The sequence below is a fragment of the Synechococcus sp. MEDNS5 genome (assembly GCF_014279875.1).
Classification (GTDB): domain Bacteria; phylum Cyanobacteriota; class Cyanobacteriia; order PCC-6307; family Cyanobiaceae; genus Synechococcus_C.
This window is the reverse complement of the sequence record NZ_CP047952.1, coordinates 1,534,499-1,587,339: the sequence shown is the minus strand read 5'-3', so window position 1 is coordinate 1,587,339 and position 52,841 is coordinate 1,534,499. Positions and strand designations below refer to the sequence as shown.

Here is a 52,841-nt window from a genome sequence, read left to right as displayed (position 1 = left end):
AAGCCGGTCGCTCCAGGGGTGGGCGTTGCCGCTGGTGCCCAGCACCCGCGTGAACCAGAGAGCGATCAGCGAGTAGCAGGGAGCGCCGAGCCAGTTCAGTGGCGGAAACGCAAAACTGATTAGCACCAGCAGGGTAAGAGCCAGCAGCACCCTGTAATCCCTTTGGCCGGGGCCATTGCGTTGTTGCAGAAGAAAAGACGGAAAGCTCGGCACGTTCGGCGTCGGTCTTCTGGAAGTCTCACCACAGCGCAGGCGTTTGTCTTCAACGTCGATCGGGATTGTGTTGCTCTAAGCGTTCTTCGATCTCACGATCACCGGAGTAACGCCCGATCAGCACCCCCATCACCACGGCCAGGTAGAGCGGTCCGGCAATGCCTGTGCTCACGGCCAGCATCCTGGCGAGGGGAAGCTCGGGGTTGATGTCTCCAAAACCAACGGTGGTGAGGCAGATGAAGGCGAAGTAATTGATCTGGGCAAACACCGGCGCTGAGACGAGCACCGTGTTGTTCTGGCCTGCAGCATCCGTGAGCGGGATGTCGAGGGGCTCGAAGCTGCCTGGCTGGATGGTTTCCACGCCGCTCATCACCAGCCCAGCCGTGAGCCCCAGCAGCAGATAGCCCGCGGCTGCTCCCATCAGCATGCCTGCAGTCACCCGTCGTTCGCTGGCCAAGCGTTCCACCAGGCGGATCACGCTCCAGCCCACCAGCACACTCCAGCTCAACACCAGCGGCACGCCACTGCTCTCCCAGCGCACCGGGGTGAGCAGCCATAGCAGCTGGGCCAACAGCGCCACGATTCCAAGCGCTTGATACAGACGATCCTGCAGGCTGAGTACCTGCTTGCGGATCATCACCAATTGGGTGAGCAGCAGGGCGATCAGGGCATACCCGAGGCTTCCCAGCCAGGTGACCCTGGGAAACGCGAAGCTGGCCAGCACCAGCAGGCAGAGTCCCAACAGCAATTCATAAAGTCGTTCCCTGCGTCGCTTGCTCCGCCATTCCGATCGCATCGTGCCTGGGGTTACTCAGGTCGAGAATGGCTCGAATCGCGTGTGTAGGCGAGCCTCTGTCGCTCATCCCTCGTTCGGTTCTCCCCCCCACTCGGATGAACGCTCATCCAATGTGAGCCTTAGTTTGGTTGCATCATCGGGACCCGAAACATGCCGATCCGCGAGGACGACAATCGCCCCAACCGTCGCTTTGGAATTATCAACCTTGTGTTGATCGGCTTCGGGGTGCTTCTGCTGGTCAGCAGTTTCCTGCCCAATCAGGGCATGCAGCAGGTCCCCCGGGTTCCCTATTCCCTGTTCATCGATCAGGTGAACGATGGCGCTGTGAAGCGCGCATACATCACCCAGGATCAGATCCGCTACGAGCTGGCCGAAGCCGAGGAGGGTGCTCCTTCCGTGCTGGCGACCACGCCGATTTTCGACATGGATCTCCCTCAGCGCCTGGAGACCAAGGGCGTGGAATTCGCAGCGGCACCGCCGAAGAAACCCAACATCTTCACCACGATCCTCAGCTGGGTGGTTCCCCCGCTGATCTTCATCCTGGTGCTGCAGTTTTTCGCCCGCCGTTCCATGGGCGCAGGTGGAGCTCAGGGAGCGCTCAACTTCACCAAGAGCAAAGCCAAGGTGTACGTGCCGGATGAGCAATCCCGGGTGACCTTCGGCGATGTGGCTGGCGTGGATGAGGCCAAGGATGAGCTCACTGAAATCGTCGATTTCCTCAAGACCCCCGAGCGTTATGCGGAGATCGGGGCACGGATTCCGAAGGGTGTGTTGTTGGTTGGTCCTCCAGGAACGGGCAAAACGCTGCTGTCGAAAGCCGTCGCTGGCGAAGCCGGTGTGCCCTTCTTCATCATCAGCGGCTCGGAATTCGTTGAGCTCTTCGTGGGCGCTGGCGCGGCCCGGGTGCGTGATCTATTCGAGCAGGCCAAAAAGAACGCACCCTGCATCATCTTCATCGATGAGCTGGATGCGATTGGTAAGAGTCGCTCAGGCTCGATGGGCGTTGTCGGTGGCAACGACGAGCGGGAGCAGACCCTCAACCAGCTGCTCACAGAAATGGATGGCTTCGCCTCCAAAGACAAGCCTGTAATCGTGCTGGCTGCCACCAATCAGCCGGAGGTTCTTGATGCGGCACTGCTGCGTCCCGGACGTTTTGACCGCCAGGTGCTCGTGGATCGCCCGGATCTGTCCGGTCGTAAAACGATTCTCGAGATCTACGCCAAAAAGGTGAAGCTGGCTGAGGGTGTCGATCTCGACCGCATCGCCCAGGCCACCAGTGGATTCGCCGGTGCTGATCTGGCCAACTTGGTGAATGAAGCTGCCTTGTTGGCAGCTCGCAATAAGCAGACGTCTGTACAGCAAGGGGATCTCAATGAGGCGATCGAGCGCGTCGTCGCTGGTCTTGAGAAGAAGAGCAGGGTGCTGCAAGACGATGAGAAGAAAGTTGTGGCGTACCACGAGGTCGGTCACGCCATCGTTGGCCATTTGATGCCAGGCGGCAGCAAGGTGGCCAAAATCTCCATCGTTCCCCGCGGCATGAGCGCGTTGGGCTACACCCTTCAACTCCCTACTGAAGAGCGTTTCCTCAATTCCCGCGAAGATCTGGAAGGACAGATCGCCACCTTGCTGGGTGGCCGATCAGCCGAGGAAATTGTGTTCGGCAAAATCACCACCGGAGCGGCCAACGACCTCCAGCGGGCGACGGATATCGCCGAGCAGATGGTGGGCACCTACGGCATGAGTGACACCCTCGGACCTCTGGCTTACGACAAGCAGGGTGGCGGACGCTTCCTCGGCGGTGGCAACAACCCTCGCCGTACGGTGAGCGATGCCACAGCGCAGGCGATCGATCGGGAAGTTCGGGCCCTGGTGGATAACGCTCATGAGCAGGCCCTGGCGATCCTTCGTCAGAACATGGCTCTTCTCGAAACCATCGCTCAGAAGATCCTTGAGAAGGAAGTGATCGAAGGCGACGACCTCAAGGAGATGCTGGCTGCCTGCGTGTTGCCAGAGGCCGTTGCGGCCTGAGGCTTGACGGATCCACCACTTGTCCCTGATAACAACTGTTTGAAGTCCAGCCATGGCGTTCGCTACCACCAGTGTCGCCGCCGTTCTCATTGCGATGAGCGGCAGCGACTTCCTCTCGTCGGCCGATATCACTGCAGAACAGACCGCGGCGTTGCTGCAGTTGGCAACTCAGCTGAAACAAGGTGATCGTCGCATCGATCTGGGCAACCGGGTGCTCGGTCTGATCTTCACCAAAGCGTCAACGCGCACTCGGGTGAGCTTTCAGGTGGCGATGGCGCGCCTCGGCGGTCAGACCGTTGACCTCAATCCCCAGGTCACCCAACTCGGTCGTGGGGAGCCCTTGGAGGACACGGCTCGCGTGCTGAGCCGCTTTTGTGATGCGCTGGCGATCCGCACCTTCGCCCAGCAGGAATTGGCGGATTACGCCCACTGGGCTTCCATCCCGGTGATCAATGCCCTCACCGATCTGGAGCATCCCTGCCAGGCCCTCGCTGATTTCCTCACGATGCAGGAAGCTTTCGGGGATCTGCAGGGTCAGACGCTGGCCTATGTGGGTGATGGAAACAATGTGGCCCACTCGCTGATGCTCTTTGGAGCGCTGCTTGGCGTGAATGTGCGTATCGGTTGCCCGGAGGGATTTGAGCCGCTTCCCGGTGTCGTGGACCAGGCGCGCTCCCTGGCGGTGAATGGTGCCCAAATCAGCGTGATCACTGATCCAGTGGAGGCTGTGCGTGGGGCGCAGGCGCTTTACACCGATGTGTGGGCTTCCATGGGTCAGGAGCAGGAACAGGCCGAGCGCGAGCGGGCCTTTCAGGGTTTCTGCCTCAACGAGGAGCTATTGGCGGAGGCCGATCCCCGCGCCATCGTGTTGCACTGCCTGCCAGCGCACCGCGGCGAGGAGATCAGTGCCGGTGTGATGGAGGGGCCCTCAAGCCGAATCTTCGATCAGGCCGAAAACCGTTTGCATGCCCAGCAGTCCCTATTGGCGGCCCTGCTGGGCGGGCTCTGAAGGCGTGAGCGCCTCACCCGATCCGATTGTTCTGCCCGGTGGGTCCACCACCGTGGTGTTGATTCATGGCTACACCGGATCGCCTGCTGAGATGGCTCTGCTTGCCGACTCTTTGCAGCATGAGGGCTATGGGGTGGAGTGCCCCTTGCTGGCTGGGCATGGCACCTGCCTCGAGGATCTGATGCCTCTGGAGCCCGATCAATGGCTCAAGCAGCTCGAGGCTGTGGTCGATCGCTTGCAGCACCAAGGCCAGAGCGTGGTGGTGGGTGGTTTGTCGTTGGGGGCGATCCTGGCGTTGCAGGTGGCGCGGCGGCGACCCTCCATCCAAGGGGTGATCACCTATTCACCACCGGTTATCAGCGGTGATCCGCGTGCTCTAATCGCACCGCTGCTGGCCAAGGTTCTGGCTTCGGTTCCACGGCCAGCTGATGACTTCGTTGATCCCACGACCGCTGAGCGCATCTGGACCTACACCCGCTGGCCGAGTCGCTGCAGCGTGAAGGTGCTGGAGCTGATCGCCGACACCCGCCGCCAACTGGCGGAGGTGACGAAGCCCTTGCTGGTGATGGCCAGTCGTCTCGACCGGGTGATCACGCCGCGCGGGGTGAACCGTTTGCGCCAGCAGGTCAGCTCTCCGTATGTGGAGCTGCAGTGGCTAGAAAACAGCGGTCACCTGATCACCACAGACGCTGAATGGCGAACCGTGGCCGCTGTGACCGCAGAGTTCATCAGGCGTCTTGGTGATTAGTTGGTCGCTCGATCAGTCTGCTCGCGGCATCCCATCTCCACCTCATTCACGAAGAGCCGTTAGGCCCTGGCAACCGCTGTGTTGTTACTGCTTTTATGCAGCCCATTCAATTGGGGACACAATCGGGGACACAATCTGACTTGCGTCGCTGTGTTCGTTGTAAAGATCTTCAATCTCCTGGCATGCATCTTCATAAGCGGACCAACCTGTCATGCGGCGGGGGTTGGCGCGACCACGATTGTCGATGGCTTGATCAACCGTTACCCCTTCAGTTTCAGCATGCTCAAAGGCGCTCAGCAGAGGAATACGCGCTTTCAATACTTTGATATCGAACTGTTGGAGTAGTTCTGACGCTTGGTCAGCACTGGCTCCCTTGCGTGCATCAACCTTGACCAGAAGTGCGGCATACGGGACCTTGTACTTCCTTAGCATCTGAGACATCTCAACGGTCAACTCGATCGAACGGCTTTGTGTCGTTGTTGGCAGAAGAATGAAGTCAGCGCCTTCAACCAGGTTTTTAATCTCGTCATCGTTGCTGCTGGCTTGCCCATCGGTCACGACAATCTCGGCCGATCGCGTTGCCTTCGCTGCAGCTTCAATCGGAACAACTGGGCAAGGCAGCAGACCCCTTGCTCCATAAGCAGTTGCCGATCGATTGCGATCGGCGTCGACCAAAACAACACGCTTCTGTTTAAGACTCCAGCTCGCTGCAATGTGCACACTTGTGCAGGTTTTGGCGACACCACCCTTCTGGCCGAAAACAGTGACGAACATTACATATGGAACAGGTTGACTAATTCTGCTGCCTCTGATCGAGAAGGCAACGGATCCGCATCGGCAAGCCTTGCGAGTCAACACACAAAAGACCAGGTCCGACCTGGGGAGTGCGGATGGGTGCCGCAGGCCATGGAACACCGTCACCAATGAACCTCAAAGAACGGGACGAAATCCTCAGGGCTCCCCGCCTGATTCGGCTTAGGGTCTGGACAGTCTCTGCGCTCGTGATGGATCAGCAGGAACGGGACAACTGGAAGCGAATCATGGAAGCGTTGGCAGCCTCCGGTGATACGGAAAGCGCCTTCTACCGTCGGGCGAAAGCCATCAGTGAGGGAGAGCCTGATCCAATGGTGGAGATGGAGTCGCCGTCATGAGCATTGATCCCCTCGAGCGTGGACTGGAGCAGTCCTTTGAAACAGAGAAATGGGGCCGCTTCATTCGGGAGTGCAACGACCTCGAAACCCTGCGCGAAACCGCTCTTTCCTTGTTGCAGAAGCTCGCCCAGCTCAAAGCTGCCAGTTCCTGGATGGCGTCGCGGGCTTCGGAATCGGAAAACGCCAAACTCAAAATGTTGGCAGAGCTGATTCGTCAACGCACCGAGTCCGCTCCGGACGAGGAGGTGTCGTGATGCTGCGGATGTTGCGTGTTGGTGGCGCGTCTCTGGTGGCAGCGCTGGCTCTTGGTGCACCAGCACCAGCTGAAACCTGGCAGCCTCAGACGGAATCGCCGATGTGGGCGAAAACACGCGAACAGCTCACGCAGTCCGGCGATCTACCTGCGAGAACCTGGCTGTTCATGGAGGGACTTCACTCCCCTGCGCTTCGTGCTGGGGAGTATCTCGCTGATCCGACGCGCACCCGCATGGGGGTGGAGTTTGATGGCGCGCTGCTGATCCAGAAAAAAGACGCTGACAACTGGACGGTTCGTCTGGTGAGAATGCGTGCTCTCTGCAATCAGCAACGGTTGCAGCGTTTCTCTGCCCAGGGGAATTGGGTGGATTACGTCGGCCGTGATGGCACGTCTGCGAAAGCACAGTGGATCTGCAGGCTGGGGAAGCCTGGTTAAACACTTGCGCGATCCGCTTACCACCGGTACACATGTATTGACGAACATTTGCATTGCTGGTGCCCGCAGGATCCCCCGAGCCGCTCACGTCTGCTCAACAGGAGTTGTACGAATGGCTTGCTGACTACATCGGCAGTCATCACCACAGTCCCTCGATCCGTCAGATGATGCAGGCCATGGGTCTGCGCTCGCCTGCGCCGGTCCAGAGCAGGCTGCGCCACCTTCAACAGAAAGGATGGATCACCTGGCAAGAAGGCCAGGCGCGCACCCTGCAGCTGTTGGGAGGTGTCGTGTCGGGGATTCCCGTGCTGGGGGCTGTCGCTGCCGGCGGACTGGTGGAAACCTTTGATGACGTGCAGGAGCGGCTGGACCTGGCACCCGTGCTGGAAACCCGCGGTTTGTTTGCCCTCACGGTGAACGGCGACTCGATGGTGGATGCGCACATCGCCGATGGTGATGTGGTGCTGATGGAGCCCGTCACCGAGCCCTCCCGTTTGCGGGAAGGAACGATTGTGAGTGCGTTGGTGCCGGGAAGCGGAACCACCCTCAAGCATTTCCACCGTGATGGTGCTGTGGTTCGTCTGGAGGCGGCCAATCCTGCTTATGAGCCGATCGAGCTGCCCGCTGATCAGGTGCAGGTGCAAGGAAAGCTGGCTGCCGTGTGGCGGCAGGTGTGATTTGAGCGCTGCAAGCGGCTCGGCGTTGTAAGCTTCGACACGACGGAGAGACGGCTAAGGCCTTCTTGCCGGATTGGGGCCATAGCTCAGCTGGTAGAGCACCTGCATGGCATGCAGGGGGTCAGCGGTTCGAATCCGCTTGGCTCCATTCTTTAAAGTCTTGTCATTGACTGGCTGTTCTCGTTTCTAGGTGTGGCCTTCGACGGCTCTCTGCTGATTATTCTCATCATTGGTGCGCAAAATGATGCGCAAATCTTTTGGCGATTTCAGAGGAGGGTTGAGATGCTTCGGCCTGGAGGTGAGGCTCCTTTTGCACCTTTCCCAAAGATCGTGATTCGAGTAGCTGCAGGGGGCGCTCAGCGGTCGAGTCGAGCCAGCTTCATGGCCTGAGCTACTGCTGCAGTGACAGCACCCATCTGGTTGGTCTTGGCCCCCTTCTCCATCACGTTGTGAAGCACCTGCAGCAACTGAGCGGTGTATTCCTTGCGGTCGATGTCGAAATCTTGAACGATCTGCTGATTGGCTTCATGGATGTAGAAGTCGGCCGAACGGGGTTTCAGTCCCCATTCCGTTGCCGCAAACTCAAGGCATTCTGAGCGAGTCCCGCCGCGTGAAAGGATTGCACGCACCATGTTCACGCGTTTGAGTTTCTCAGCCTTCGTGATACGAGCCATACCATCAGTTTATTGCCAATAAAAACCCCCGCCATTGCTGACGGGGGTTGAATTTTTAGTCGGGAGATCGATAGCGACACACACGCCCCCTGCTTTTCCCTTGCGGGTCTTGTATAGCTTTCAGCCGACCAACTTCCATCAGCGACATCAGGCTTCCCGACAAGGGATTACCTCAAAAACGAACGAACCCTGTAAGTGCAGACTTCACTGCCATCCCAGTAACCTTCCTGTCTAGCAGCTTCCCATCCTTGCTGCGCAGAGCCCCCACCATTTACCACTTGTTTGATAGTTATAGAAGCTAAGGCTGGATAACAGCCTCCGGCATTAGCAGGTGAGGCGATCATTGACGAACCACCAATAATAGCAGCGGCAGCGATTGCGTTGAAGAGTTTCATTGTTTTTGGTGTGTAACTAAGCTCTTGCTTTCGAAGACTTAAGCCTCAGAAAAGATGGGGCTAGCCGAATCAATATGTATTGCAGCTCACATATGTACCAATACGAGTGCAGCTTCCTGAGTAATAGTCGCCGTTTGAGTCAGTTCCCGAATAGGACTCGTAGTTGTCTCCAATCCCGTAGCTGCTATAAGAACTTCCGTCGGATCCATAACAGTTGGTCATGCCGCCATAAGAATTGCAATAGGCATAATCAGCCTTGGCTTCCAATGTTGATAGACCAAAGAGTGCTGAGGCAGCGATTGAAACAGCAGCGATGGAAGAGAAAAGTTTCATTTGAGTTAGGTGTTGTGAAGGTCGTCCCTCCGATGTATTCACCATCGCACTTTTGCATCGTTACACCCTCCCCCAACTGGGGGGTTTATTTTCCCGATTTCATCCGTTTCTCTCCCCCAATTGGGTCAGTTGGGCTTGACCGCCCCTGCGTCCTTGCACTTCTGGTGCTTTTGGAACTTGGAAGAGCTAGTGGAACGGCATAACCAACGAATGGAACCTGAGCTGCTGCTGGTCTTTTGCCAGTAGTACCCATTGCTCACCTTTCCTTCTGCCAGAACAGCAGCAGAGACAGGAGTGACTGGAACCAGAAGAGACCCGATCATCAAGACGGGAGCGACGAGGCGAATCATTTCCTTCGGCGGGAACGGCGGTAGTCCCAGGGCTTTAGGTCCACCTTGTATGGACCCCACACCCCGAGCTTCCTGTTCATAGCAGTAGTTTCAGCTGAGAGATATGCATCCGAATCGCACTGTTTCAGGTACCTGCGATACGCGAAGGCAGCACCGCGCTTGACCATTTGTAGGTTGACGTTGGTCGAGCCTTGATAGATCTCAGCCACGGTGCGTCCATAACGGTCTTTGATCTGTGGCTTTAGAGAGATGGGCTTGCCCTGAATCAGTCCCTTCAAGGTCTCGGTCGACCATTTGCCGCTGTTTCCTTGGCTGGTTTCTGGGGCATCGATGCATGCCAGACGGATGGTGACCTTGTTGCCTGCCTTGTCAGTGATCCGAACGGTATCGCCATCTCCCACCGATACGAGAGTGACAGGACCAGTGACCATTCCACTTTTCAACTTGGTGGTGGATCCATTCCCCCGATGGCAGTGCCGCTCTCCTGTCTTGGAGTTTGTGTGACAGCCATTGGAGTCCAACCCGCCGCCGTGTGGATAAGCAGGTGGGAATGCTGCGATTAGCAGTGGTATTGGAAGTAGGCGGACTATTTGCTTCATCCTTGGAAGGTAGCCATGGTGATGGACTTGCAAGAAAAAAAACCCGCCATTGCTGACGGGGCTGAAGGTTTTGTCGGGATCTAGATCACGCCACTACGTGCCCTGTATTTACGGCATCGCCGCTGTTGTATTGCAGGCTTCCCGGCTGAAGCAGTTTAGGTCAAGCTCCAAAATTACAAGAGAACTTACCAGGTACGCGACCACCAAAACTGTTCGTGGCTGTGTACTGAACGTTGACTTTGAAAGTCTTAGCATCAGTAGCAATTACTTGGGCGTTTTGATAGCGATAGCTGCGTTGATCTTTCAACTGTGGCTTCCAGATGGCTTCGCATTTGCGAATCAGTGCGGTTTTACCGCCTACTGCTTTGATGCGATCTGCTGGCGATTTCCAGTTTTTGACACGCTTACAGTCGTATGTCTTGTCGCCAAGACCTGCCTGAATGGCGTTGACTTCAGCTTTAAGTTTGAGGCAGTTTTGATAATCGGCTTGATTGCCAGCCTGAACAGGAGCAGCGATGAGAGTGAGTGCTGCGAGTGCTGTGATGAGTTTCATAGTGAGTGCCTCTCGGCGGTAGGTGAAGCAGGTTGGGTCACCAAGAACCCCGTGCATTGAACTTAGTAAGTTGTGCCTGATAAGCAGCACCGTTGCTAAGACCATATTTCTGGAACGTCAAAACACCACGCTGACCCTTGTCTAAGAATGCAGTGTCATTAGTCCAGCCAGTAACAACGCCGTTCTGCATGATGTTGATCTGAGCGTAGATGTCGCCAGCGGCACGGTCCTTCGCCCAAACCTCCATTAGCCAATAAGAAGAGTTGCCAATAACTTCTGCCTTGTTGCAGGTGTTGGTACACCAGCGACCATAAATACCTTTAGAAAGCTCAAACCAGCCTTCAGCTTCAAATTTGGCTTGAGCAGCAGCAGCGGCTTTGCGCTCAGCTTCTTGCTTGGCTTTTTGCTTGGCGTCTGCTTCTGCTTTTTCCTTTTTGTACTTGGCTTCTGCAGTTGCAAATTCAGCTTGCTTTTCTTCAGGAAGTGCTTGAAGGTTGACCTTGCCGCATGCTGACGGCTTGCCCTTGATTACATCTGAGTTGAGGATTCTGATGCAAGTTTCTGCATATTTCTGATTAGCTTCGCGGCTAACTTCTGCGTTGCCGCCAAGCATGCTGAGGCCAGTCAGTGCGGAGCCAGCGATAGCGCCAGCGATGATGAGGTTACGGAGTTTCATGGTGGGTGCCTCTCGGCGGTAGGTGGTCGGGATCTCTCCTTGTGAACTCACCATCGCACTTTTGCATCGTTACACCCTCCCCCAAATGAGGGATTTATTTGCCTGATCTCAGCCTTCTCTCTCCCCAAACTGAGGGAGCAATAAAAAACCCCGCCATTGCTGACGGGGTTGAATGTTTTGCCGGGAGATTGATGGCAACAACCACGCCCCCTGCTTTCCCCTTGCGGGTCTTGTATTGCTACTTAATTCTCTCCCAAATCTGACGTTGAATTTCAGCAAGATTTGGGTGTTTCTGAGCCCAAAGCTGCAGTGAAGGATTGGCGTTTAACTTCTCTTCCCAGCTCATGCGAAACATGGTCTTTTTAGGTCGAATTTCATTTTCTGGCTGCCATGTCAAATCTGCAACAGGGCAGCTTCCTCTCGACAGCTCTAAACCCAATACTTCCAAATCTTTTGCAATCTTGATTCCTTGCGCTGAACGATACCCATTACCAAAAAGGTCCTTATATGAATAGTCAGTATTTTCTTTCCATCTTTCACGGCATAGTTGTCGCGCGCCCGTATTTGTCTCCCATGCCCAATCGGAAACAGAGTTCAGCTTTGTTCTGAATTTATCTTCAGGACATTTTTCATTAGCCAGTAAAGATTCGGCTCTCCTCGCTTTCGAGATCATATCTTCTGATAATTCTCGAAGGGCTAGACACTCGGCCATGCTTCCTGCAATAGATGGTGAGGCAAGACATATTGACAAAACCAATGGGATGATCCGAATCATTTGCCCTCTACGCAAGTCCAACGACCATCGAAGTCCCAAATAGGCTTATAAATCTTTGCGGTGATTTGACGGCCAGCCGCTTCACACTGCTCGATTGATTCCATAGGCAGAATTTGTAATGATGGACTGCTGTATTGGGCGACTTTCGGCTTGCCGCCACCAGCTTGTTGGTAAGTACCCAACACCAAATATGTAGTTGCTGCATTGGCAGCGGGTGCCATGGCAACCAGTCCACCGATCGCTGAGGCTAAGGCAAGTAAAAGTGGAGTTGTTTTCATCTGATTGCGCGGTCTCGGGCCTTGAATACACCTTCCCATTTTTGCACGGGTACACCCTCCCCCATTTGGGGGAGATTTTTGTGGAAATTTCTTTAAGTGCGATCCCCCAGTTGAGCTAGAGGCTCACCCCTAGGTGCCAGCCCACCAGCCTGTCGGCTTCGTCTGTCGTGAGGATTGGATTCAGCCCGTCGAGCATCAGCTCAATCACTGCTGGCTCACCAAGCTCATGGACGCCTTCAGCCAGCCAGCTCTTGAAGCCATCAGGCTCAAAAAGATCAATCCGACAGGGAAACAAATCAGTAGCAGTAGAAGTGCCCGCTGATTCGTGAAGCCTGCATGACGATGTTGAATATTCAGCATGTGGGATGAAGATGCATTAATAAAAATATGGACTGTTTACGCCTCACTCGAGGTGGCTTCTGAAAGTTTCAATAACTGATCGTATGCAGCTCCGATCATGCAGAATCCAACAGGAACTGATACAAAACCACCAACCAAGCAGGCCAGGTAGCCGAGTAGCACAATGCCAACAACGGCAAGCAGAAACAAACCGATATCAAACCAGTGTGGTGTCACCAATCGACGACTTTGATTCAAGGCATCAACAAAGGACTGTGGCCGGTCCACCATCGCCATGCCAGAGAAAATATATGCCACAGCGAGGTAGATGCCCGGAACAGCAAATGTTAATAATCCAAGCATGATTGCTAAACCGCCAAACACTTGAATGCCGATTAAGTTTGGAATCTGAGTGAGTTTTTTAAAAGTTCTGGAATGGTGACGGTGGCACCACGTGCAGCCTGCAATCCTCCATCAAAAAGTGCGACCGATATGATCAGACCAAGTAACGTCTGAAGGAGTACAAGGCCTACGAAAAGAACGACGGGGCCGCTGCTGACGTCAGGTTTATCGATGTACTCCTGAAGCAACGCCACTTGAAGTGCATTGATGATTCCCCATACAATGGCGGCCAGAATCGTAAAGCCAACCAGTTTTCCGGCGTTCTTGCTGAAGCCACTCCATCCCTGCTGAAAAGCTGATCCGGCGCTAAAACCACGCTCCACCGCAGTAATAATATTCTTTACACACCCTAAACCGTTCCAATATCTCCAAGCTCGCAGACGACATCAGATGTTACCCACAGCTACTGCAAGCCTTGCTCTTTCTGCCGTCCTGATTGACCTTTTATGCACAGTCGCTGTTCAGGCGGGATGGGACATTGAGCACGCAGGGGCTGTTGAAGACCTTCTTGGCGACTACATCAGAACCCTTCCAGGGGGAGACACCGTGGAGTTGCCCCGCTTGTTTCTATATCAAGGCCAAGCCTTCTCGCGGGCATGTCCACAGTCAGGCATTGATTCTCCGGCTTACTGCCCAGGTGATCACACGGTTTATCTGGAAATCACGCTCGGTAATGCCGTAGCTGAGAAATTTGGAGACTTTGGAGCCCTCTCCATTATTGCTCATGAATTCGGACACGCCTATTTGTTTGAAAACAACGCTCATCCACCAGGGAAGGATGGTGAACTCGCCGCTGATGCCTTCGCTGGGGGCTTTGCTCGTTATGTCGAAGCCAAAGGGCTGTTGGAAGCAGGAGATTTAGACGAAGCCCGCGCCACCTTTGAAGCCGTTGGAGATTATGAGGTGTATCACAATGATCATCACGGCACTCCAATGGAGCGGCGCCAAGCATTCAACGACGGCTATCTGAAAGGTTTTCGCCTGCCTGGGGACCGGCAAGAAACGCCTCGCCAAGCCCCTGAACCCAGCGTTACTCCGCCGGCATCACAGCCTTCTGTTCCACCCAGCTCAAACCCAGCGGGTGCTGCGGCGCCACCCATACCAGTGCTTGGCCTGGGTCTCGCAGGGATCATGACCGTGATCATGGTTGCGACCATCGTGATGATGGTGAATCGAGCCGGTGAGGATGAGTTCTGAGAACGTCAAGCCATACAGCCCAGAACGTCGAGAAAGGTGCATCCCTCATCCGGGGGATGCGGTCTACCTTGATTAAGGGCGAGTTCTGAGAGCGTCAAGCCATACAGCCCAGTGCCCCGTGAAGGGTTCATTCCCCATTCGAGGGATGCGGACTACCTCACTCAGGGTGATGATGGTGGGGAACATCAGCATCCTGGTCTTTGGGTGTTCCATCCATGTACATCTCCCAAGAAGCGAGACATTTTTTTCCTTTAGCAGCGAATGAACATTTCTTAACAGTGCAACTCGCTCGTCAATGACTTATTCATCCCATAATCGTCTGCTACTACAGCGTTATCTCGCAACGTTTGTGAGTGCTGCAGGCTCACTCTTGTTGTTAACGGGCTGTCCTCCCCCGCCACCACCCTCGGCCTGTGTCGTCGGGACACCTCCACCATCAAACACACTACAAACGCTCTGGGAAAGCGTCCCGGATGCAACATCTCTGGAACTCGCCATTGATGGCAGTGGCTCGATGTTGGGGTTCACCTCAGCAGGAGCGCCTTCCAGCAACTGGCAGAAATTGATCAAGGCAGTCACGCTCTCCGCAGCCTCCACCAATCTTGGTGTTGAAACCTTTCGTGTGGGTAGTGGAACTATCAAACCTCTGTCGTCGTGGCAAGAAGCAACGAAACCTTGTTTTTATCAAGGATGTGGTGCCTACCCACCCGTGTCTTCAAGCTTGGATACCGTTTGGCAACGCCCTGGCCTCACCAAAGCGACCAAGGGTAAGGGTGCTCAGGAAAAAGTTCCATTAAGGCTCACCATCACAGATCTGGAAGCCAATAATGGTGATATCACAAAGCTCACCGCCGTAATCAAGCAGCATGTGGCTCAGGGGGCCGTAATCGGTGTTATGGCCCTCAAACTTCCTTTCAACGGCAGTGTGTACAACTCCAATGCTGAGGTGATCTTCAAGGGCAAAACAGAGCGGCCGATTTATTTGTTGGCGACGGGTCCACAACGGCAAGTCCATAAGTTATTGGATGAGATCAAATCAAATGCCTCGATCTCGGGCATAGAAGCTGATTCAATTCAAATTTCATATCTTGATCGAATCACCACATCACCCACACAAACGGTTGAGATTGTTGAGGGGATGCCGACAGCCAGTGTCGCTTCAGGCTTACCTATTCGCCTGAATGGAGTCACCTACAGGCCCGGGAATGACTTTGCCCTGGTGAGGCTGTTCCCCAAGGCCAAAGGTGTTGCGATGGCAACCAAACAAGGTATCAGTGTCACTGGCATCAACACAACCCAATTAGGCCTTGCCAAATTGGAAAGTATCGATCCTGCTACGCCTCTTAATGGGGAGTCGATTACTGGTGAAGCGATTATCAACAATCAATTGGTTGTTCAAATCGCGTTGCCAAACCCAACAATCGGCAACGCATTGCGGGTTACTGTTCCGCGTGGTGCTTTGCCTCAACAATGGTGGGTGGACTGGGATCGACGTGATCCTGAAAACCCCAATTCCAAGCAACTCACAGATGGCTTGTTGCTACTAATGAGTAATCTCAGTAAAATGCTTGTTGAACCAGGCTCAACTCCAGCAGCTTCACTTTGCTTGATGTATTCCAATTAACACTTATCAACGATTAACACCATGCGTAGTCACCAATTGATTTTGCTTGGAGCCTCAGTGGCTTTGGGCATTATCTGGGTTCACTTTATTCAAAACTGGATCTTTCTTAACTTGTTTGCCGGACTGCTTGTGGGGCCGGGATTGAACCTCAACAACTATCTGCAAACCGGTAGCAGCCCTGCTTTTACGGTTTTGTGGGCTGGCTGTTTTTCAGCGATGTTGATCTGGATCGCTCAAACGCTGTCTGGCAAACCACGGAGTTCCAAACAAACCCGCCAGATGCAACCGATGTGGTGGATCGCCGCTGTGGTTCTCACCGTCTTTGGATGGCTCTGCCTGGCATGGTTCACTGTTTTTGTCTGGTCGGTTACGGGTACTTCACCCTCTGCCGGGATGACTTCCTATCCCGTTCCAGCCGGTGGCTGGATCGTTCTGATGGGATTTGTGGTTCTTGATGTGATGCTTCTGTTCTGGGTTCCAACCCTGCTGGCATCACCACGCACCTATCGGTTCGTGGTGCCTGGTGCCGTCACATTTCTTGGGAGTCGTTGAGATGAAACAGATTTTTGCGATCGGCGTTGGTGGTACGGGCGCAAAGTGCATCGAAGCCCTGGTTCATCTGCATGCCTGTGGGCTCTTGGCTGGCGACGACGGTACGCCTGCTCGGTTGGGGGTGTTTTTGGTAGAACCTGACCAACAAAGTGCACTGCTCACGCGGGCACAAACAGCGATCAACCGTTATCGCGCTCTCAAAGTTGCCGTGGGCCGCAACAGCGACAGCTTCGCTCGGGCTGAACTGCGGGACTACGGCCAGTGGAGTCCGTTAACCACATCATCCGGGTCCATTTCACTCGATCAAGTTTTCCCAAAGGCGGTGTTGCGGACCCAGGCACCAGGTGTTGCTGCCTTGTTCGACTGTCTCTTCCCTCCTGAAGAGCAGCAAGCCGATCTCGAGGTTGGTTTTCGCGGACGCCCACCGATTGGCTCCGCCGTAATGAGTCGCATCAATTTGCAGAAAGAGGCCCAGGTGGGGCAGTGGCAGCAGATGCTCAGCGATATTCAAACGGCTGCAGGCAGCGGGGAACCGCCCTTGATTCATCTGTTCGGCAGTGTCTTCGGTGGCACGGGAGCCTCTGGTGTTCCTACCCTCGGCCAACTTCTAAAGAACTGGCTGAAGAGCCAGAGCCTCAGCAGCGTGCAGGTTCAAGCCTCACTGTTGCTGCCTTACTTCGATTTCGAAGGGGTCGCCGATGACGATACGGGCGTGCATGCCGAGTCGCGCAATTTCCAGCTGAACACCGACGCTGCACTGCAATACCTGCGCACCAGTGGCAAAGCCTGTTTTGACCGCGTGTTTCTCGTGGGGAGTGATATCAAAGCTCGCTACGGCTTCAGCATCGGGGGCACATCCCAAACCAACGCTGCCCATCTCGTTGAATTGCTGGCTGCTCTTGGCGTTCGCCATCCACTCACCGGCACCACTCGCTACGCCAATGTGTTGAGCCGAAGCGATCATGCCTGCATCCGATGGGACGACCTACCCGACGATGAGCGCGTTGGCGAAGCCTTGGCGAGGGGTGCGCGTTTCGCGGTGGCTTGGCGAAACAATGTCAGCCACGAGATTGCAGACGCTCAAAAAGTTTCGATGAAAACCTTTCTCTCAGGGGCGCCCTGGGCGAGGCGGTTCTTCCATCCGGCCGGCGCCAGCACAAGCCGAGGTGGGCGTCCGGCTATCCGAGATCGTGAGCAACTCACCGTGCAAACCGCAATCGATCAGTACTGCGACACGCTGCTGCAATGGCTCAACCAAATCAGCAGCAATCTCGGCACAGGCTTCAAACAAGAATTACTCAGCGCACAGCTGCTTGTGCCAAGCGATCGGTTTGAGAACAATCTCAGCCGCGTGGTGATGGGCAAGGCACGTCCTCGACGCCCCGCCAACAACGACACCGTGGAAGCAATCAAGGTGAAGATGGATGGCCTCAGTGCCGAACGAATCAACCATCGGGGCATGGCCGGATTGGCGGATTGCCTGTGGACGTTAGTGGCCTGATTGTCTCTTTTTATTAATCAACCAATAGCACTTTTCAGCCATGACCTCATCAGCACAAGACATCGTTCAGATTCCTTGGTTCCCGAAAACCGACCCTCCACTGGCCGGCGGAGCCCAGGCCGGTGAGTGGCAAGGACGCGATCAGCAAAGCCTTGGTGTGATCGCTAAGAGCCTTGTTTATGAGGTGGCCACCACACGGGTTAATTCGCTGCCGTCTCCTTGGTCGAGGGCTCTGCAATTTGAACAAGCTGTTCTGAACAATCGCTACCCCACGCGCGACTCTCTACTTGAAGAGTTGTTTGGTGGCATGGCCTGCCTCGGCCTCTGGGACATGTTTGGCCTGCGCATGGATGCGCAACGCGTGGCTTTGGATGATTTTTCGAGTCGAGATGACGATGCGGTCGGGCCATTCTCACGAAGTTTGTCGAGTGCTATTCCTGACGGAAGTACAGCCTTGTCGCAAGACCCGGAACGACGCAATCCGTGGAAGGTGATTTATGTGTTTACGCTCCAAGGTTCCGTCATCGGATTCAGTTCCCCCAGCACCATGTTCTGCCCTGCTGTGCACTTAGCGCAGCCAATTCAGGGCATGGCATGGACCCAGGGGGGACGATTCAGTGATCCCGTGTCTTCCCTCAGCGGCTCACAACGGCAAGCTCTGGCTGATTGGTTCAGCTACGTGCGCTCAGGAATGCTCAATGCCCCAGATCTGAACAGTCAAACCATGGCAGGGCAGATGGCCGAGGTGCTCGATGGCTTCATCGGCCAGTTGACGGGAGGGCGACTCGGGACACCCACTCTTTCCGACACAGTCCGCATTCCCAACCTCCCAGCGAATCCCGTGGCTTTATCGCTGCTGGGACGACCTGCCAAAGGTGGAGCCAGCGCTAGCCAAGCCACGCTGGAGTTGGGAGAACGGCGTCGCAAGCCGCTGCCCAAAACGCCATCAACTCCGGTGGTGTTGGTGGATGCCGAGATGCCAAGCAAGCTCGGGCTAAGCGCTGCCGACATCTGCTTGTACAAAGCAGCCACCCTGGAATCGATTGGCTTTGATCCGCATCAACTGGAGCGTCAATACGGCAACGAAATCAAGGTGATTACGCCAGAACAGATTTTTCTGGATCAGCTCTACCTGGTGCCTGGCAAGGAAGCCTTTACTGAATCGTGGCTTGCCAACCGCCTCGAGGGATCGCCGATTGTGAACGGCCAACCCGTCACCCCCCTGCTGCCTCTGAGCCCTGATGTGAGGGAACTGTTCAGCAGTCGCGAATTGGAAGGCCGCTGTGAGCTGCGCGTCATGCAAACCAGCATGAGCAGTGAATTGGAAGTGCGGCTAACGCTGCCCTTGCAAGGGATGCGTGATGGGTACTCCATTTCAAAGACCTATCCGCTGAAAGAGCAGAACATCGTGGCTGATGATCTTCCGGTGATCAGCCTCTGGCCCTATGTGCATGATGATCATTGGAGCCTTTACTACATCTTCTGCGAAGAGAGCCCTACCAATCTCACCGTGGATGGATTTGCGGACTACGACCGCAAAATCAGCCGTGATGGCCAACAGGAAGTGAAATATTTCACCACAAATTATTTTCCCGATCTGGTGCGACTTAGTGAACGCGGCAGGGATTGTGGGCTTCTGCCCGTCAGTCCCCCAGTGCACAGTTCAAACGACGGTGCTCAGTGGAAAGTTGGAATCGACTTCGGCACATCATTCACAAACTTCTACATTGACGATGGTGCCGGCCCCAGTCGCAAACACCTCGACACCCGAGTGAAGTCGCTGACCTTTTCACAAAAGCAATCGCGACAAAATCTTTTGAATCAATATTTCATCCCTGAGGAGATGCTTCCCAACGAAGCAAATGGAGGCAACCCACCCACGGCAACAGCCCTCAGTGTTCGCGGCTGGCAGGAGGTCACCGGGCAAGTTCCTGAGCTGTTTCATGAAGCCAGGTTGCGCGTGCCAAGCCCGGGCGAATTTGGTGGTGCGGAGTTGCGAACGGGTTTCAAGTGGGAGCAGATGCAATATCAAAAACCGTTTCTGAAAGAACTGGCACTGTTGATCAGTGCCAATGCAGCGGCATCCGGTGCCCTCGAGATTGATTGGGCTGTGTCGTTCCCCAGCGCCTTTTCAAGAAATGAAATGGCCCGCTATCGACGGGTGTGGAAGGAACTCTGCGAAAGCCTTAATGATCTAACCGGCTTAAAGCATGCCCTCAAGGGTTCGAGTGACACCGGATTACAAACTGAAGCTGTTGCCTTTGCAAGTTACTTCGGCAACTTCCAGAGCAAGCAAATGGTGCATACCTCTTGCCTGGATGTCGGCGGTGGCACCACTGATATCTCCATCTGGCAGGAAAACCAGCTGATTCATCAGGTGTCCGTGCCATTTGCCGGTCGTGATATCAGCTCACAGTTGCTGCAACGCAAACCAAAGTTTCTGAAGGAGTTGTTTCCACCAAGCCTCACAGCTGAAATCAGCGATGACGAAGCAAAGGCACGGCAAGATCGCAATTTCACAAGCCGACTCGACAACATCATGCGCTACGGCTCAACGGAGTTGCTGGCGGGTCGCCTGGATATGCTGGTCAATCAAGACTCTGCCATTCAGCAGCCACTGCAGCAATTCCTCAGTTTGATTTCGATCAGTTTTGGAGGGTTGTACCATTACTTGGGGCAAGTTCATCAGGTGCTTCGCCAGGAAGGAAAACTCATCAAAACAAGTCCAACCCCGGTATACCTCGGCGGCAATGGAGGCCGTTTGATCAATTGGATCGATGCCAGTTTAAGTTTCCAACGCGGTGGGGATCCCGACCAATTGATGGAATTATTGCAGGTGAAAGCAGCTGGCTGTGAGCAGGGCAATGGCTCCACAACGATGTCCGATGCCTACAAGGATGAAACCTGCTGTGGATTGATTAGCACCGGTGTGAATCTCAAAGGTAATTTTGATCCAAGTTTGGATTTCATGGTTTCTGGTGCAAATCTGTGCATCAATGATCTGGTGTTCAGCTCTGGTGAACGGGTGGAGTTGCCTCACACCATGGAAAAGATCACGAGCTATGCACTACCAGATCTGAACGATATCAAACAATTCGTAGAGCATTACGACAACAGTATTGCTGAGTTGAGAATTCGATCGCTATTGCCCATCCGCCAGTTGTGCGATATCGACGCCCTGTGGGGTGAGGTCGAAACAGAAGTGCGTGCACTTTGCCTGACGAAAGTCGGTCAAGAGGCTAGTGATCTTGAACCGGAACCTGGCTTTATTCTCGGACTGCGGGCTCTTTCCAATACCCTCGGCCGTCTTTGGGCTGAGCGCTTCTGAGGTTACGAATCATGAAACGAATCTCTTTCAAACACCTTGTGTTTCTTGCGCTGTTGGTGATGTCCTTCAGCCTTGTTCCCAGCACGATCGTTCACTCTGCCCCCGAAAGCGTTCTCCTCGGCCAGTCAGAGAAGCAAGCTCCCCAACCCCAGCCATCGGAGCTTAATGCAGGCAATAAATCTGGCGATGCTGAGGCGAGGGATGGCCAAGAGAAGTTATCAACTGATGCAGGTCTTGAGGCACAAGACACAATTGAAAGCCTCCGGGATGACCTTAACCAGCTTCAAGCAGAACTCAAAACAGCTACAGAGACGCCGGCCCCATTTGGTATAAGACTTGAGATCATCCTTGCCTCAGCAGCCTTGTTGGCAAGTGTTGTTTCGATCCTGCTGTTCTGGCGTCTTTTTCAATCCCTTGACAATGACTTGAGACGAATCAAGGCATCTGTCAAGAACTTTGAGAACCAAATAGCATTGAAATTTGGAGGTCTGGAAACAGAGCAGGAAAGACGCCTAGCACAAATGAAAGCCGATGTTCAATCGGTGCAGAAAAAGCAGGCTTTCTTCGAAGCCAGCTCAGCGTTGAAAAGCCAGCCGTCGCCATTCCAGGCAGCAACGTCCAGTTCGCCACCCACAACTGCGATGGTGAGCAACATTCCTGAGAATTCTCCACCAAAACTCACCGTTGGAAGCTTGATTCAAGCCATCAACTCTGGCGACCGACAAGCTTTGCGTGAGGCCACAACAGCAGAACTCAACATCACCAGCTCATCAGAAAATAGCATTCTGATGGGAATGAGCCAGGCCACTGAGCTGGAAGAAGTGTCTGCTGGTGGCAGCTACTTGCTGGTCTCTCTGGAGCGGAGAATGCTTCTGTTTCCAACAGATCGCACGCTGCGCAGTTTCTCAACGACACAGCCCAGCAACGGTCTTTACAGCTATGTACAGCAGAGTATTGCAAACGCTGAAATCATCGAACCTGCCGTGTTGGAGAAAAGTGGTCTAGTATGGCGTGTCATTCAGAAGGGGAGAGTCGCCATTCCATGACCGTATCAGCAGCGATGCAGGTAAGGCTCGACAAGATCGATGCACATTTGAAAGAGCACAATCTCAGAGTTGAGAAGCTCTACGGGTTTTACCCGATTCTGAAAAGCAACAGCAACGACAGCACGAAGCCTCTGGCCTGCCGAGGGCCCAAGGGATCAGGCTTTTCATGGATTGCCTTCTTTTTTCCTTTCGCAGTATCGACACAAATACGTGAATTTAGTTTTTTTGCAATCCAAGCTTCTATTTATATTCTCACAACATGGATTTATGTCATCACTGGTAAAGACTTGTCAAGTGTTGCAGCATTAGGTTTTTTCATTGTCTACGGTTATTGGTTTCCATATCTAAGGTATCTGGCATTCAAAGAGAATCGACAAGAGTATACTGTTTTCCAATCAATCGTATTTGGGCTTCTTCTATCATTTGCTTCCATTGTCCCTTCAATGGTCATTGAATCTTTCCTTATTGATAATTAATTCCAGAGTCTTAAGCACTGGTTTTATAGGTTGCATGATTTGAAGTCGTTTTAGTTGCACCTGAATTCATCTACTCTGATCCACTGTTGTCCGTCTAGTTGCATTGGCACAAGAACAGTAGACATTGTGGAATTGAGCCTAACTGTATATCTCTTCAATATTGGGCCATTTTGTTTGTTGAGAAAACCAAAAACTATTGATGGGTTCTTACATTTTCTAGAATGTGCAACAAAGATTTTAAATTGATTGTCGGGACTGTTGTCAAACCATTGTGCACCATATTCAGAAGTCTCCCAATATTTATGTTTTCCCGGCTGATCCAAGAATTTAATCTTTTTCTGTCCTTGTATGATTTTATTATTTACTAAGCCTTGATCAACATCACTATATTCCCGGTACTTGCCCCTTTTTAATGTCTTAAGAGCATATATAGCTGATTCGTGCTCGGCTTTAAGGACTGCATCGCTGGCATTCTTCAGGGTTTTTTCATAATAATCTCTTTCACTAGTATTCATATAGCGCCGCACCTTCGGAGTAATGGGCTTAGGCTTATTTACTGATTTTTCAGTTTCTGAACGAGGTTGTACTTTATCTTTCTGAGATTCAACTAATACTCCGATTAACATTGGAACTCCAATGAGTAGTGTCAACAAGAGAATTGGTCCAAATGCATTGCCCTTCGGATGTTCTTCTGAATTGTTATCTTTAGTCTCAGGTTTGTCCGGCCGTTTAAATGAATTGGTCAGGGAGTCTTTGGCGGTGTTGTGATCATCGAGTTCCCCCAAAAGCCTTTCGGCTTCTTCAGCAGTTCTTTGAACTTGATCAAGGTTTTCGTCGGATTTATAGTTTTTATTCATTAGTTTATTGTTGTGGATTGTTCAAATGCCTCCAACTTTTGTTCAAGACGAAGCAAACGGTTCTCAATGCTGCGTTGCAGGGGATCAGCTTGGATACCGACTTCCCCTTTGTGCTTCAAATACCAACGGCGACCATGTTCGATCACTGTTGCTGTACCCGCTTTTAAGAGCTCAACCTCAGCGGGGAGAACGCCATCAACGGAAATCTCAAATAATCGTCCCAGTCCTTCCACCTGTTTTTGGCGCTGAAGCATGCCAGGCCTTGGAACAAGCACCCATTCTCCGTCTTGGGTTTCGATCACCCATGTTGTTCCCTGGGCGAATATTTCCAACTCAATTTCTGAGATCTCACCGCTGAGCGTTTTGCCACTGATGCTGCATGGACGCGCAAAGGGCTGAAGCAGAGCAGGGGAGTTTCTGTAGACGTCCAATAAACCTTCCAAGGGCATGTTGAGGGTTGGAATACGATGTCGCTGATCGTCGTCTTTAACAGGGAGCTCCTTGTTGGTCTGGTTTCCGGCAGATGACAAGAGCTGCTCATCAATAGCATTATCAACAGCTAGCTTGACCTCATCGAGTTGCTCCTGGACGGTTCGAATGTCATCGTAGACAGACTCAAATGTATTGGAAATTCCTTTATTGGATTCAACGAATCGATCACTGAGATCGCGGACACTTCGGAGCAGAAACTTGACGGATTCAACAAGCTTGTCAGCTTCCATGGTGATCGTTCGGTTTCGATTGTGTTTGCTCGAGAGCGTTTTCAGCTTCCTTCATCAGGTTATCTAACTCATCCATGGAAGCCTTATCCAAATTGGTGGATGGAGATGCCTGCGATGGTGATGATGCTGATTTGTTCAACACTCTTGGTTCGATTTTAGCCGACCGCTTGGGTAATGCTTGATCTTCTTTCTGCTTGTTGGCTTGCTCAACTTCATGAGGGATCAGGAAGATGTCAAGAAACTGACCAATTCCACAAAAGCCAAACGTGAACAGCATCGCCAGGCCCAGTCCTGTTTGGTTGAGATAAAGCCTGTGCATGCCACACATACCAACAAGACACAGCAACCATGTGGCATATGCCAAGGGAGTTTCTTTCTTCTCTTGCTCAGGCGACAAAGGTCCAAGCTATAGACACGATCGAACTATAGAGGGAGAAACCGGTAAAGCCTTGTATTGACTCCTGCACCACAACTTGTGTTAGCGCGCCACCACTATCTGCATCTGACAGTTGGTCAGTTCCACCTTCATACGTTTCAGCAGTGATGGTCATAGCCGGTCTAATCGTCAGCAGCAGATCATGAGCTCGGCTTTGTGATTAGCACTAGGTCAACCCCCTTCATTTTCCGTGTTGGTGACATAGGGACTATGTCGACTTCCTTCCCTTTAGTCATCTGAACATCCTGGTATGACTGTGCATCTTGCGCTGCTGCCGCTCTGAAGTCGAGCGGCGCATGTGTTTTTGGCTTTGATTTACCTTAATTTAGGTGTCTTTTAAGCTGTGTTTGCTTTGATCAAATGCGATAGATCATTGATTTGTCTTGTCAGTTCGGATATGTCAGCTTTCAGGGTACGTAATTCAAATGATAGCTCTCGTTGATCAAGTGCCAATTTCCTTACTATCTCTTCTTGCAATTGTCCGCGGTTTCTTTCCTGTTCCTTCATGGGCTCAGCAATTAGACCATTGTCTAGTCGACCAGACATATTTAATATCCACCGACGTCCATATTCAATTGGGCAAAAATAAGGTAAACTCGTAATCGTCCATGGCTTAATTTCATCTGCATTGTAGTCATTCAGGTCAAAAATGTCGCTAAAACTTGATACCTTCATCCCCTTTTTCTGCGCCATTTGCCAATCAACAAGTAAAGCCGCATTTCCGCAATCGAGTATTATTGCTGTGTAAAGCGTTTGCTGATTAACTATATTAATTTCCACTTGCCCTTTGCTGTCGCTTTGCATTTCAACTGGAAGCATATACTCAGATAAAACAATAGGTGTGCGTTTATAACAACGTAGTAAAAGGTGTTCACCACCTCTCCATACGGGTAAGTCATGCAATCTTTTAGGATACAGGTCTTCGCTTAAAACTCCGTATTTTTCATTCTGGAGTTTGGCTACTAAGCTTTCAAGCGCGTTCAGTCTCTCAAGTGGCGTTGTTTGGTCGGTCATTTTAAATCTTGGTTACGTGTGAAACGAATTTCAATCCGTCGCCTTTGGCTTTGAGGCGACGGATCAGCAGGTTGATATTTCCCGTTTGAATCAATAAGGCTTGAAGCTGAGTAAGCAAGAATCGTGGGCATCACCACTTCTTTGTGTTTTAATTTTTCCCTCAGGAAAGCTGCTACTGATAATGCTCTCAGCAAGCCCAAATCAACATTTGATCCTGTTAATAATCCATCAATTAGTTCTCCACCATTTTCAAATTGGTTTTGCAGCTTGATATCTAAATTACTTATGCCAGGTGACGGTTGTCCGTCTGTATGACCTATAACTTCAATTGTGTCAATGCGATATTTTGTTATGTCACTAACCATATTTGTTGTTACTCTATTTAATCTATTCTTGAATTCTTGAGAGAGCTTGTAGCTACCGGTTTCGAATTTAAAGGACTGGGCTTCAGTTAGTTTAATTAACGGAGGCTTTTGGTTGGTTGCATTGTTTAGTGAAGATACCACTGTAACAAGCATTAGGATTAAAAAGCTGCTGGCGAGAATATCGGTATAGCCCATCCATTGGCGGAGCTGTTGTTCACTCGACTGATTTGATTTAACCATTTATATCACCCTGGCTATTTGGATGGTTCTTTTTGTTCGTTGCTAAGATATTATTGATACTTTTTTGTTGCTCTGCGAGCGATTGCGTTATTTTCTGAATTACTAGGTATTGATCCCCAATAAGCTTTGTAAGTTCTTGTTTTTTGTCGATTAGTCTTTCTAGCTCTGTTTTGTGCGAAACCAGTAGCTCTTTTGATGCTGTCGATTGGGTTCCTATCTCCTCTTTGTACTCATCAGTAAGTGACCGCAGATATACACTTGATTTTTGGATGGTTTCCTCAAATGTAGTAAATACTTTTCCTGATGTGTCGTACCAATTATTCAGATTCTCATTTAGTTTTGTTAAAAACGTCTCGCATGAATTAGTAAGCTCTTCGTCTGATTTCAAGCGAATCTGCAATGCCTCAGCTGTTTTTTGAAAGTTCTTTGAGTCTTTCCCGCAGGATAGACGGGTACTTCGCAATTCTTTGGTCGCACTAACGACTTCCTCTCCTCTGTTTATATTGGACTGTATTAATGCCTGCACCTCCCCTTGCTGTTTTTCAGTAATGTCAATCAATTTATTTGCTTTCTTTAGTTCTATGGCTGACAAATTATTCAGTAACTGTATATCTAACTGGGTTGATTGTAATCCTTCTCTAAATGTAGCGAAACGTTCACATAGCATTCGACTCGCTCCCACCAAATCTTGTTTAGATTGTCCTAAGCTATAAGCCGCATCTCCTAAATCTTTTGCGAAACTTGATGTTGATAGGATTTCGGAAGCTGTTAAGAAGTCACTTCCGCTTTCTTGAAATGAGTTTGTCAAATTCGTTAACGAGTACGTAATGCGTTTTGTTTCACTCGCTAGATTCGCATATAAGTCAAAAAATTGCTTTAGTTTATCGCCAAAGGCGCTATTTATTGCTTTGTTTGTTTGATCTGCGATTACATTTGGTAATTCAGCTGCTGTTTTATTTAATGAATCAATCGATGACTTTAGCGGCGTTATGACTCTTTCGCCCACTCGAATCGGGACAATTGTTTCTAGCCAACCAGTTAACAAACCCTGGCAAGTACCTAGTAGATTGCGCCATCCAGTTAGCTGATAAATAATAGAGAGAGTTAAACTTAATATTAAGCCCAATAGGCTTGTTCGGAATGCCAGAGACATTGGTGCAATGACTTCTGTGAGTCCTGTTGCCGCCTCTTGTGCTGATATGTCAGGTTTCAAGACATTTTGTATTTCGCCAAGCCCACCCGTTAGTCCAGCAAATGTACCAAGTAGGCCAAGTGAAATCAGCAGTGATGGCGATTGCGCTACAAAGTCCTGGATCTTTGCTGCAGATACATTGATAAATAGAATTTTAATGCGCAATGAACAGACTTCTGAGCTGCAAAAATGGTCGGCATTGATGCTATCTACTTTGGAAACTAATTCTAAATATTTCTCTTCTACTCTGCTTAGGAATGTATTCAGTTCAAGTGTTCTTATTTCAGTTGTCTTTAGCCGCCCGCACCGTTCTATCTCGTACATTATCGGTTTTAGTTTTCTTGCTAGCGTTAATGCTGCTATCACGGCTATGCTAAATAATATCCATATCGCTGTTTCTGTCCATTGATCAATTGCTTGGTAGAACACATTGAGCTCCTGGGGATGTAGTGCTGCTGTCGCCTTGAGCTGCAGCATTCTTGTAGATATTCTCTATTGTATATCGCGGGTGTTTCCTGTCGCATCCCCCAGTCGAGTGATAAGGCTTCATTGATTATTTTTTTGGTGTATGAATTTATTTTGCTAACTTCCCGCTTTTGGCTTCTATAACTTCATGGTTTTGACTCAATGAAATTACTCCTCCTCCTGTTTCGTTCCATGTTGAATTGTTGTTGCGAATCTGTCCCTTGAGTTATTTTTCAGGCTACTATTCCAAACGGTTTGTGGTTGACATTTTGCTTCTCTTCCTTTGCCTGCTTTGTTAACTCTGCTTCCGTATTTTTGAGGTTCATGCGGCAAACCTGCTCGATGAACTAATAAGCCCAGGCGGCTACGGCGTATGTCCTCTGTGGCCAAGAGAAGCCAATCTGTGTCTGCTTAATAGGCTTTTAGTAGTCTAGGCGCGACATGCTTTTATATCAAAGTCAGTAACGATGCACGCTCTAGTACCCCTTTGTTGAGTTGATCTTGTTTTACTGCAATCTGCTGGTCATTCAGCAGAATTTTTTGCAAGTTAGAACTGATGGCGTTTTTCCGCGTTATCTCGCTGGAACTGTTCGTCGGAGACTTCTTCACTTGCTGCCTTGCTGACAGGTCCCCCAGAGGCCTCCCGTTAGGCGGCAGTACCTCAAGAAGTAGATCGCCCAGTTCGTTTGCGTCCGTTGAGCGGTACTGGTCCTTCGATCATCTTCCTTCCGTCAGTGTGATTTGAGTCTCTGCGGATTGCCTCCCTCAGTTGAGGGAGTGGCGCTTCCAACTGCCTGTCATGGAAGACCAAGGACTTCTGCCTGCGCCCGTTTGATCCCTTGCCCTAAGTGCGTTCGCTTTTTGCGGGAGTTGAGCGCGGCCTTGCTTGAACGAATCAGGGGGGTCTGCAATAACGCTGCAACTTTCAAGCACTCAGTCGAGAACCCAGTGCTGGATTAGGCTGCTCAATGGCCGGACCCTGCTCTTAGTGCTTTGTTATAGCAAAGTTATAGCAGTAGTTCTTCCTGCCCTCATCCCCTGATATCGCTTGCGGGGACTAGTTACACCAGTCGATCTGAGGTATTCTTTGATGGCAGGCAAGCCCGGAACATACTTTCAAGACAGGGGGATTTATTTGCCCGATTTCAGCCGTCTGCCTCCCCCAATTGGGTCAGTTGGGCTTGACCGCCCCTGCGTCCTTGCACTTCTGGTGCTTTTGGAACTTGGAAGAGCTAGTGGAACGGCATAACCAACGAATGGAACCTGAGCTGCTGCTGGTCTTTTGCCAGTAGTACCCATTGCTCACCTTTCCTTCTGCCAGAACAGCAGCAGAGACAGGAGTGACTGGAACCAGAAGAGACCCGATCATCAAGACGGGAGCGACGAGGCGAATCATTTCCTTCGGCGGGAACGGCGGTAGTCCCAGGGCTTTAGGTCCTCCTTGTATCGACCCCACACCCCGAGCTTCCTGTTCATAGCAGTAGTTTCAGCTGAGAGATATGCATCCGAATCGCACTGTTTCAGGTACCTGCGATACGCGAAGGCAGCACCGCGCTTGACCATTTGTAGGTTGACGTTGGTCGAGCCTTGATAGATCTCAGCCACGGTGCGTCCATAACGGTCTTTGACCTGTGGCTTTAGAGAGATGGGCTTGCCCTGAATCAGTCCCTTCAAGGTCTCGGTAGACCATTTGCCGCTGTTTCCTTGGCTGGTTTCTGGGGCATCGCTGCATGCCAGACGGATGGTGACCTTGTTGCCTGCCTTGTCAGTGATCCGAACGGTATCGCCATCTCCCACCGATACGAGAGTGACAGGACCAGTGACCATTCCACTTTTCAACTTGGTGGTGGATCCATTCCCCCGATGGCAGTGCCGCTCTCCTGTCTTGGAGTTTGTGTGACAGCCATTGGAGTCCAACCCGCCGCCGTGTGGATAAGCAGGTGGGAATGCTGTGATTAGCAGTGGTATTGGAAGTAGGCGGACTATTTGCTTCATCCTTGGAAGGTAGCCATGGTGATGGACTTGCAAGAAAAAAAACCCGCCATTGCTGACGGGATGGTGTGTGTGTGTTTGTCGGGAGATGGATAGCGACAATCACAACGCCCCCTGCTTTTCCCTTGCGGGTTTTGTATAGCTTTCAGCCAACCAACTTTGATCAGCGGCATCAGGCTTCCCGACTAAACATACGGTAGTGTTCAACGACTGTTCATTGTTTTGTGCATCATTGGGTATGAGTATGGGTACTGCTTCATGACTCCCATTGTTTCAAGTAAGCATCCTTTATCCCTAACTTGACCTCTATTCCATGCCTGCTCCATTGCCATTTCTAAAGTGGCACCTGACGCCAACATCCTTTCAAGGATTCCAGCCGCAGCGTGTGGGTAGCATGTATAAGCTTTGGCGGGAGAAGAAACAATAAACGAAGTGCCGATAACAGTGGCGGCAGCGATTGCGTTGAAGAGTTTCATTTGAGTTAGGTGTTGTGGAGGTCGTCCCCCCGATGTATTCACCATCGCCGTTCTCGTCGGAAAGCACCTCCCCCAAAAGTGGTGACTTGAAGCCAGTTCACTGGTCACAATGGGGGATGTGCCGAAACAAAAGACCTCGCATTGTGGAAGGGTTCACGCATAGAGGAGGTCATGCAAGTTTTCCTGTTCATCGCGGCGGCAGTATGTGTCAACCGCCCTTGGCCTCCAGCGTTGCTCGTAGCCTCACCCTGCTCACCACAACTACCCCTAACTCCGACTTGCCTAATCCGCCCAGAGCAAGGTCTCAGCCGACTGGATGGACCCAACGGGATTCACTGCTGATTCTTTCTTCCCGGCAGCGGCTATTGCTGACTTGGCTGAATTGTTGCTGTGATCTTGGACATAGGGGGCAGGAACCTGCAGCAACAGAGATTTAGAGGCTCACCCCCAAGTGCCACCCCACCAGCCTGTCAGCTTCGTCTGTGGTGAGGATTGGGTTCAGCCCGTCGAGCATCAGCTCAATCACGGCTGGCTCACCAAGCTCATGGACGCCTTCAGCTAGCCAGCCTTTGAAGCCATCTGGGTCGTTGGCACGTAGCGATAGGAGCAGCTCCTGCAGCAGAGCCAGCGTCATCTGAGTGTCGAGGGGCATTGGGAGGAGACAACTGCCGTGAGTGTTCCCCGCTTGATCGGTTCACGGAAGCTCGGTTCTGTGGGCTACCTCGCCGCGGCCGCGGCCCTGCAGACACGCGGGCCCGGGCGAAGCTGGTGCTCGAGGCGGCGCAAGCCGCCATCGCCTACGGCCAGGAGATTGGCCTGGTGGAGGACGCCTAATGGGCACCCTCTCCGCTGATGTCGATCTGGTGGGGGACCGTCTGCGCCAAGCCGTGGAGCGCTTCCACGGCAGGGAACTCAAAGAAATCGCCCCCCTGGACCGCATTGCTGGCGCTGGGGCTGCGCTCGGGTGCCTTGTGTGCCCGACAGCCTCAGCCCTCGCCGTGACTGCGTTCGCCCTGGGCTGGAGGTGTGATGGGACCAGCAATGACCCCAGAGGAAAGAGCCGCAGCATGGCCGCACCTGCAACCTTGGCAACGCAAAGAGCTGGAGCAGTGGCAGCGCGACCAAGACCACGCGCTGATGTGCGGCCTGCCCCTACCGAGTGACCCGCAGCCCTGGCCGTCCCATGCCCAGCCCTAGCCCTCAGCTGATCGAGTCCCTGGTGGCCAGGGTTGGCGAGGTTGAGGCGATGCGGTGGCTGGGCGAGTGGAGCATGGCCCTGCTGGAGGGGCGACGGCCACCGCGGATGCCGCCTGAGGCTGATGCAACCCGGATCCATCACGGAAGGACCGCCGCCGAGAATTGATCTAAGAGGCCGCCCTCTTGCTACCCGCAGCCTCGATGACATTCAACGTGGCCACGGCGGAGCTGGGAAGAGCAGTTGGCATTGATCAACGAACGGGAAAGGAAGCGTCGGGAAAACCTGCCGCCTGTTGGGTATCGCTGCACGTCAAAGCCAAAGCCGAAACCAAAGCCAAGACCAAAGCCACGGGTTCAGCGGCAAAGACCGCTGTCGCCCACCACAACACCGGCTCCCAAGCCAATGTCACTGCCCGAGCGGATGGCGGCGGCCTGGGGCCGGCTTACCTCAGGAGACCGTTATGTCGATTGAACAGCACAGCAACGTCGGGTCGGGCGCGCCCCCCTTTATTGATGTTTCTGTCCCCGGTGGGCGGAGTCAGGACATCAACGGATCCGACCCTGCTGCCGGTAGTGGGGGCACTGCCGGTTTCGTTATTGGGCAATTGCTGGCTTAAGACTTAAAGCAACACCGACTGCATTTCTGCTTGTCTCTTGCTACAGATCTAGAGAGAACAGCAGACGAATGAAGCGACTATCAGCGCTTATTGCTGGAGTGATGTCTGGCATCGCACTGACAGCGACAACAATCTCCATGCCGATGCCTGCAAAGGCAGCTCTTTCTACATGCTGGTGGCAAATGACATGGGGCGCAAATCGGCTCAAGCCAGCGCCTTGCTATGTCTCTTCAAGATATAACTCAAAGGGCCATTTGGTCTTTGACGTTGTAGAAAAAAATGGTGGCTATGAAAGAGTAATTGTACTTTGGGAGGGCAAAGAGGCAGAGGTGATACTGCTCGGCAAAGTATATAAAGGCGTTTGGGACATTGATAGTGAGCAAGATATTTGGGTGAGGGTTGACGGCGGGAGTTTCGCTTTTCGACTTCCAAAAGATGTTTCAAGAACAGCCCGCCCACGCCCCAGAGCATCTAGCGGAAGAGCTCCAACGCTTTACGACACAATGTCCGACACCCCCTTTCAATGGAAAAGGTAATCGGAGCGACAATATTCTTTTTGCTATGCGGCGGTCCCGCATCTGCATTTACTGTTGAGCTACAGGAAATAGAAAGGCAAATCGAAAATCTTGGAACTCCTGTTAAGTGGGCAATGTCCCACCCGTTATGTCGACAGGGCCTGTTTGGTGCTTATGTTCCAAGAGACGATATAGTTTTCATTTGCCAAGAGAATCACGATAGAGGAGATTATCAAGAGCTTCTTGGCACGCTAAAGCATGAAGGCTGGCATGTTGTGCAGAAAAAATGCAACGACGGTCGAGCAGCTCTTCGCGATGATCAAATAAGGCAGCACCTAAAGCCACGAGATAAAAGGTCACTCCACGGATATCATCCGAAGCAAACTCGTGCCGAAGCAGAAGCCCGCGTTGTCGAGCAGATCCCTACCGAGGGTTGGCTTAACGGAGTACGTGCCTATTGCGCCCACATACTGAAAAATTAATTGGCTGCAGACCTTGGGCAATGCAGGCTCGTGGTCGTCGGTTGGTTGATGACCGGTTTGGTGTTGCAGACCCTGGTTAAACCGCGTGGCTGGTGGATCTGTGTAAACAGAAGTGACGCAAGCTTCGGTTGCCTGTCCATCAAGGAACTGACAAGGAACAGAGCCTGACGTGCCTGGGACGCCATACATAGCTATCCGCAGTGCATCTGGGTCATCGTCGAGTTGCTGCAGCACCCACTTGATAGTGCTTTTGTCCATCGGCTCTAGCGCAGGAAAATTTGGGTGAACGCCTTTGGGCCTGCCACTGAGATTGATACCAGTTTCTCGGTAGTAATACCCCTGCTCGTAGAGCCCCACAGCTTTGCGGCCCTCGAAGTTTTCCTTAATTCGTTCCAACGCCATCTGGCGATAGGACTTGCGCTCCTTGGTCGGGAACTGGTCAGTGATTGGTTGCAGCTGCTTGGTGATCCGACGTCCAATGGCAGTCCGTGCTGGACCCTTCGCTTCGATCGCAAAGTCGAAGTAAGGATCGTTGCCACAGCTATATGGGACCTTGTTTCTGAAGTTTTTGTATTTCGCCTTCCAGAGGTGCACAAGCAGGTTCCACTCCTGCAGAGCTGCTGTCTCTGGGTGCTCCTGCAGGTAGTCACAGATGCGTGGAGCTATGGAGTCGAAAGTGGTGGCAACGACTGGATCTTTTGAATGGACGAGCTCAGTCCATCCGCCCCATCGCTTTTCCTGATTAACGATCCCCTCGATTAAGGAATTGGCGTGTTCTGCAGAAACTCCGACACGACTACAGCAAAGGCGAGTCAGCTTTTCCACCAGCATTGGGTTGATGCCAGCAGGCACTTGGAACTGGCTGAGGACACGCTTGAAAGCTTTGGGGTCTCGCCGCATGGGATCGGACTCCAGCGTTAGACCAACTTTCAGCAGGGTGTCACCGGTGCCGAGGGGGTCGGCTTCGACCAAATAAAGCAAGCAACCTTGGTCGTATGCCTTGCGTGAAGGGATGAAGTGCAGCCAAGGGGTGAAGTCCTTGTTCTTGATCTGGAACGCCATCGGCTGGGTCATCTGGATCCGTGAGGGTTCCCGTGTGCCTTCATCTAGGAGGATCTGCACCAACCCAGGGGTGAAGAGCTTGAAGGGCTGACCCAGTTCATCGAAAGGTGTCTTGTTGGTGATCAGCGCACTGTTTAAGTCGTACATCGGTCACTCAATTGATTCGAATCTCACCCCAATCGAACGGGAACACATCCCCCAACTGAGGGATTTTTTTAGGCAACCTTCTCCCCTAACTGGGTATGCAATAAAAACCCCGCAATTACTGACGGGGCTAAGTATTCATTAGTGCCAGGTATCGGAAACCGTTTGGGACTTTTTGTGGGTTGGTTGAGGAAATAAAAAACCCCTGTGGCAACAGGGGCTTGGCGGGATTAGGGGGTAGTAGAGCAGGAGGGGAGAATAGCAAGTTAGTTAGTTAGTAGGAAACATCAATACCACCAGCAGCAGCCCCAATACAAACTTGGGAGCAACCCCGACCACCACCAGCCACGCCTTCCAGCTCTACGTCCGAGATCTCTGATTGAGCTTTCTTGAGGTCATCAGCTGAAATGGCAAAACCCGCAGCCTTGGCAATGGCGATAACGGCATCGGCATCACTAGCGGCTTTGAGTTTCTCTTGCAGTGAGGCGTCTGCCTTAACGGCTTCCAGGAAGGCTTTGAGTTGCTCTTCTGACATAGGAGAGGACTAGGACACCATGCCCTCTCTAGCAAAATTATTAGAGGCTTACCCCTAGGTGCCAGCCCACCAACCTGTCCGCTTCGTCTGTCGTGAGGATTGGGTTCAGCCCGTCGAGCATCAGCTCAATCACAGCAGGCTCACCAAGCTCATGGACGCCTTCAGCCAGCCAGCCTTTGAAGCAATAAGGGTCGTTGGCACGTAGCGACAGGAGCAGTTCCTGCAGCAGCGCCAGCGTCATCTGGGTGTCGAGGGTCATGGTTCAGGTGCAACTGCTTAAAGCATTCCCCGCTATAGATGGCAACAAAAAACCCCGCCATTGCTGACGGGGTGGAGTGTGTGTGTGTGTGTTTGTCGGGAGATGGATAGCGACAATCACAACGCCCCCTGCTTTTCCCTTGCGGGTCTTGTATTGCTTTCAGCCGTTAGGCATCAGGCTTCCCGACACTTAGTTGTCAAAAGCGGAATGAAAACGAGTAGCCGGGTGCGCCATGGAGTTGATAATCCCCCTGTTTGTCAATACTCCAGCTAAACCAACGCTTCTGGTAAGGAATATTCTTGTGAAGAACCTCGGCGGTATTGTCATCCCAGATGACAACGGTTCCCGAGTCAATATCAATAACTGTGTGGCCATTGGCGTTGACTCTTTTGCTCACCCTGCAATATTCACCTTGAACTGTGCGCGACGAGCTTGGTTTCCATGCCCAGCATGTCCCTGCTTTTGCGGGCGCATTCATCAATGCTGCCAAGCTGACAAATACTAGTGCGGATGAGGTAATGATTTTGTTCATGATGCAGAGGATTGGATGTAAATGCTTTAGCGAGAATTCAGATCAGCGTGCAGGCTTTTCTGGCTTCGTGATTTAAGTCAGCCCGAGAATAGCCATCATTCGCTCTGACTCTCCATGTTCCAGAATTGCAATCAACCCACATGATGTAGCCGGTATTATTGAACTTATCGTCGACAACAACACTTGCTTTTCGGCCCCCAAGCCATTTAAAGCATACTTTTGCTCCGTGGCGATTGGTGGTGCAATGAGTGCGTGCCTCGGCAGGATTGATGGCAACAAATGAAGCGCCAATGAGAGCTGCACTTGCGATTGCGTTGAAGAGTTTCATTTGAGTTTTGGTGTTGTGGAGGTCTCCCTCCTGGACCTCTTCACCATCGCCGTTCCACCCCTCCATCCACATCACCCAAAAGTGCTGTCCTGAAGCCAATGCACTGGTCACAATGGGGGAGACACAAGTGCTGGTATGGAGTTTTCGCTTCGATCCGCTCAGATCCGCTCAGCCTTTGACCAGGGCAAGCCTCTCTTGGCTGGAAAGACGGCAGTGGCTTGTATGGGTGACCTCCTGACCCTTGCTTCTTTCAGTCTTGTTCCTGTCATCAGCGAAACCTTGATAGGGGCTTACACCACTCAAGATGAGGCAGCTGATGCTTGCCATCAGAAAAGCCCTGACCTCTTGTTCGTCACTGAAAGCCTTGAGCAGGGCTACGGTCTCAGCCTTGCTAGACACGTCAAGGAGTACAGCCCTAAGACAAGAACCTTGGTGTTCCTTCACCGAGAGACGCAGGCCGTTGTGAGAGAAGCACTCGATGCCTTCGCTGAGGGTGTGATGTTTGTCAGCTCTTTGGGAAAAGGGGTCGACGGTGACTTCTTTCGGTCTCTTGCAGCCATTGCCGAAGGCGGTAACTACTACCCAAAGGCCGTTCAGACGGCGGCGGGCTATGAGGGCACTCAGCTTTTGCCTGAATTGTCTGATCGAGAGATGGAGGTACTGAAAGTGCTCTCCTGCGGGATGACCAACAAGGAGATTGCTGACACTTTGTTTGTGAGCGCAGAGACAGTGAAAACTCACGTCAGTTCCATCATTGGAAAGATGGGCGTCAAAGACCGCACCCAGGCAGTGATTAAAGCGATTAAAGCTGGTATTTAAAAAACCCCGCCATTGCTGACGGGGTGAATGTTTTGTCGGGAGTTCGATAGCGACAACCACGCCCCCTGCTTTCCCCTGTCGGGTCTTGTATAGCTTTCAGCCCTCAGGCTTCAGGCTTCCCGACAGGTGATCAGACCAAGTAATTATCACTCCTTTGCAGGTCACCAGCTGCGTCTTCAACGATGGCCATGAGGTCACCACGTTGGTAGAGGAAGACGTCATCACCTCGGTTACGCATCCTGAGCCCTGATGCACCTGTACCAAGTTGAATGCGGTCTTGGCCGTTGTTGAAGTCTTCAATGATGGTGTAGCCGTCACCCCGCTGAATGCGGAAGGTGTCCCGACCACCCTGACCCCAGACGCGGTCTTTGCCGCCACCACCGATGAGGAGATCGTTGCCACCTTCTCCGTAGAGGCGGTCATTGCCGGCTTGCCCGTTAAGGGTGTTGCTCGCCCGGTTGCCAGTAATCACATCGCTACCGGAGCCAGCATTGACGTTTTCAATGGAGATAAGTCGGTCACGCCCGTCGCGTGTGTTTTGCCAGCGGGTGGTGTTGAGATTGATGCGATTGGAACGTGAAGAGAACTGAGCGGTGTCATGTCCTGAGCCGCCGTTGATGGTGTCGTTGCCGAGGTTGCCGTAAAGCCAATCGTTACCGTTTTGCCCGTTGAGTGTGTTGTGAGTACGGCTGCCAGTGACTTTGTCGTTGCCGGTTCCAGCATTGACATTTTCGATGGAGATGAGTCGATCTCTGCCGTCGCCAGTGTTTTGCCAGCGGGTGGTGTTGAGATTGATGCGATTGGAGCGGCTAGAGAACGATGCAGTGTCTCGTCCTGACCCACCATTAACGGTGTCATTACCAGCTGCACCGTAAAGCGTGTCATTACCAGCACCACCCTCAAGGGTGTTATGGGCGGAGTTGCCATTGAGAGTGTTGTTGGAGCTGTTTCCTGTAGCTGCTTCAACCCCTTTGCCGAGAGTAAATCGCTCTGCTCCTTGCAGTACCACTGTGTCAACATCCGAGGCTAGACCGCGGTCATCAATCACATCTCCTTCATTATCAACGTAGTAGGTATCATTGCCTGCGCCGCCACTCATGTAGTCAGCACCTACTCCGCCATCAATGATATCGTCTCCTGTTCCTCCATATAGCTTGTCAATTCCATATCCTCCATATAGTTGATCATCTCCATTCTGGCCGTGCAAGTTGTCGTTGCCATGCTCGCCATAAACTTCGTCATCTTGATCTCCTGAGTAAACAATGTCATCGCCATGGCTTGCGTAAATTCGATCAATACTGTTTCCCGTTGAGATGTAATCGTCGCTATGGTTCCCAAAGACATCGTTGATGAATTTGAATACTGAGCCATTCGATAAGATTATCCTTTCAAATCCATCAACTGTCAGTACTCTTCCATCGGAGGTGATTGTTGCTGATTTCTCCTCCCAGTCCGTAACCTCAATTGAGGCATTTCCTGTTGTGCTTTTTAGTTGGACAACGTCTTCGCCGGCGCCGCCAAAAATCGATGAGCTAGACCAGTCGCCATCAATTGTGATGTGGTCATTGCCCGATCCGAGATTGACTGAAGCGTTTAGTATTGCGTAGCTAAGGCTGCTAGCTCCAGACGCTTTTAAACTGACTGTGTCGTTGCCTGCTGCTGTGTCAATGGAGAATTCATTAGAGGTGTGGCTTCCATGCAGAGCGGTAGATTCTTTCCACGCCTCGCCAGAGGCTGTGGCGTTGATGATGATGGAGTCGTTGTAGTCTCCGGTTTGGATCGTTGAATTGGATGAGCCGTAGGCTGGGTCGTCCCACCAGCCGTTGTTTAGCGTTGAGCTGTCAATGTTGATAATCGCTGCTTGATTTGTCGCGCTGATGAGCGCGTCGCTTAATCCGTATGCCCATGGATCTGCGCCTGAGGCGTGTGTGTTGATGTTGAGTCGAGAGGCGAATAGGTTTATGACTCCTGTCACTCCAACGGCTTGAGCCCAGCCCCAGTCATTGGATGAGGAGATGTTGATGTTCAAGTCTTCATAAAAGGATTGATTTCCATTTGTGCCTTGAACATTTCCGTTTCCATTCTTTGTGATGTTGAGCATTTACGCTGAAATCTGGACATCAGATTAAAAGTACCTGAGAGTCTCTGAGAAATCGCTTTGAATGATGAATAGTAGTTCTATTAGGCCTTGCAGAAAAAGCATACTTTTCCTGTTTGTGTTGCATTTGAGTCGGTCTTAAACTGCTGTTTGTTGCAGGCTTGTGCTCATCCTTGTGGTCATGTAACCACTTCTTAGTCATAAAAAATTCGCCCTGGCAAGAGCGAATTAGATTTGCCGTCTAGCTTGAATGCTTGGCCTAGAGTTTCGGATCCCTGCCTTGCGATTCCAGCAGTTCCCGCAGCATGTTGGTGATCCCCTCCTGATAGCTGCAACCAAAACCTGCATCTGCCAGTGCGGCGCGGATCTTGGGTTTCGCATCAGCCCGCACAAAGAAGGTGATCGCTGCTTTGCCTAGGCGTGAATACTGCTGATTGCAAGCGGGATGGGCTTGGGTCATGGCTCAGGTTGGGTGTGTCATGTGTTCAGCATCGTTTTCAATCCATGCTTTTCCATCACCCATCTGAGGGATTTTTTGGCTTGATTTCTTGGGATGTTCTCCCTCATTTGAGGGACCTGCTGATTGAGACGGTTGCTCATGGTCTCTGAGTGGCTTGCTTCTCGCATCAGACCTGCATGGGCAGTCACGGGAAGGCAGCATGAGTGTCTGCAGCGATCGGCTGTGCCCCAGTCGTTTTGGCTCTGTAGGCATCCAGACACCACTTGGCACGCCAGATCACTTCTCCAGCACAGGAAACCGATGTCTGCTGCCTGATTTGCTGAGAATCTAGTTTTTGCTATGGATTTGAGCAGACAGAGGGGTTGCCTGCTCGTGTCTGTGTCCCTAGGCCGCCATCGCTTTGGAGGCGATGTAGGTAACGGGGGTCTCGTCATTGCAGTGTCCGTAACCTGAGGTTTCCAGCTGACGAACTACCTCGGCAAACCCCTTAGCCCCGCAATCCCGGAGGGCTTGGGTGGTGCAGACCTTTTGCTTGGCCTCTTGCCATCGCAGTGGCTTGGGCTGCCCGCCATTCCAGCTGTAGCTGTGCAGCCGCTCCATCAACACCGTTGTGATGGTGGGTTGGTGCTGATGGAACAGCAGCGTTTCCTCTACCAGTTGATCCACGATCTCAGTGGCCAGCTCCATGGTGTTGATGTTGATCTTGAGCCTTTGCTCGGGTTCGCGTAGATGGGCTGTGAGGTGGAACAACCCTGCTAAGCGCAGAGCGTGGCCTGAGGTTTTACCCAGTAAGGCTGCTTTGACCGACGCAGTACCCGGCAGTTGCGCCTGGATCTGATGGCCGTGAAACCATCGGTTCAGGTGCGCTCGCGCTGGCTGATCTAATTCCAGCGAGGTTGGCGTGAGCTGATGGAAACGCTCGGCACACTGCTTCAAGAGCCATTGGGCTTTGTCGTGGTCATGTCGCTCCTGCTCGCTTGGATCCTCATCCCTTAATGCCAAAGGCATCACCGGAAGTTGGTTGAACAGGAAGCGTGCAAACTTACCGGTGCTGTCCTCACCGTTGACCAGCTCCTTGAGCTTGAGCGGTTGGATGTTGCCGAGCAATGACACATGGCTGCGCTCGTAATGGCGTGACCCCCCATCGACTCGGATGCTGGTGGTGCCGGTGCCATCGAACAGCTCCAGCAATTGCGCTTCCCCGGTGCCGCGACCCCGTTTGCTGTCTGCTTCTACGGCCTGCAGAAGACCAGCAATCTCATCGCGCACGATCAGCAGCCCCATCCCGTCTGCTTCATGCAGCTCTAACTGAATTGCCAAAGCTTCTGGTGTGTAGTCCTGCAAATGCGGAAAGAGGGGCTTTGGTGCTGGTGGGCGCTCGTCTTTTTTCACTCCTTTGCAAGCTTCCCGCCAACGCTCGGTGGCGTTTTGATGGCGGAGCTTGTAATGGAGCCTCAGCTCCTTGGCGGGGTCATCAATTAGCCGTTGCTTAACCGCTGTTTTGGCGACCCCAGATGGGGCGACGTTGGCAAGGAACAGGTTGCAGGGAACGCTGTACTGATGACTCGCTGCCACCCGCATGCCCAACGGCAGTAAACCGCTGTAGCCGCAGAGCAGCGTCAAAACAGCTGACAGTGGATCAGTGGGTAACGGTTCCTGGATGAGTTCCAATGCAGCAGCAAGATCCGCTGGCAATAGCTGCTCAAAGCTGAAGTGCTGACGTTGGATCAGCAGTGCGTTTTGGGCCTGGATGGCGTCACCAGCAGCGCTGACCTCTGCGGGAGCCAAGGTGAGATGACGCTCAACAACCTTGTTGATCTCACTCATGGCAGGGCCTCCAGCCAGCTTGTTGGGCGTGCCACCAAAAACTGCCGGCAGTGATTTGCTCGCCTCCTGATCGGCACACCTGCGTCACATCCCAGCCGCATTGATGGCTTGGGCTGTGGGATTCCATCAATTCGATAGCCACCTCATCGCCGTAGCCCGCATCAGCGCAAGCTGCCTTCAATCCCCAAAGGATGGTTCGGTAATCGGCGTAGGTGCCTCCACCGGCGGTTCGGCGTGGAATGCAATCCAGTGCTTCTCCGATCACCCGCAAGTTTGCTGCCTCTTTCCTTTGTTTGGGTTTTGGTGGTCTGCCGCAGCCGGTGTGTTGATGCCTTGGTTCTGGAGCTGCAAGGTTGGGCAAGTGTTGGTCCAACTGCTGTGCGCTGTAGCGCTTGCCGCTGGCATTGACGATTCGGCTCTGGTCGATGGCTACGCCATGGCGGTCGATGTAATAACCGCCTGCGAGGCGCATTAAGCGATTGGCACCTTTGCAGCTCATATCACAGCCCGGTGCGCTGTTGATCAACCGCTCCATCAGCTCTGTCCAGAGCGAAACCTCAATCGGCTGCGCCAGCACGTAGTAGTGATGGATTGACTTGCCGCCGGTGTCGACTTGAAAGCTGGGCTGAGGGAACTCCAGCTCATCCCAGATGCCCAGTTGCTTATCGCGAGCCATGGTGTCGTACTCAAAAAAGAGTGCGATACCCGCAGTGACCTCAGCGGCTTTGGTGCCCCCAGGGTTCACCTGCAGGTAAATCCCGCGGCCACCGGCTTGCCATCTGGGAACCCTTTCGAGATCCAAGGCAAAGTTTCCGTTGAACGCAGCAGCTTTCTTGCCTTTGTGGGGAATGGCGCGAATGTTGGTTTCACGCTCATTGCGCCCCAATAGATCCAGATGCCAATGGGCTTGGGCTGCATCCAGATCGATTTGCGCACCTTTTTGCGCATCATCACCTTCCTGGCAAGCCGGAAAAGCAGTGGCAACAGGGCGAGAAAATCCTTCGACATCCTGCTGTATTAGCAGGGAGTTACCTACACTCAGGTCTAACGAAACCCCGAGGCCGGCGCTAATTGTGTTGGCCATTTCTATCCTCAGCTGGCGTTGTGGATGTCGTTCAGCAGTTGCTCACCTTTGCGGTGCAGCATGCCTAGCCGGTCGAACTCGGCTCTCACGGCTTCCACGTCCCAGAGGATCGGAGAATTTTTGGTCGGGCCCAGAAAGTAGTGATGGCCGTGGCGTAATGGGCCACCTTTGCTATCCATCTGCCGCTTGAGATGGCCTTGACTGATGCCAATTAATGGCGCGGCTTGTGAGGTTTTCAGCATTGCTGACTACTGGTTACAGGGTTTCCGCGAAGGACGATTCCCTCCGGACATATTGAGCTTATCCATCTCTCAACAAGTCGCTTCCTGTTACGGCTTCTAAGCCATTATTCGTGTTGACATGGACACGAAAATATCTTCCCCGCTATATTTAGTGGTTGATCTGATTATTGAATCGCTCGACTTCTTTGAGTGTTTCTTCTTGATTTATCCAGCCTCCGTAGTGCCGGTGGTGGGTGGCCACGTCATGGCCGAGCAGTTTTGCTGCTGCTCTGACCGCCATTCGGTTGGCTCCAAACGTGGCTCGCCAGGCAAATCCATGCCTTAGTGCATAGGGAGACAGTTCAGGTTGCGCTTCGACGAGCCCTTTCCAATAGCAAAATCGGTTTAATTGCTGAGCAAATTCAGCTCCCACCACTTGAAAGGTGTTGGTGGGGTTGGGGTGTTTGGGATCAATCACCCTTTTGATTTGATTGCGCAGAGCCTTGGGCAGCCGCATGGTGCCGTCCGCGTAAGCAGCTAATAGTCGTTCTCCTTCATTGCCTCGGCCATCAATCTCAAGGGGGGCCACCACCCTGGGAGGTTGTTGTTTGTCCATCGTGTTGGCGTTGCGCTTGATGCAACTCACTTGGGCGACGCCCTTGTCCACGCTCAAAACTGCGAGTTCTGCTGGCCTCAAGCCCAGATAGCCAACTAAGCCGACAGCAAGGTAAAGATCGTTTTTGCCAGCTTCTTGCAGGGCGTCCAGTAGAGCTGTGAATTGCTCGGGAAGCAGTGCCGGGGTAAGTCTCGCTTGGTGGTGTTGGGCTGGTTGTCCAACGAGTTCTCGGATGCGCTTGGCGTCGGGTGGCCGGTAGCGAGGCGGGAGACCGCAGCGATCAACCGCGAAATTGAGAAACGCCGCTGCATCTCCCAGGTTGCGTTTGCGACCAAGACCGCCCACTTGTAGTTGCGCGTTTGGGCCGCTCTCTTCCCCATTCGGACCTAGGAAGAACAGCTCCTTGTAGCGCTCAAGCGCTGACACCCCGGACCTGGGGATTGGTTTGGATTCCAAAGCTTTGATGGTGCGATCGATCCTCAAGGTCAGGTCTTTGAGGGTGTTGCTTCTCAGCCCTGCTTTGGTTTTGAGGAATTTGGTTTTGATTGCCGACCACCCGATTGCCGGGCTTGAGGAAGTGTTGTTCTCGATCAGATCAGCATTGGCATTTGTAGCCTCTGCTAACGACAGTGTTGGGGTTTGGTTCATTTGCTCAGCAATCGCCGCCACTCGATTGAGCAACTTGCGGCTATTGGCTTTTTGAAAGGGGATGTCGAGCATCACGCTGCTGCGCTGCCCATCTGAGTTTCGGTGCGTGAGTTTGGTGCGTCCGGTGGCGATACCCCTTTGCACATGGTTGGCGATGGTCCATCCCAAGCCCACTTCCGCCTTGAGCTGAGCCCGCACTGAATCGGCCCATTCCTCCCCTTTGCGCCTAGTTGGCATTGACCTCCTGCTTGCGAGGGTGGTGCGCAAAATGATGCGCAAAACCGTTGCTACAAGCTACATCGCGTTGCAACCTTGATGCGCAAAATCCTTTGAGAATCAAGTGAGAGCTTTGATTTAAGCCAGTGTTTTCGGGAAATTGACACGCGGGTCAATACGCATGACCTCCTTTATGGCATGCAGGGGGTCAGCGGTTCGAATCCGCTTGGCTCCACTCGGTTTCCAGCCAGTGGAACACCCCGGATAGAGCGAAGCCTGGAGCAAGGCTAAGGCTCTGAAGTTATCATTGCTCTGTATAGAGCAAAAAGAACGTCCGCATACCAAGGCGGGTGCTGGCGTTGAGAGAAGGCAATGCTTTAGGCAGTTGCAGCCTGCTTGAGACCCTCGTCGCTCAGATAGCTCTGGCTCCGCTGCATGGATTTGTTGATAACACTCAGGGCAGTTGCATCAAGTTGAAGTTATTTAATGATTTGATCTTCTTGTTTCTTTTAAGCTTTGTAAGTATAGTCTGCGCGTTAATGCCTCGAACATGCAGCATTTCTGCATCAGGTGTTGTCTGATGTTGCCTCGATCGATCACGATTTGAGCGCTTTGTATTTATGCTATTGAATAAGCAGAAAGAACGCGCTTGGATTGAAAGTGAGCTTGTGAAGCTTTATCGAGAGTTGGATGAAGCGACGGATCGTGCATTGTTTTCTGAGATGCATCGACTCATTGACAGGATTCACGCTATGGAGAAAGTCAGAGACTTGATTCTGTAATGATGCGTCGGCCATCCAGGGGCCAGGGGCTTACGGCTTGTTGAGGGATGGGAAAACAATGTCGGTCGCTTTGTCTGCAGAGTTGCAGACGTAGGCGCTATGTGTGGGCTGAGCAATATTAATGACAACAATGCTGTTGTCTTGTGTCTCGATAGAGTGAAGCGTTCCAATGGTTAATGCATAAGTGTCACCGGCTTTAAGATGATGAATTTCGGACGAAGACGCATCAGCCACCCCGTCCCTGATTTTGCTTAGCCGAAGCAAACCGTCTCCCTCCTGAACAATAAAAATATCAATGATTCCATGCCTGTGGTAATGAGGCTTTTGTGCGGTATGCGGTGGGATCTCAAAAGCAACCAGCTCATAGTCGCCCTGGCGGTGCAAAGAACTCTGAAGTACGTTGGTTGTCGTAAGAGCTTTGTCCCTTAAAGTATCGCCAACGTTGCGAATGCTTAGCAGCTAATTACGTGGCCTATATTGGATGAGAATGTGAAGGAAATCGTTTCACTCTCCTGTACCTGAAGAATGCCTGCACGTTTGAGGCGAAGTGCTCAGCCTGTCGATCCCCTTGCTGGACTCACGCTGCCTCAGCGTCTTGGTGTTCGTGGTGTTTTGGCTGAGGTCCGTGACGCGGGTGTGTGGTCGTGGGATTGCCCCGTGCTCTTGAGAAATCGTTGCTGGATGCGTCTCGATCGCATCGCGCTCAACCATCTTCAGCGTTACCTGCCTCCCGATGGACGGGACGAAGCTCCGGAACTCGTGCACTACCGCTTGCTTTTGGCTGATGGTGTGGACCCGCTCATGGCGCAACAGGCCTGTTGGCATGACTTCGGAATGGCCGACTGTCAGCGGGCTCAGCGCGACTACTGGCAAAGCCGTAAGAGGCATCACCATGGCTGGACGGCCAGGCGATACCGCCAGCTTGTTAGTGCCTATAGGGAGCGGATCGAACGGTGTGTTGTTGCTGTGCCGATGTTGGTGTTAGCGAGGGAAGGGAGTTGTGAACCGCATCAACTGCACTGGATCAGCGAACTCCCTTCCTGACCCTCACTCCCAGGTCACCGTGCATCGGTATAGCGTTTCACCGCCGATTCCTCCGGCTTGGGTGTCCTGGCAGGAGGTGTCCGTCACTGTTTTCCCTTGCGGAACCTTGCCCATGGCACGATTGATGGCCACATCCTGATCAACCGACTGCACCGTGGCTGAACCCGCGATGGCGGGGCGTGCTGTTGTGCTACTCAGAAGTACGAGTGAAACAAGCGGAAGGATTCGTTGGAGATTGAACATGAAATGGATGGCTCGCATAGCTGGCAGATCTCAAGGTTTTCATCACTGAAGTGGCACGTGACACGTCGTAGGTGGCCCCACCGATGTTTTTGAGATTGATGATCCCTCGGTAGCTGTTGATCAGCAGTCGTACTCAATGTGATGGAGACGTTCCCGTCGGTTGATGTCGTCGTCGCGCATCCAGGCTTCGATGTATTCCTGTTCAGTTCCTTGTGCTGGCTTGGCAGCGTGTTGCAGTGGCGCGGCTGGCTGCCTCGGCGTTGGTGTTGGCATGGCTGATCACGATCACTGAGTACACCCTTCAAATCAGTTGCGGTGTCGTCAATGAGTATTCACAGCCATCTCTGCTGGTTCATGTCAGGCTGATGGGCCGACCCCTGAGAGATCGGTGTTCGATCATCCTGATGCTGTTTCCCTCGCACTGTTTGCCGTGGGCTTGGCCTCAACCTGCACGGTGCTCTGGGTGTCCTCGCGTCGGGTGGATTTGAAGGAACGGGAACGCTCCCAGTTCATGCGCATGCGCTCACGCTTGAATCAGATGATGCGCGAGCGTTCTGAGCCTTGACCCTTCTGATTGCTGCCGGTGCCTTAATCGCTCTGCTGTCGATCACGCAGTTTCTGGTGCGACGGTCCATGGATGACGGACAAGGCTCCAACTGAGCCTGTTCAGCGTTTGGCCAGTCCCCGACCGTTGCCGATCAAGCCGGCATCGATTACCAGGCCGATGGCCACAACCAGCAGACCGCTGAAGCTGCCCAGTCCCCCGAATGAGGCCTGCGCAAAGCACACTCCCAGGGTTGTGGTGGGTAGAAAAAACACACCCAGCAGCGGAAGAATCGGGTTGGGGATCGGCAGCCCTGCAAACGGTGCGAGCACAAACACCGGACTGAACATCCACAGCAGGATCAGGATCAGCCTGGGGGCGATCAGGCCCAGTGCAGCGAGTAGGCACATCAGCCGGCACCCACCACTTCAAATGTGCCGCTGCTGGTGATCGAGAGAATCAGCCACAGCAGCACCACGCTGGCTGCCACCAACACCACCGGCCAGATCTCACCTTCTGGGTTCATGACCGTCAATTGCTGACAACGTTCTTTTAGCAGGCTGCTTTCAGCGTGTCCCCTCCAGCGGCCGGAATGCTGTTTCACGGGTGAAGAAAACGGCCGTGATCAAGGTGATCAGCCCTGCCAGAGCCACCCAGGCGCCAGGCAGCAGGGGATTGCCGGTGCGGCTGATCAACCAAGTGGCAATCAAAGGTGTGGTCCCTCCGAAATAGCCCTCGGCGAGATTGAAGGCCACCGCCAGACCGGTGCAGCGCACGGCTGCGGGCATCAGCTCCACATTGGCCGGATTCTTGCCTCCAGCGAGCAGGGCAACAGCAACGGTGAGGCCGAGTTCTCCGCGCAGCACCAGCTGCGGGTCACCGCTGTGCATCAGATCAAAAAACGACAGCGCACCGAAACACATCAAGGCAGACCCGCTGATCAACATCGGTTTGCGTCCGATGCGATCCGACAGCCAGGCTGCGATCGGGTACAGCAGAAGCAGGACGCCAAGAACGCCGGTATTGAGGCTCAGTGCCGTTGCATCGCTGAGTTTGTCGATGTCTTCCAGATAGCTCACGGCATACACAAAGGCGGCGTAGTAGCCCACGCTGCTGGCGATGTTCAGGGCCATCACCCGCAACACCTGCAATCGGTACCGTCCGAATGTCTCCCGCACCGGTGCCTGCACCTGAGGTTCGATCACCTCGGCACCGATCCCTTGGCGAATCACAATGCCTGCGAAGGCTACGAGTGCCCCCAGCAGGAAGGGCAGGCGCCAACCCCAGCTGCCCAACTGATCGGGCGTGAGGGTGTGGGCGAGTAAATCCCCGAAGCCTGATCCCAGCAGCATGCCCAGCACGGACCCCCACAGGCCCCAGATCGCGTAGAACCCCCGCTGGCGCTGGGGGGCCTGTTCGCTCAGAAAGATGATCGAGCTGGTGTATTCGCCGCCAACGGACAGCCCCTGGATCATCCGCAGCAGAACCACGGCGATCGGCGCCGCCACACCGATCTGTTCATGGGTCGGCAGCAATCCCATCAGCACTGTTGGGATCGCCATCGCCATCACCGAGAGGCTGAGGGCGCGCCGGCGACCGAACAGGTCGCCGATGCGGCCGAACACCACTCCGCCCAGGGGCCGCACCAGAAAGCCTGCGGCAAACGCGCCGAAGGCTCCGATCAGTGAGCTGGCAGGGTCGCTGGATGGAAAGAACTCACGGCCGATCACCGTGGCGAAGTAGCCATACACCGCGAAGTCGTACCACTCCATCACGTTGCCGATCAGGCCAGCCAGCAGAATCCTTGTGGTGCTGGCTTCAGGTTTTGTTGTGGTCATTGCGGCTCGTCGGCGATGTCATGCAGGCGGTCGACTAACAGATCCACCTCGGTGTCCACGCCGCCGTCTTCGGCCCAGGCTTCAGGAATGTGTTTGGCCTGCACCAATTCATTCAGTTTTGTGCCGTTGCGGCGTTGCAGGTTGGTGCTGGTGTCGGCAACGGCTCTCGCGGTTGCTCGTGTTTCACCGATCAGATGGCAGGCAATCGTGCGCCTATGCGGTGCCGAGCGGTGCTCCCAGAGATACACGGCCTGCCAGGTTCCGAGGAGCAGTTGGCCCTTCTCCACACTCAGGCTCAGGGTTTGATGGGTGAGCGCAGTGCGGATGTGGGCCGGCATGTCGTCGTTGCCTTCGTCGTCATGCAAGTAACGCCGACGCTGGCCGTTGGCTCCAAGTGGGCCAGAGCCATCCTGCGGAACGATCGCGTCCATCCAGGCCGCCAGATCCAGTAGCACCCGCGGGTCGGCGTTTTCATTGATGGTGAGGCTGCAACTGGTGTGCAGACAGGTGAGATGCACAACGCCGCGTTGCATCTGGGTGCTGCGGATCCAATCGTTCAGGGAACCATCGATTCGGTTGAAGCCCGAACCCTTGGTCTGTAGTTCCAGTCGGCTGAGCGCTTGATCCAGCGCCATCGATATTCAGTTCCGGTTCTTATCGCTTTAGCCAGGGCTTGGGGCGAGGGGAATGGCTTCACCCACGGTTGGGTTAATCAGCGCGCATCCCTCGGTGGCCGCAGGGCTGGCTTCCGATACACCGCCGGCTTCCAGCAATTTGCTGATCAGTCCGCTGAAGCGCACGTCTCCGCCTGTGGTGCTTGCCAGCACCTGTTGAGGCTGGAAGCGGCTGATCAGATCCGGCATCACGCTGGCTCCGGTGATGAAGTTGCCCACCAGGGGCAGGCCTAAATCCACCACAGGCGTGATCACCGTATTGACAGGTCGCACTTCCACGGAGGGATCCAGCACCCCATGGGGTTCGAGGTACAGAGACCCACCAGGCCAGTCGAGCAGATACCCGTTCTCCACGGCCGGAACGGCGGCACCGGCGGTGGCGCGAATCTGCAAGGGGCCCTGCTCTGTGCTTTCACCAGGGTTGAGCGCTTGCACGGACGTGAACCCCAGGCGCTTTGCCACCTTGGCCGCTGCGGCAGATCCCACCACGGGCAGGTCTTTGCTCAGCATCGTGAGCGTTTCCGGGTGCGCGTGATCCTGAAGGCCTTGCGTCAGCAACAACAGATCAATGCAATCCGGCACAGGCTGCAACGAGGGCATCTCTCCTTTCAGCAGCCAGGGGCCAGGGGGGAACACCAGGGGGCCAGATAGCCAGGGATCCACCAGCACGCGCAGGCCTGCAACCTCCAGAAACCAGCCGTTGGCGCCGAGATAAGTGGCTGTTGCGGTCATGGGTGGATCGTCTTCTGCAAAAACCGTAGGGGCTTAACCCCTAACGGCGAGAGCCACACCCGCCACCGCGAGTGCTGAGGCCAGCCATCCAGAGGCGCGTGGATGATCGCCTTCAGCCCGGGCCACCAACAGCGCCATCACCGGTGCGGTGCTGAGCACGGTGATGCCCACACCCAGGGGCAGCCGCTGCAGCACCACCTGCTGCAACAGGATTCCCAGAACGGTGCCCAGGCCTGTGGCCAGCAGCACCCGTGGCCAACGGGCGATTTTGGGTCTGGGCTGCGGAAACGCTCCATGGAATCGCAACCAGGGAAGCAACAGCAGCAAGCCGCCGAGCAGCCTGGCGGAGGCACTCTGGATCGGGCTCAGATCCGTGCTCAGCAGAACATTGCGGGAGACTGCCGCTCCTGTCACACCACAGATCACCGCCGCCAGGGCCAACGTCAGCCCGATGATCTGTTCGCGCGTGCTCCGGTCGTTTTGGCTGGTGCCATCCGGCGGTTGTTGGCGGGCCACCAGCACCACGGACACGGTGACCATCACCGTGCCGAGCCAGGCCAGGCCTGATATCCGTTCCCCCATCACCAGCAGACCACCGCTGGCCGCTGCCAGAGGAGACAGTGATTCGAGGGTGAGGGTGCGGCGCGTGCCTAAACGCCGCAATGCGGCCAGGTAAAAGCTGTCCCCCAGGGAGATTCCGATGCCGCCGCTGATCAGCAGCAGCAACAAACCGGGCACTTCTTGGCTCCAAGGGAGGCTGATCAGCACGGGCAGCAGCGCCAAGCAGGCGATGGCGTTCTTGAGGCCGTTGAGTTGCAGGGCGCTCAAGGAGGTGGCCAGTCCCCGCCAGAGGCTGCTGGCCAGGGTCCAGGCCAATGCTGCGACGAGACCGGCAAGAACACCCATTCAGCGTTTGCGTTGGAGCAGTTGGCCCACGAGCAAGCCGATCACGAGCGCTCCGGCTCCATGGCCTTGCAGAAGCGTGAGACCAAGCACCAACCCCAGCAGGGGCGAGTTGAGCAGAACGGACAAGCTGCCGCCCACAACGCCGGAACTCCAGCTCTGCAGGCCTCCGAGAAATGGCAGGCATTCATGCAGCCCCATGCCCAGGGCGCTGCTGGCCAGGATCACCGGGAAGAATTGCCCCCCTCTCCAGCCGGTTTCCAGGCAGAGGCCCACCAACAGCAGCTTCACGAGTGCGGACAGCAGCAGCACGCCCGTGCTCAGCGACCAGGCGCCCAGCACCAGTGGCTTGAGCTGGTTCTCGCCGGAGAACACCGACAGCGGCAGGGCCCAGAGGCTGAAGCCAAGGATCAGACCGGTCAGCACCGGGCTGAACCAGAAGCGTTCCTGTAGGGACAGCGACCGCAACCAATGGCGCCAACGGCCCAGCAGCCCACCGATGCAACAGCCCACGAGTCCGGCCAGCACCGCAGCGACCAGAGCCCCGAACCACTGCTCCCGATCCACTGGCCAGTCGTAGGGCACGCCGCGCAGGCCACCGCCCAGGTCGCTCAATCCCCTGAACGCCACGAAGCCAGCCACACCGCCGAGGGTGGCTGGAAGCCAGCGCCAGAGCAACTGCCAGCGCCGGCCAGCCAGCGCTGCCCCGCCAACAAGGGGGGAGTGGAACAAGCCCAGCGTCCCGGCCATCGCCGCAGCCACCAGGTCACGGTCGGTGCCCCGCCAAATGCGATGGCTGGCCACCGCAATCAACCGGGTCATCAATGCTTCCGGGCCGAGGGTGCCGCCGCCGATCAACGCCAGACCTCCTCCGAGCAGCTGGCGTGCACCCTCGTTGGTCTGCAGGCCATCAGGCCGGCGCAGCTCCGTCAGGGTCTCCACCATTTCAGGAAGGGCGCTTGAGGGCCGGTGCCGTTGCAGCAAGCTGATGGCCAGGCCGATTCCGCTGCACCAGAGCAGACACCAGAGCAGGGGGCGTTCTGATGGCAACCCCTTCAGCACCGCAGAACCCCAGACCCACCCCTGCAGGGTCAGGACAACCGACACCACCAGAGCAGCGAGAGCTCCGCCTGCCGCCCCTGCGAGCAGGGCCCGCAGGCTGCCCCTCAAAAGGGAGTGGCGGGGTGAGGGTGGAGGCACGGTCACCAGTGGGGATCGGTGGCCAGTTCCACCGTCAACTGACCGGATGCTGGCGCAGGCACGGTGCTGATGCAGGCTCTCACCACGGTGCCGTTCACCTCGATTTCGCAGGCGCCGCAACTTCCGCCCAGGCATCCGGTGGGAATGTGCACCCCAGCCTCCCGGCTGGCGACAAGCCAGTCCTGCCCCTTGGGGCAGCGGCTGCGGCGGCCATCCGGCCACTGGATGGACACCATCACCGACTCTGAGGGCATACCGGGTTTCACAGCAGCGGCTCCAGGCTCACATGGGTTTCAAAGGCATCGGCCAGGCGATCGAGAAGGGCATCCCGTTGGCGGCTGTGGTGCGGCTGCTGTTCACTGAGCAGCTCCAGGCCCCGCCGGATGCGCAGCTGATTCAGCCAGCGGCGCCGCCAGGGTCCGTTGTCGAAAATGCCATGGAGATAGGTGCCAGCGGCGATGCCTCCCTGGTCTCCGCAGCCGGCCACCCAACCCAGCGATGGGTCCTCGCAGAGGGGGCTGCAGGGTTCGAGTGCTTGCGTGTGGCCGCGATGGAGCTCGAATCCCTCCACGCTGAGTTGGGGTTGGTGCTCGGGCCAGTGCACGCTGCTCTGCCGATGGCGCAGGGCTTTCTCGCCACCGAAGCGTGTGTGCAAGGGCAGAAGTCCGAGGCCAGCTACAGCGCCGCTGCTGCTGTCCGGACCCTGCCCTTCCAGTCCGTCGGGATCTTCCAGCTCCTGGCCGAGCATCTGCATGCCGCCGCAAACCCCGAAGACGGCACCGCCTGAACGGGCAAAGCGCTGCACGGCGCTGGCCAGACCGCTGCTGTGCAGGCGGCCCAGATCGCGCAGGGTTTGCTTGCTGCCGGGAATCACAACCGCATCGGGCGTTCCCAGGGGTGCGCCAGCTTCCACCCAGCGCAGCTGCACCGTGGGCTCGGCCTCGAGGGGATCGAGATCGGAGAAATTGCTGAGCGAGGGTAGCTTGAGCACAGCGATCTCGAGCTCAGCGCCGCGTTTACGGCCGCGGCGCTCGAGCAGGTCGAGGGAGTC

Annotated in this window: 66 protein-coding genes, 1 tRNA gene and 2 pseudogenes (2 of these 69 running past the window's edge); 21 read left to right on the top strand and 48 right to left on the bottom strand. The window is 53.9% G+C overall.

Translation table 11 applies throughout. The features are described 5' to 3' along the window. Together SynMEDNS5_RS08550 and SynMEDNS5_RS08545 are read right to left on the bottom strand one after the other, a co-directional pair. Positions 1-213, bottom strand: the start of a protein-coding gene (locus SynMEDNS5_RS08550; RefSeq protein ID WP_186582985.1) for a potassium channel family protein. It extends 513 nt beyond the left edge of the window; the window shows 213 of its 726 coding nt (coding positions 1-213); its start codon is at positions 211-213; its stop codon lies off the left edge, out of view. A 49-nt stretch (positions 214-262) separates the two neighbouring features. Then, positions 263-1,009 carry a potassium channel family protein gene (locus SynMEDNS5_RS08545; RefSeq protein ID WP_186582984.1) on the bottom strand — a complete coding sequence of 249 codons (747 nt, stop codon included), beginning with the start codon at positions 1,007-1,009 and terminating at the stop codon, positions 263-265. Positions 1,010-1,159: 150 nt separating this feature from the next. Between SynMEDNS5_RS08545 and ftsH the strand changes: the two genes are divergently transcribed. Genes ftsH through SynMEDNS5_RS08530 form a run of 3 tightly spaced genes read left to right on the top strand, consistent with a single transcriptional unit; the run spans position 1,160 to position 4,794 of the window. Then, positions 1,160-3,037: an ATP-dependent zinc metalloprotease FtsH gene (ftsH, locus tag SynMEDNS5_RS08540; RefSeq protein WP_186582983.1), complete on the top strand. Its 1,878-nt coding sequence runs from the start codon at positions 1,160-1,162 to the stop codon at positions 3,035-3,037. A 52-nt stretch (positions 3,038-3,089) separates the two neighbouring features. Beyond that, positions 3,090-4,046, top strand: a complete 957-nt coding sequence (gene argF, locus SynMEDNS5_RS08535; protein WP_186582982.1) for an ornithine carbamoyltransferase — start codon at positions 3,090-3,092, stop codon at positions 4,044-4,046. A gap of 4 nt (positions 4,047-4,050) precedes the next feature. Further along, positions 4,051-4,794 carry a carboxylesterase gene (locus SynMEDNS5_RS08530; RefSeq protein WP_255440094.1) on the top strand — a complete coding sequence of 248 codons (744 nt, stop codon included), beginning with the start codon at positions 4,051-4,053 and terminating at the stop codon, positions 4,792-4,794. Positions 4,795-4,887: 93 nt separating this feature from the next. Here the strand turns inward: SynMEDNS5_RS08530 and SynMEDNS5_RS08525 are convergent, their stop codons facing one another. Further along, positions 4,888-5,568: a ParA family protein gene (locus SynMEDNS5_RS08525; RefSeq protein WP_186582980.1), complete on the bottom strand. Its 681-nt coding sequence runs from the start codon at positions 5,566-5,568 to the stop codon at positions 4,888-4,890. Positions 5,569-5,717: 149 nt separating this feature from the next. On the opposite strand from SynMEDNS5_RS08525, the gene SynMEDNS5_RS08520 reads away from it, so the two are divergent. The 5 genes from SynMEDNS5_RS08520 to SynMEDNS5_RS08500 all read left to right on the top strand — a co-directional run bounded on the left by SynMEDNS5_RS08520 (position 5,718) and on the right by SynMEDNS5_RS08500 (position 7,461). Then, complete coding sequence (locus SynMEDNS5_RS08520; RefSeq protein WP_186586028.1) at positions 5,718-5,945, top strand: hypothetical protein; 228 nt, start codon at positions 5,718-5,720, stop codon at positions 5,943-5,945. After that, positions 5,942-6,199 (top strand): hypothetical protein, encoded by a 258-nt coding sequence (locus tag SynMEDNS5_RS08515; RefSeq protein ID WP_186582979.1) that lies wholly within the window; start codon positions 5,942-5,944, stop codon positions 6,197-6,199. The genes SynMEDNS5_RS08520 and SynMEDNS5_RS08515 overlap by 4 nt, the downstream gene beginning before the upstream one ends. Then, positions 6,199-6,636, top strand: coding sequence for a hypothetical protein (locus tag SynMEDNS5_RS08510; protein WP_255440092.1), 438 nt, complete (start codon positions 6,199-6,201; stop codon positions 6,634-6,636). Before SynMEDNS5_RS08515 ends, SynMEDNS5_RS08510 begins: the two co-directional genes overlap by 1 nt. Before the next feature lie 53 nt (positions 6,637-6,689). Further along, positions 6,690-7,313, top strand: coding sequence for a transcriptional repressor LexA (gene lexA / locus SynMEDNS5_RS08505; RefSeq protein ID WP_186582978.1), 624 nt, complete (start codon positions 6,690-6,692; stop codon positions 7,311-7,313). A 75-nt stretch (positions 7,314-7,388) separates the two neighbouring features. Further along, a tRNA-Ala gene (locus SynMEDNS5_RS08500) sits at positions 7,389-7,461 on the top strand. A gap of 208 nt (positions 7,462-7,669) precedes the next feature. Here the strand turns inward: SynMEDNS5_RS08500 and SynMEDNS5_RS08495 are convergent. The 11 genes and pseudogenes from SynMEDNS5_RS08495 to SynMEDNS5_RS08450 all read right to left on the bottom strand — a co-directional run bounded on the left by SynMEDNS5_RS08495 (position 7,670) and on the right by SynMEDNS5_RS08450 (position 13,010). After that, entirely contained in the window at positions 7,670-7,987 is a 318-nt protein-coding gene (locus SynMEDNS5_RS08495) for a hypothetical protein (RefSeq protein WP_186582977.1), read from the bottom strand. A gap of 464 nt (positions 7,988-8,451) precedes the next feature. Then, positions 8,452-8,715 (bottom strand): hypothetical protein, encoded by a 264-nt coding sequence (locus SynMEDNS5_RS08490; protein WP_186582976.1) that lies wholly within the window; start codon positions 8,713-8,715, stop codon positions 8,452-8,454. A 346-nt stretch (positions 8,716-9,061) separates the two neighbouring features. Next, positions 9,062-9,496: a thermonuclease family protein gene (locus tag SynMEDNS5_RS08485; RefSeq protein ID WP_255440384.1), complete on the bottom strand. Its 435-nt coding sequence runs from the start codon at positions 9,494-9,496 to the stop codon at positions 9,062-9,064. A gap of 45 nt (positions 9,497-9,541) precedes the next feature. Continuing rightward, positions 9,542-9,664 (bottom strand): annotated as a pseudogene (locus SynMEDNS5_RS13145) (YHYH domain-containing protein); the annotation flags it as partial. A 160-nt stretch (positions 9,665-9,824) separates the two neighbouring features. Further along, the gene (locus SynMEDNS5_RS08480; RefSeq protein ID WP_186582975.1) at positions 9,825-10,217 is read right to left on the bottom strand and encodes a hypothetical protein; all 393 of its coding nucleotides are present in this window, start codon (positions 10,215-10,217) and stop codon (positions 9,825-9,827) included. Between the two features lie 37 nt (positions 10,218-10,254). After that, positions 10,255-10,893 (bottom strand): hypothetical protein, encoded by a 639-nt coding sequence (locus tag SynMEDNS5_RS08475; protein ID WP_186582974.1) that lies wholly within the window; start codon positions 10,891-10,893, stop codon positions 10,255-10,257. A 238-nt stretch (positions 10,894-11,131) separates the two neighbouring features. Beyond that, the gene (locus tag SynMEDNS5_RS08470; RefSeq protein ID WP_186582973.1) at positions 11,132-11,668 is read right to left on the bottom strand and encodes a hypothetical protein; all 537 of its coding nucleotides are present in this window, start codon (positions 11,666-11,668) and stop codon (positions 11,132-11,134) included. Next, positions 11,665-11,946 (bottom strand): hypothetical protein, encoded by a 282-nt coding sequence (locus SynMEDNS5_RS08465; protein WP_186582972.1) that lies wholly within the window; start codon positions 11,944-11,946, stop codon positions 11,665-11,667. Before SynMEDNS5_RS08465 ends, SynMEDNS5_RS08470 begins: the two co-directional genes overlap by 4 nt. 115 nt (positions 11,947-12,061) lie before the next feature. Next, positions 12,062-12,241: a hypothetical protein gene (locus SynMEDNS5_RS08460; RefSeq protein WP_186586027.1), complete on the bottom strand. Its 180-nt coding sequence runs from the start codon at positions 12,239-12,241 to the stop codon at positions 12,062-12,064. A 101-nt stretch (positions 12,242-12,342) separates the two neighbouring features. Beyond that, a complete protein-coding gene (locus SynMEDNS5_RS08455) occupies positions 12,343-12,669 on the bottom strand; it encodes a hypothetical protein (RefSeq protein WP_186582971.1) in 327 nt (108 codons plus the stop codon). 11 nt (positions 12,670-12,680) lie between these two features. Continuing rightward, positions 12,681-13,010, bottom strand: a complete 330-nt coding sequence (locus SynMEDNS5_RS08450) for a hypothetical protein (RefSeq protein WP_186582970.1) — start codon at positions 13,008-13,010, stop codon at positions 12,681-12,683. Positions 13,011-13,077: 67 nt separating this feature from the next. Between SynMEDNS5_RS08450 and SynMEDNS5_RS08445 the strand changes: the two genes are divergently transcribed. From SynMEDNS5_RS08445 to SynMEDNS5_RS08415, 7 genes are all read left to right on the top strand, one after another. After that, positions 13,078-13,884 (top strand): neutral zinc metallopeptidase, encoded by an 807-nt coding sequence (locus SynMEDNS5_RS08445; protein ID WP_186582969.1) that lies wholly within the window; start codon positions 13,078-13,080, stop codon positions 13,882-13,884. A 514-nt stretch (positions 13,885-14,398) separates the two neighbouring features. Beyond that, a complete protein-coding gene (locus tag SynMEDNS5_RS08440) occupies positions 14,399-15,508 on the top strand; it encodes a hypothetical protein (RefSeq protein WP_186582968.1) in 1,110 nt (369 codons plus the stop codon). A gap of 216 nt (positions 15,509-15,724) precedes the next feature. Continuing rightward, positions 15,725-16,060, top strand: coding sequence for a hypothetical protein (locus SynMEDNS5_RS08435; RefSeq protein WP_186582967.1), 336 nt, complete (start codon positions 15,725-15,727; stop codon positions 16,058-16,060). Position 16,061: 1 nt separating this feature from the next. Further along, positions 16,062-17,561, top strand: coding sequence for a hypothetical protein (locus SynMEDNS5_RS08430; protein WP_186582966.1), 1,500 nt, complete (start codon positions 16,062-16,064; stop codon positions 17,559-17,561). A gap of 40 nt (positions 17,562-17,601) precedes the next feature. Continuing rightward, positions 17,602-20,889, top strand: coding sequence for a hypothetical protein (locus tag SynMEDNS5_RS08425; protein WP_186582965.1), 3,288 nt, complete (start codon positions 17,602-17,604; stop codon positions 20,887-20,889). A gap of 11 nt (positions 20,890-20,900) precedes the next feature. Then, positions 20,901-21,935 carry a hypothetical protein gene (locus tag SynMEDNS5_RS08420; protein ID WP_186582964.1) on the top strand — a complete coding sequence of 345 codons (1,035 nt, stop codon included), beginning with the start codon at positions 20,901-20,903 and terminating at the stop codon, positions 21,933-21,935. Continuing rightward, the gene (locus SynMEDNS5_RS08415; protein WP_186582963.1) at positions 21,932-22,411 is read left to right on the top strand and encodes a hypothetical protein; all 480 of its coding nucleotides are present in this window, start codon (positions 21,932-21,934) and stop codon (positions 22,409-22,411) included. Before SynMEDNS5_RS08420 ends, SynMEDNS5_RS08415 begins: the two co-directional genes overlap by 4 nt. A gap of 50 nt (positions 22,412-22,461) precedes the next feature. On the opposite strand, the gene SynMEDNS5_RS08410 is transcribed toward SynMEDNS5_RS08415, so the two are convergent. The 11 genes and pseudogenes from SynMEDNS5_RS08410 to SynMEDNS5_RS08365 form a co-directional block, all read right to left on the bottom strand. Next, positions 22,462-23,268 carry a hypothetical protein gene (locus SynMEDNS5_RS08410; protein WP_186582962.1) on the bottom strand — a complete coding sequence of 269 codons (807 nt, stop codon included), beginning with the start codon at positions 23,266-23,268 and terminating at the stop codon, positions 22,462-22,464. Then, the gene (locus SynMEDNS5_RS08405) at positions 23,268-23,990 is read right to left on the bottom strand and encodes a hypothetical protein (protein WP_186582961.1); all 723 of its coding nucleotides are present in this window, start codon (positions 23,988-23,990) and stop codon (positions 23,268-23,270) included. The genes SynMEDNS5_RS08410 and SynMEDNS5_RS08405 overlap by 1 nt, the downstream gene beginning before the upstream one ends. Next, positions 23,980-24,387 carry a TM2 domain-containing protein gene (locus SynMEDNS5_RS08400; protein ID WP_186582960.1) on the bottom strand — a complete coding sequence of 136 codons (408 nt, stop codon included), beginning with the start codon at positions 24,385-24,387 and terminating at the stop codon, positions 23,980-23,982. The genes SynMEDNS5_RS08405 and SynMEDNS5_RS08400 overlap by 11 nt, the downstream gene beginning before the upstream one ends. Continuing rightward, positions 24,377-24,541: a hypothetical protein gene (locus SynMEDNS5_RS08395; protein WP_186582959.1), complete on the bottom strand. Its 165-nt coding sequence runs from the start codon at positions 24,539-24,541 to the stop codon at positions 24,377-24,379. Before SynMEDNS5_RS08395 ends, SynMEDNS5_RS08400 begins: the two co-directional genes overlap by 11 nt. Positions 24,542-24,762: 221 nt before the next feature. Next, a complete protein-coding gene (locus tag SynMEDNS5_RS08390) occupies positions 24,763-25,440 on the bottom strand; it encodes a hypothetical protein (protein WP_186582958.1) in 678 nt (225 codons plus the stop codon). Continuing rightward, complete coding sequence (locus SynMEDNS5_RS08385; protein WP_186582957.1) at positions 25,437-26,045, bottom strand: OmpA family protein; 609 nt, start codon at positions 26,043-26,045, stop codon at positions 25,437-25,439. Before SynMEDNS5_RS08385 ends, SynMEDNS5_RS08390 begins: the two co-directional genes overlap by 4 nt. After that, on the bottom strand, positions 26,038-27,714 hold the full coding sequence (locus SynMEDNS5_RS08380; protein ID WP_186582956.1) for a hypothetical protein: 1,677 nt from the start codon (positions 27,712-27,714) through the stop codon (positions 26,038-26,040). The genes SynMEDNS5_RS08385 and SynMEDNS5_RS08380 overlap by 8 nt, the downstream gene beginning before the upstream one ends. A gap of 1,380 nt (positions 27,715-29,094) precedes the next feature. Then, positions 29,095-29,529: a thermonuclease family protein gene (locus SynMEDNS5_RS08375; RefSeq protein ID WP_255440383.1), complete on the bottom strand. Its 435-nt coding sequence runs from the start codon at positions 29,527-29,529 to the stop codon at positions 29,095-29,097. A gap of 45 nt (positions 29,530-29,574) precedes the next feature. After that, positions 29,575-29,697, bottom strand: a pseudogene (locus tag SynMEDNS5_RS13140) (YHYH domain-containing protein); the annotation flags it as partial. A 200-nt stretch (positions 29,698-29,897) separates the two neighbouring features. Continuing rightward, positions 29,898-30,170, bottom strand: coding sequence for a hypothetical protein (locus tag SynMEDNS5_RS08370; RefSeq protein WP_186582955.1), 273 nt, complete (start codon positions 30,168-30,170; stop codon positions 29,898-29,900). Between the two features lie 433 nt (positions 30,171-30,603). Further along, positions 30,604-30,822: a hypothetical protein gene (locus SynMEDNS5_RS08365; RefSeq protein ID WP_186582954.1), complete on the bottom strand. Its 219-nt coding sequence runs from the start codon at positions 30,820-30,822 to the stop codon at positions 30,604-30,606. Between SynMEDNS5_RS08365 and SynMEDNS5_RS08360 the strand changes: the two genes are divergently transcribed. The 3 genes from SynMEDNS5_RS08360 to SynMEDNS5_RS08350 are packed head-to-tail and all read left to right on the top strand — an operon-like array spanning position 30,822 to position 31,533. Beyond that, positions 30,822-31,004, top strand: coding sequence for a hypothetical protein (locus SynMEDNS5_RS08360; protein ID WP_186582953.1), 183 nt, complete (start codon positions 30,822-30,824; stop codon positions 31,002-31,004). The two genes, SynMEDNS5_RS08365 and SynMEDNS5_RS08360, sit on opposite strands and share 1 nt — an antisense overlap. Further along, positions 31,004-31,333, top strand: coding sequence for a hypothetical protein (locus SynMEDNS5_RS08355; protein ID WP_186582952.1), 330 nt, complete (start codon positions 31,004-31,006; stop codon positions 31,331-31,333). Before SynMEDNS5_RS08360 ends, SynMEDNS5_RS08355 begins: the two co-directional genes overlap by 1 nt. A gap of 20 nt (positions 31,334-31,353) precedes the next feature. Next, entirely contained in the window at positions 31,354-31,533 is a 180-nt protein-coding gene (locus tag SynMEDNS5_RS08350; RefSeq protein WP_186582951.1) for a hypothetical protein, read from the top strand. A 1,164-nt stretch (positions 31,534-32,697) separates the two neighbouring features. Here SynMEDNS5_RS08350 and SynMEDNS5_RS08345 read toward each other — a convergent pair. From SynMEDNS5_RS08345 to SynMEDNS5_RS08320, 6 genes are all read right to left on the bottom strand, one after another. Further along, complete coding sequence (locus SynMEDNS5_RS08345; protein ID WP_186582950.1) at positions 32,698-32,859, bottom strand: hypothetical protein; 162 nt, start codon at positions 32,857-32,859, stop codon at positions 32,698-32,700. Then, positions 32,856-34,043, bottom strand: coding sequence for a hypothetical protein (locus tag SynMEDNS5_RS08340; RefSeq protein WP_186582949.1), 1,188 nt, complete (start codon positions 34,041-34,043; stop codon positions 32,856-32,858). The genes SynMEDNS5_RS08345 and SynMEDNS5_RS08340 overlap by 4 nt, the downstream gene beginning before the upstream one ends. 418 nt (positions 34,044-34,461) lie before the next feature. Beyond that, positions 34,462-34,722: a Nif11-like leader peptide family natural product precursor gene (locus SynMEDNS5_RS08335; RefSeq protein WP_186582948.1), complete on the bottom strand. Its 261-nt coding sequence runs from the start codon at positions 34,720-34,722 to the stop codon at positions 34,462-34,464. Positions 34,723-34,762: 40 nt separating this feature from the next. Then, positions 34,763-34,981 (bottom strand): hypothetical protein, encoded by a 219-nt coding sequence (locus SynMEDNS5_RS08330; protein ID WP_186582947.1) that lies wholly within the window; start codon positions 34,979-34,981, stop codon positions 34,763-34,765. Positions 34,982-35,177: 196 nt separating this feature from the next. After that, on the bottom strand, positions 35,178-35,513 hold the full coding sequence (locus SynMEDNS5_RS08325; RefSeq protein WP_186582946.1) for a hypothetical protein: 336 nt from the start codon (positions 35,511-35,513) through the stop codon (positions 35,178-35,180). Positions 35,514-35,550: 37 nt separating this feature from the next. Next, complete coding sequence (locus SynMEDNS5_RS08320) at positions 35,551-35,940, bottom strand: hypothetical protein (RefSeq protein ID WP_186582945.1); 390 nt, start codon at positions 35,938-35,940, stop codon at positions 35,551-35,553. 36 nt (positions 35,941-35,976) lie between these two features. Between SynMEDNS5_RS08320 and SynMEDNS5_RS08315 the strand changes: the two genes are divergently transcribed. Next, entirely contained in the window at positions 35,977-36,660 is a 684-nt protein-coding gene (locus SynMEDNS5_RS08315; protein WP_186582944.1) for a response regulator transcription factor, read from the top strand. 130 nt (positions 36,661-36,790) lie between these two features. On the opposite strand, the gene SynMEDNS5_RS08310 is transcribed toward SynMEDNS5_RS08315, so the two are convergent. The 7 genes from SynMEDNS5_RS08310 to SynMEDNS5_RS08280 form a co-directional block, all read right to left on the bottom strand. Next, on the bottom strand, positions 36,791-38,761 hold the full coding sequence (locus SynMEDNS5_RS08310) for a calcium-binding protein (RefSeq protein WP_186582943.1): 1,971 nt from the start codon (positions 38,759-38,761) through the stop codon (positions 36,791-36,793). Between the two features lie 256 nt (positions 38,762-39,017). Beyond that, complete coding sequence (locus SynMEDNS5_RS08305) at positions 39,018-39,218, bottom strand: hypothetical protein (protein ID WP_186582942.1); 201 nt, start codon at positions 39,216-39,218, stop codon at positions 39,018-39,020. 384 nt (positions 39,219-39,602) lie between these two features. Further along, complete coding sequence (locus tag SynMEDNS5_RS08300; protein WP_186582941.1) at positions 39,603-41,045, bottom strand: DUF3987 domain-containing protein; 1,443 nt, start codon at positions 41,043-41,045, stop codon at positions 39,603-39,605. Further along, a complete protein-coding gene (locus tag SynMEDNS5_RS08295) occupies positions 41,038-42,129 on the bottom strand; it encodes a hypothetical protein (protein WP_186582940.1) in 1,092 nt (363 codons plus the stop codon). The genes SynMEDNS5_RS08300 and SynMEDNS5_RS08295 overlap by 8 nt, the downstream gene beginning before the upstream one ends. Positions 42,130-42,137: 8 nt before the next feature. After that, positions 42,138-42,371 carry a hypothetical protein gene (locus SynMEDNS5_RS08290; RefSeq protein ID WP_186582939.1) on the bottom strand — a complete coding sequence of 78 codons (234 nt, stop codon included), beginning with the start codon at positions 42,369-42,371 and terminating at the stop codon, positions 42,138-42,140. A gap of 148 nt (positions 42,372-42,519) precedes the next feature. Beyond that, a complete protein-coding gene (locus SynMEDNS5_RS08285) occupies positions 42,520-43,851 on the bottom strand; it encodes a site-specific integrase (protein ID WP_186582938.1) in 1,332 nt (443 codons plus the stop codon). Positions 43,852-44,642: 791 nt separating this feature from the next. Next, positions 44,643-44,996 carry a hypothetical protein gene (locus SynMEDNS5_RS08280; protein ID WP_186582937.1) on the bottom strand — a complete coding sequence of 118 codons (354 nt, stop codon included), beginning with the start codon at positions 44,994-44,996 and terminating at the stop codon, positions 44,643-44,645. 141 nt (positions 44,997-45,137) lie between these two features. On the opposite strand from SynMEDNS5_RS08280, the gene SynMEDNS5_RS08275 reads away from it, so the two are divergent. Further along, the gene (locus tag SynMEDNS5_RS08275) at positions 45,138-45,656 is read left to right on the top strand and encodes a hypothetical protein (RefSeq protein ID WP_186582936.1); all 519 of its coding nucleotides are present in this window, start codon (positions 45,138-45,140) and stop codon (positions 45,654-45,656) included. A gap of 3 nt (positions 45,657-45,659) precedes the next feature. Here SynMEDNS5_RS08275 and SynMEDNS5_RS08270 read toward each other — a convergent pair whose 3' ends face one another. Both SynMEDNS5_RS08270 and SynMEDNS5_RS08265 read right to left on the bottom strand, forming a co-directional pair. Then, complete coding sequence (locus SynMEDNS5_RS08270) at positions 45,660-45,899, bottom strand: hypothetical protein (RefSeq protein ID WP_186582935.1); 240 nt, start codon at positions 45,897-45,899, stop codon at positions 45,660-45,662. 120 nt (positions 45,900-46,019) lie between these two features. After that, positions 46,020-46,172, bottom strand: a complete 153-nt coding sequence (locus SynMEDNS5_RS08265) for a hypothetical protein (RefSeq protein WP_186582934.1) — start codon at positions 46,170-46,172, stop codon at positions 46,020-46,022. A gap of 115 nt (positions 46,173-46,287) precedes the next feature. On the opposite strand from SynMEDNS5_RS08265, the gene SynMEDNS5_RS08260 reads away from it, so the two are divergent. After that, positions 46,288-46,464 carry a hypothetical protein gene (locus tag SynMEDNS5_RS08260; protein WP_186582933.1) on the top strand — a complete coding sequence of 59 codons (177 nt, stop codon included), beginning with the start codon at positions 46,288-46,290 and terminating at the stop codon, positions 46,462-46,464. 101 nt (positions 46,465-46,565) lie between these two features. On the opposite strand, the gene SynMEDNS5_RS08255 is transcribed toward SynMEDNS5_RS08260, so the two are convergent. From SynMEDNS5_RS08255 to SynMEDNS5_RS08220, 8 genes are all read right to left on the bottom strand, one after another. Beyond that, positions 46,566-46,853, bottom strand: coding sequence for a hypothetical protein (locus SynMEDNS5_RS08255; protein ID WP_186582932.1), 288 nt, complete (start codon positions 46,851-46,853; stop codon positions 46,566-46,568). 156 nt (positions 46,854-47,009) lie between these two features. Beyond that, positions 47,010-48,281: an MFS transporter gene (locus SynMEDNS5_RS08250; protein ID WP_186582931.1), complete on the bottom strand. Its 1,272-nt coding sequence runs from the start codon at positions 48,279-48,281 to the stop codon at positions 47,010-47,012. Beyond that, positions 48,278-48,916 carry a secondary thiamine-phosphate synthase enzyme YjbQ gene (locus SynMEDNS5_RS08245; RefSeq protein WP_186582930.1) on the bottom strand — a complete coding sequence of 213 codons (639 nt, stop codon included), beginning with the start codon at positions 48,914-48,916 and terminating at the stop codon, positions 48,278-48,280. Before SynMEDNS5_RS08245 ends, SynMEDNS5_RS08250 begins: the two co-directional genes overlap by 4 nt. Before the next feature lie 27 nt (positions 48,917-48,943). After that, a complete protein-coding gene (locus tag SynMEDNS5_RS08240; RefSeq protein WP_186582929.1) occupies positions 48,944-49,687 on the bottom strand; it encodes an MBL fold metallo-hydrolase in 744 nt (247 codons plus the stop codon). A gap of 33 nt (positions 49,688-49,720) precedes the next feature. Continuing rightward, positions 49,721-50,593 (bottom strand): EamA family transporter, encoded by an 873-nt coding sequence (locus SynMEDNS5_RS08235; protein ID WP_186582928.1) that lies wholly within the window; start codon positions 50,591-50,593, stop codon positions 49,721-49,723. Then, positions 50,594-51,796, bottom strand: a complete 1,203-nt coding sequence (locus SynMEDNS5_RS08230) for a chloride channel protein (protein WP_186582927.1) — start codon at positions 51,794-51,796, stop codon at positions 50,594-50,596. Further along, positions 51,793-52,044, bottom strand: coding sequence for a 2Fe-2S iron-sulfur cluster-binding protein (locus SynMEDNS5_RS08225; protein ID WP_186582926.1), 252 nt, complete (start codon positions 52,042-52,044; stop codon positions 51,793-51,795). Before SynMEDNS5_RS08225 ends, SynMEDNS5_RS08230 begins: the two co-directional genes overlap by 4 nt. A gap of 8 nt (positions 52,045-52,052) precedes the next feature. Beyond that, positions 52,053-52,841, bottom strand: the 3' portion of a protein-coding gene (locus SynMEDNS5_RS08220; protein WP_186585927.1) for a cobyric acid synthase. 696 nt of this gene lie beyond the right edge of the window; only the last 789 of its 1,485 coding nucleotides appear in the window; its start codon lies beyond the right edge, outside the window; it ends in the stop codon at positions 52,053-52,055.

Excerpts from the sequence above, each read along its gene's own strand:
- SynMEDNS5_RS08545 (WP_186582984.1), bottom strand. The coding sequence starts at position 1,009 with ATGCGATCGGAATGGCGGAGCAAGCGACGCAGGGAACGACTTTATGAA.
- ftsH (WP_186582983.1), top strand. The coding sequence starts at position 1,160 with ATGCCGATCCGCGAGGACGACAATCGCCCCAACCGTCGCTTTGGAATT.
- argF (WP_186582982.1), top strand. The coding sequence starts at position 3,090 with ATGGCGTTCGCTACCACCAGTGTCGCCGCCGTTCTCATTGCGATGAGC.
- SynMEDNS5_RS08525 (WP_186582980.1), bottom strand. The coding sequence starts at position 5,568 with ATGTTCGTCACTGTTTTCGGCCAGAAGGGTGGTGTCGCCAAAACCTGC.
- SynMEDNS5_RS08520 (WP_186586028.1), top strand. The coding sequence starts at position 5,718 with ATGAACCTCAAAGAACGGGACGAAATCCTCAGGGCTCCCCGCCTGATT.
- SynMEDNS5_RS08515 (WP_186582979.1), top strand. The coding sequence starts at position 5,942 with ATGAGCATTGATCCCCTCGAGCGTGGACTGGAGCAGTCCTTTGAAACA.
- SynMEDNS5_RS08510 (WP_255440092.1), top strand. The coding sequence starts at position 6,199 with ATGCTGCGGATGTTGCGTGTTGGTGGCGCGTCTCTGGTGGCAGCGCTG.
- SynMEDNS5_RS08495 (WP_186582977.1), bottom strand. The coding sequence starts at position 7,987 with ATGGCTCGTATCACGAAGGCTGAGAAACTCAAACGCGTGAACATGGTG.
- SynMEDNS5_RS08490 (WP_186582976.1), bottom strand. The coding sequence starts at position 8,715 with ATGAAACTTTTCTCTTCCATCGCTGCTGTTTCAATCGCTGCCTCAGCA.
- SynMEDNS5_RS08485 (WP_255440384.1), bottom strand. The coding sequence starts at position 9,496 with ATGGTCACTGGTCCTGTCACTCTCGTATCGGTGGGAGATGGCGATACC.
- SynMEDNS5_RS08480 (WP_186582975.1), bottom strand. The coding sequence starts at position 10,217 with ATGAAACTCATCACAGCACTCGCAGCACTCACTCTCATCGCTGCTCCT.
- SynMEDNS5_RS08475 (WP_186582974.1), bottom strand. The coding sequence starts at position 10,893 with ATGAAACTCCGTAACCTCATCATCGCTGGCGCTATCGCTGGCTCCGCA.
- SynMEDNS5_RS08470 (WP_186582973.1), bottom strand. The coding sequence starts at position 11,668 with ATGATTCGGATCATCCCATTGGTTTTGTCAATATGTCTTGCCTCACCA.
- SynMEDNS5_RS08465 (WP_186582972.1), bottom strand. The coding sequence starts at position 11,946 with ATGAAAACAACTCCACTTTTACTTGCCTTAGCCTCAGCGATCGGTGGA.
- SynMEDNS5_RS08445 (WP_186582969.1), top strand. The coding sequence starts at position 13,078 with ATGTTACCCACAGCTACTGCAAGCCTTGCTCTTTCTGCCGTCCTGATT.
- SynMEDNS5_RS08440 (WP_186582968.1), top strand. The coding sequence starts at position 14,399 with ATGTTGGGGTTCACCTCAGCAGGAGCGCCTTCCAGCAACTGGCAGAAA.
- SynMEDNS5_RS08435 (WP_186582967.1), top strand. The coding sequence starts at position 15,725 with ATGTTGATCTGGATCGCTCAAACGCTGTCTGGCAAACCACGGAGTTCC.
- SynMEDNS5_RS08430 (WP_186582966.1), top strand. The coding sequence starts at position 16,062 with ATGAAACAGATTTTTGCGATCGGCGTTGGTGGTACGGGCGCAAAGTGC.
- SynMEDNS5_RS08425 (WP_186582965.1), top strand. The coding sequence starts at position 17,602 with ATGACCTCATCAGCACAAGACATCGTTCAGATTCCTTGGTTCCCGAAA.
- SynMEDNS5_RS08420 (WP_186582964.1), top strand. The coding sequence starts at position 20,901 with ATGAAACGAATCTCTTTCAAACACCTTGTGTTTCTTGCGCTGTTGGTG.
- SynMEDNS5_RS08415 (WP_186582963.1), top strand. The coding sequence starts at position 21,932 with ATGACCGTATCAGCAGCGATGCAGGTAAGGCTCGACAAGATCGATGCA.
- SynMEDNS5_RS08410 (WP_186582962.1), bottom strand. The coding sequence starts at position 23,268 with ATGAATAAAAACTATAAATCCGACGAAAACCTTGATCAAGTTCAAAGA.
- SynMEDNS5_RS08405 (WP_186582961.1), bottom strand. The coding sequence starts at position 23,990 with ATGGAAGCTGACAAGCTTGTTGAATCCGTCAAGTTTCTGCTCCGAAGT.
- SynMEDNS5_RS08395 (WP_186582959.1), bottom strand. The coding sequence starts at position 24,541 with ATGACCATCACTGCTGAAACGTATGAAGGTGGAACTGACCAACTGTCA.
- SynMEDNS5_RS08390 (WP_186582958.1), bottom strand. The coding sequence starts at position 25,440 with ATGACCGACCAAACAACGCCACTTGAGAGACTGAACGCGCTTGAAAGC.
- SynMEDNS5_RS08385 (WP_186582957.1), bottom strand. The coding sequence starts at position 26,045 with ATGGTTAAATCAAATCAGTCGAGTGAACAACAGCTCCGCCAATGGATG.
- SynMEDNS5_RS08380 (WP_186582956.1), bottom strand. The coding sequence starts at position 27,714 with ATGCTGCAGCTCAAGGCGACAGCAGCACTACATCCCCAGGAGCTCAAT.
- SynMEDNS5_RS08375 (WP_255440383.1), bottom strand. The coding sequence starts at position 29,529 with ATGGTCACTGGTCCTGTCACTCTCGTATCGGTGGGAGATGGCGATACC.
- SynMEDNS5_RS08370 (WP_186582955.1), bottom strand. The coding sequence starts at position 30,170 with ATGAAACTCTTCAACGCAATCGCTGCCGCCACTGTTATCGGCACTTCG.
- SynMEDNS5_RS08365 (WP_186582954.1), bottom strand. The coding sequence starts at position 30,822 with ATGCCCCTCGACACTCAGATGACGCTGGCTCTGCTGCAGGAGCTGCTC.
- SynMEDNS5_RS08355 (WP_186582952.1), top strand. The coding sequence starts at position 31,004 with ATGGGCACCCTCTCCGCTGATGTCGATCTGGTGGGGGACCGTCTGCGC.
- SynMEDNS5_RS08350 (WP_186582951.1), top strand. The coding sequence starts at position 31,354 with ATGCCCAGCCCTAGCCCTCAGCTGATCGAGTCCCTGGTGGCCAGGGTT.
- SynMEDNS5_RS08340 (WP_186582949.1), bottom strand. The coding sequence starts at position 34,043 with ATGGCGTTCCAGATCAAGAACAAGGACTTCACCCCTTGGCTGCACTTC.
- SynMEDNS5_RS08335 (WP_186582948.1), bottom strand. The coding sequence starts at position 34,722 with ATGTCAGAAGAGCAACTCAAAGCCTTCCTGGAAGCCGTTAAGGCAGAC.
- SynMEDNS5_RS08330 (WP_186582947.1), bottom strand. The coding sequence starts at position 34,981 with ATGACCCTCGACACCCAGATGACGCTGGCGCTGCTGCAGGAACTGCTC.
- SynMEDNS5_RS08325 (WP_186582946.1), bottom strand. The coding sequence starts at position 35,513 with ATGAACAAAATCATTACCTCATCCGCACTAGTATTTGTCAGCTTGGCA.
- SynMEDNS5_RS08315 (WP_186582944.1), top strand. The coding sequence starts at position 35,977 with ATGGAGTTTTCGCTTCGATCCGCTCAGATCCGCTCAGCCTTTGACCAG.
- SynMEDNS5_RS08310 (WP_186582943.1), bottom strand. The coding sequence starts at position 38,761 with ATGCTCAACATCACAAAGAATGGAAACGGAAATGTTCAAGGCACAAAT.
- SynMEDNS5_RS08305 (WP_186582942.1), bottom strand. The coding sequence starts at position 39,218 with ATGACCCAAGCCCATCCCGCTTGCAATCAGCAGTATTCACGCCTAGGC.
- SynMEDNS5_RS08300 (WP_186582941.1), bottom strand. The coding sequence starts at position 41,045 with ATGAGTGAGATCAACAAGGTTGTTGAGCGTCATCTCACCTTGGCTCCC.
- SynMEDNS5_RS08295 (WP_186582940.1), bottom strand. The coding sequence starts at position 42,129 with ATGGCCAACACAATTAGCGCCGGCCTCGGGGTTTCGTTAGACCTGAGT.
- SynMEDNS5_RS08290 (WP_186582939.1), bottom strand. The coding sequence starts at position 42,371 with ATGCTGAAAACCTCACAAGCCGCGCCATTAATTGGCATCAGTCAAGGC.
- SynMEDNS5_RS08285 (WP_186582938.1), bottom strand. The coding sequence starts at position 43,851 with ATGCCAACTAGGCGCAAAGGGGAGGAATGGGCCGATTCAGTGCGGGCT.
- SynMEDNS5_RS08275 (WP_186582936.1), top strand. The coding sequence starts at position 45,138 with ATGCCTGCACGTTTGAGGCGAAGTGCTCAGCCTGTCGATCCCCTTGCT.
- SynMEDNS5_RS08270 (WP_186582935.1), bottom strand. The coding sequence starts at position 45,899 with ATGTTCAATCTCCAACGAATCCTTCCGCTTGTTTCACTCGTACTTCTG.
- SynMEDNS5_RS08265 (WP_186582934.1), bottom strand. The coding sequence starts at position 46,172 with ATGCCAACACCAACGCCGAGGCAGCCAGCCGCGCCACTGCAACACGCT.
- SynMEDNS5_RS08255 (WP_186582932.1), bottom strand. The coding sequence starts at position 46,853 with ATGTGCCTACTCGCTGCACTGGGCCTGATCGCCCCCAGGCTGATCCTG.
- SynMEDNS5_RS08250 (WP_186582931.1), bottom strand. The coding sequence starts at position 48,281 with ATGACCACAACAAAACCTGAAGCCAGCACCACAAGGATTCTGCTGGCT.
- SynMEDNS5_RS08245 (WP_186582930.1), bottom strand. The coding sequence starts at position 48,916 with ATGGCGCTGGATCAAGCGCTCAGCCGACTGGAACTACAGACCAAGGGT.
- SynMEDNS5_RS08240 (WP_186582929.1), bottom strand. The coding sequence starts at position 49,687 with ATGACCGCAACAGCCACTTATCTCGGCGCCAACGGCTGGTTTCTGGAG.
- SynMEDNS5_RS08235 (WP_186582928.1), bottom strand. The coding sequence starts at position 50,593 with ATGGGTGTTCTTGCCGGTCTCGTCGCAGCATTGGCCTGGACCCTGGCC.
- SynMEDNS5_RS08225 (WP_186582926.1), bottom strand. The coding sequence starts at position 52,044 with ATGCCCTCAGAGTCGGTGATGGTGTCCATCCAGTGGCCGGATGGCCGC.